The following is a 57,671-nucleotide window of genomic DNA, read 5'->3' as shown; positions in this document are numbered from 1 at the left end:
TGCCTACCTCAATGCCCTCGCCGGAAAAGGCGTACACGTCGTCACGGTCAACGACTACCTCGCCGACTACCAGTCCGAGCTGATGGGCCGCGTCTACCGGTTCCTGGGTCTCACCAGTGGCTGCATCCTTTCCAACCAGGACCCGGCCATCCGCCGGCAGCAGTACGCCGCGGACATCACCTACGGAACCAACAACGAATTCGGCTTCGACTACCTGCGCGACAACATGGCCTGGGACAAATCGGAACTGGTCCAGCGCGGGCACCACTTCGCGATTGTCGATGAGGTCGACTCCATCCTCATCGATGAGGCCCGGACCCCGCTCATCATCTCCGGACCGGCGCAGGGCGACACCAACCGCTGGTACAGCGAGTTCGCCAAGGTGGTGCTGCGGCTGCAGGCGGAGAAGGACTACGAGGTCGACGAGAAGAAGCGCACCGTCGGCGTCCTCGAAAGCGGTATTGAAAAGGTCGAGGACTACCTGGGCATCCAGAACCTCTACGAATCCGCCAACACCCCGCTGATCGGCTTCCTGAACAACGCCATCAAGGCCAAGGAACTGTTCAAGCGCGACAAGGACTACGTCATCCTTGATGGGGAGGTCCTCATCGTCGATGAGCACACGGGCCGCATCCTCGCCGGCCGGCGCTATAACGAAGGCATGCACCAGGCGATTGAGGCCAAAGAAGGCGTCGAGATCAAGGCCGAAAACCAGACCCTCGCCACCGTCACGCTGCAGAACTACTTTCGCATGTACGGGAAGCTGTCTGGCATGACCGGTACGGCTGAGACGGAAGCCGCCGAGTTCATGAGCACGTATAAGCTCGGCGTCGTGGCCATCCCGACCAACCGGGACATGCAGCGGATCGACCGTCCGGACCTGGTCTACAAGAACGAAACCGTCAAGTTCGATGCTGTGGTCAAGGACATTGCCGAGCGCCACGAACAGGGCCAGCCCGTCCTGGTCGGCACCACCAGCGTCGAGAAGAGCGAGTACCTGTCGCGGCTGCTGGCCAAGGAAGGCATCCGGCACGAGGTGCTCAACGCCAAGAACCATGCGCGGGAAGCTGCGATCGTTGCGCAGGCTGGCCGCAAGGGTGCAGTCACGGTGGCCACCAACATGGCTGGCCGCGGTACGGACATCATGCTGGGCGGTAACGCCGAATTCACCGCCATCGCTGAACTCGCCAAGAAGGGGCTGGATCCGGAGGAAAACTCCGTGGAGTACGAGGCCGCGTGGCCGCAGGCGCTTGACGCCGCCAAGCAGGCCGTCAAAGAAGAGCATGAGGAAGTGCTGAACCTCGGTGGCCTCTATGTGTTGGGCACTGAGCGGCACGAGTCACGCCGGATCGACAACCAGCTCCGCGGCCGTTCGGGGCGCCAGGGCGACCCCGGCGAATCGCGCTTCTACCTCTCGCTGACTGATGACCTCATGCGGCTGTTCAACTCCGGGGCAGCCGAGCGCCTCATGAACAGCTCGGTACCCGACGACGTGGCCCTCGAATCCAAGCTGGTTTCCCGTGCCATCGCCTCGGCCCAGGGCCAGGTGGAGGGCCGGAACGCTGAACAGCGCAAGAACGTCCTGAAATACGACGACGTTCTCAACCGCCAGCGTGAAGCCATCTACGGCGACCGACGCCGGATCCTCGAGGGTGACGACCTGCACGAAAAGGTGCAGTTCTTCCTGGAAGACACCATTAATGCGCTGATCGACGAAGCCACCGCGGAGGGCAACGGAGACGACTGGGATTTCGACCAGCTCTGGACGAACCTCAAGACGCTCTACCCCGTCACGGTGACCTCGCACGACGTGATCGACGAGGCGGGCGGAAAGTCGCGCATCACGGTCGATTTCCTGAAGGAAGAGATCCTCTCCGACGCGAAGCTGGTGTACCAGGCCCGCGAGGAGGCCATTGGCTCCGAAAGCATGCGCGAGCTGGAGCGGCGCGTTGTTCTTTCGGTCATTGGCCGGAAGTGGCAGGAGCACCTGTATGAGATGGACTATCTCAAGGAGGGCATCGGGCTGCGCGCCATGGCTCAGCGTGATCCGCTGGTCGAATACCAGCGCGAAGGCTTCACCATGTTCCAGGCCATGATGGAGGCCATCCGCGAGGAAAGCGTCGGGTTCCTCTTCAACCTTGAAGTTGAAGTCACTCCCGCCGAGGACGTGGTGGTGGCCGACGCCGCCGGAGGCCACACCGAACATCACGAGCCGCAGATCCGTGCCGCCGGTCTGGAAGCGCCGGAAAAGCCGGCGCAGCTGCAATACACGGCGCCCGCGGAAGGCGGCGGGACCCAAACCCGCGTCGAGGGCAGGGCGGCGGGACGCTCCGGGAATCCGGCGAAGGCCGCATCGCAGGCCCGCCGCGACGGCAAGAAGAAGCGCTAAGAGTCGAACGTACTGAAATCCAGAGCAAGGGACCCGGGCAACGCGCCCGGGTCCCTTGCTGTTTGCGGGTCTTTTCGCCGCTGGATGCTCACCCGATTTCCAGCGCCGTGACCCGCCAGACCTGTTTGCTGCGTTCGAGCCGGACAGCGACGGCGCGTGCCCTCAGCTCGTCGATGACCACCGCGCTGGCTTCATAGATGTCCGGCGTAATTTCGCAGGCCCGGACCGAGCGGACGGCCGGGTTCCGGTGGAGGCGTCCCAGCTTCCGGGGCGCACGGGCAGCTTCCCGCCGCGTCAGGCAGGCGCGATGCTGGAGCGCCAGCAGGCATCTTTGGTCCAAGCGCCGCGCCAGTTGGTTGATCGGCCTGGTGCCGGCGAGGACTTCTATGGCCGCCTGGACAGTGGACCTTGTGATGGCGCAAATCTCCTGCACCTCTTCAGCCGCATCAAGCCCCATCGATGGGACGGCCTGTGTCGCTGTGGTGCCCGCGCTCCGGATAGTGGTTGCAGCGGTCATGATTTCGGTCCTTTGGCTTGAAATGGGATTGAGGGCACGCCAGGGATGCCAGGCACGCAGTAGGGCGGGAGCTGAGAGGCGGTGCAGTGCCCGTCCTGCTCAGGGAGCCCTGAGGATCTGGCCCGGCAGGAGGAGATCCGGACTGCTGCCGATGACGGCGCTGTTGGCTGCAAACCAGCGTGGCCATTCCCGGGCTATTTCGACGTCGGTGGCTTCCGGGCCCAGGTGCCGGGCAGCGATCGTCCACAGAGAATCTCCCGACCTGACCACGAGTTCCTGACGGGGTGGCAGCATGTTCGCGGCCCTGGCCGGCGCCGAGGTGACAAACTTGGGCGCCGGAACCGGCGGACTGGCCTGCCACTGCGGCTGCACATCAGACGTGCCGGGCACCGCCGCGCCGGTGGCGTGGCCCTCCTGTGCAGGCTCCGTGGCGAACCCCGGGCTCACGTGAGGCAGGACTGGACTGTCGGCGCACTGGGCCTGGGTTGGCGCCCATGCGGCAGACAGTGCAACCGTGTGGCTGGGGACGAGCCCCGACCCCTGCGAAGCGTCCGCGTGGGCGAGGGGCGCAGCCACCAGCTGCATGCCCAGGACGCCCAGGGCGAGCCGACGCATGAACGCCGGGCTGAGGCGTGCGCTGAGCGCCGCAGCGCGCACCCTGCCGCACCGTTCCAACAGGGCAGCCGCGAAAGCGGACGCAAGCGAAAGCACCCACCAGGCGACTATGACAAGCCCGGCAGCAGCACTCACGAAGCCGAGGAGATCCTCGAAGGCGAGGGACTGCCGCCGGGAGGCGGAATGATGCCACTGCTCCATGAGGCCTGCCCCGGTGACGGCCAGGAAGCACCCCAGTCCCAAGATGACGAACGCCAAGGCAGCGTCTGAACCGGATGGCCTTGAAGTGGAGGGATACATGCCTGTTCCTTCTTCGCTTTGTGACTACTGCTCGGTGATGCTTTCCAGGGCGGTTTAATACAGTTTGATGCAGTTTAGTGCAGTTTGATGGCTACAACGACAGTGTGCTGCATCTTGCGCACCGCTGTCCAGAGTTATTCGTCGTTGATGTGGATTGACCGTTACCGGCGGCCCGCTTAGGGTTGCGCCATGCGATGGAATGCCCTGTTTGATGACCTGGAGGCGCAACTGGCGGAGGCTGAGGTCCTGGGCCGTGAGTCCGAGGTATCGGAGCGGGCGCGCGCAGAGCTGGCATCCATCGGCATGGCCGATCGGCTCCGGGGATCATTGGGCCGGAGGGTTGGCGTTCATCTGGTGTCCGGGACGGACTTCCTGGGCACCTTGAGCCACGCGGGCGCAGAAAGCCTGGTGATCGATGAGGCAGCGCACCAGATTCTGGTTCCATACGCGGCGGTGTCCCACTACACGGGGATTGGCCGGCATGCCTTGGCCGAGCCATCGGCAGTGCGGAGAAGGCTGGGTCTGGCAAACGCGCTTCGGAGCCTCGCGCGGGACAGGGCGCCGCTCACTGTCCTGCTGGCCCGAGGTCCAGCCGGCGAGGTGCGGATTGCAGGCGTCATCGACCGGGTGGGGCGGGACTTCCTGGACCTTGCCGTCACGCCTCCGGGTGAAGCACGCAGGGCACCGAACGTCGTGGAGGTTGCAACCGTTCCCTTTGGGTCTTTGCTCGCACTTCGTTCACTGCGGCCCGGAGAACTGTAGCGGTTTCGGGGGAGCGGGGATCAGTCTGACTTCGACTTGGCCTCTTCGATCATCCGGCTGGCCTCGGCATAACGTTCTTCTATGTATTGCTCAAGCATCTTCTCTTCGACCCGCCATTGACCGCGGCCACCCACCTGAATGGCTTTCAGTTCGCCGCTGCGCACAAGTGCATATGCCGCGGGCGAGTTGATCTGAAGCTGCTCGGCTACATCTGCAAGGGTGAGAAAACGGGGCATAGCTCAATTCTGCCATCTGCGTTTCCCGATGGTGCCGTTATCCACAGTTTGATGATGTTTGGTCCCGTGACTTCCCGATTGCCCAAGGATGCCGTATCAATAATCATGACTGGCGCGTCCACAGCGCCTGACGCTTCAAGGGGGAGCAAGCACGCATGAGTTCCAGCGCCGTGGCCGCAGGTGCCCGTCTCAAAAGGCCTTCGTGGAAGGATCCAAGACTGCTGGTGGGGGTGCTGCTGATCCTCGCTTCGGTGGTGGGGGTGATATCCCTCCTCGGCAGTGCGGATAAGACCACCGAGGTATTCGTCGCCCGCGAGGCGATTGCCGTTGGAGAGAAGCTCACCCCGGACAACGTCAGCCGGGTCAAAGTGCGGCTGGGGGAAGTGGAGTCCCACTACATCACGGCGGAGTCCGGCATGCCTGACGGTGTGGTGGCTGTCCAGCGGATCGGAAAGGACCAGTTGCTGCCCCGGGAAAGCCTGGGGGCCGTGGACCTGCTGGACAGGAAGCCGGTCGCCGTCACAGTGCAGGAAGCGCTGCCGGAACAGGCTGTGGCCGGCACCCGTGTTGACGTGTGGGTATCGATGCCCGATGCGAGGAACGGATTCGCCCAGCCCAAGCTCCTACTCCCTGGCGCGGAAATCGCCGAGGTCTCACCCGGTTCAACTGCTCTGGGATCCTCGAAATCGACCGTCCTGATGGTTCTGGTGGGCGACGAGCATATGCCTTCCCTCCTCGGAGCGCAGGCAAATGAGGCCAAGATTTCCGTGGTGTGGAATCCCGGCGGGGCTGCGAAATGAGTATTCCGGTAGTCACGGTCGGGCAGGCCCAGGATCTGGTCGGCGGCCTGGAGAGACTCCATGGACCCGTCACTGTCGTGCGTCGGTGTGCCGAGCTGGCGGAGTTGTTGGCTGCGTGCCAAAGCGGACTTGCCCGGGCGGCTGTCGTGGCCGAGGGGAGCGAAGAATTGACCGCATCCCTCGTCGACCGGCTCGGCGCCGTGGGTGTTGCTGTCATCGCACTGACGGACAGCGAGGGAGAGTCTTCCCGGCTGCGCGGCATTGGCGTGTCCGCGGTTATTTCGACCGTGGCATCCGCAGCATTGGCTGAGCGCATCTCTGAGGCAGTTGCCCAGTTCTCGGGGCGGGGGATTGCCGCCAAGGAACGGGTGCAGCCGGGCGTCGCTGAGGCGAGCCCTGTTCCGCAGCCCGGGGCGGACGATGGCGGCGACACTTCGGCCGAGCCTGGAACAGGAAAGATCATCGCCGTGTGGGGTCCTGCCGGATCACCCGGACGGACCCTGTTGGCTGTGAACATTGCCGGCGAACTGGCGGCAGAAGGAAAGTCCGTCCTGCTCGTTGACGCCGATAGCTATGGAGCCAGCATTGGCGCGGTTCTCGGGCTCCTGGACGAAGCGGCAGGCCTGGCGCAGGCCTGCCGCCTTGCCGACCAGGGGCTCCTCGACACGGCATCGCTGCTGCGGGTGGCAGTGCCTGTTTCCACGAAATCGGGGACCCTCCGCGTCCTGACCGGCATAACGCGTGCGGACCGTTGGACTGAACTTCGGGCCGCCGCGCTCGCACTTGTGCTCGAGCGGGCCAAGGAGGTTGCCGACGTTGTGGTCGTTGACACGGGGTTTTGCCTTGAGGCGGACGAGGAGCTCAGCTTTGACACCATGGCGCCGCGCCGCAACGCCGCAACGCTCAGGAGCCTGGAACTGGCTGACACAGTCCTCGCCGTCGGGTCCGCGGACTCCATCGGAGTTCCGCGGCTGGTCCGTGGCCTTGCCGAACTGGATGCCGCGGTCCCGGGCATACGGCCGGAGGTGGTGATGAACAAGGTGCGGGCCGCAGCGGTGGGCCGCTCACCTGAACGGCAACTACGCGAGGCCTGGGACCGCTATGGCCCGGCGACAGGCATCAAAGCGTTCCTTCCGTCCGATCCGGAGGCGGCTGACACGGCGCTGCTGTCGGGGTCCTTGCTGCTGGAGGCTGCTCCGGATTCACGCCTCCGGTCCGGCATTGCCGCTTTGGTTTGTGCACCTGACCAGCAAAAGCGCCGATCCTCTGTCTTTACTTCCACAGCAAAGCGTTCGCTGAGGGGCTAGGCTCACGATTAGGGCTGCAACGGTGCGGCCATGAACTTGTGATGGAGGCGTTTATCAATGTCGTCTGGGTCCAGCGTGGAGGATCAGTCCCGTCCGATTGAAGCCGAAGAGGGCTTCTTCGCGGATTACTACGAGCACCTCGCGGAGGAGGACGTTCGTGCCTATCCAAAGGATGTTCTGAGTCAGCGGGCTGAGACGCACAAGAAGGTCGCCGCGAGCCGCGAGCCGGGCACCGCCAACATTTCAATTGTTGATGAAGCGGACCGGAGCGTTGTGTACATCGTCACGGATGACATGCCGTTCCTGGTCGATTCCGTAAACGCGGAGCTGGTCCGCCAGAATTCGGCCATCCAGCTCGTCGTCCACCCCATGTTCGTCGTCACACGCAACCGCCAGACCCATGAGCTCGTCAAGGTGAGCAGGGTTCCGTCCAGCGTCGGGATTTCCAGCGGTGACACGGCCGCATTACCCAGCCTGTCCCACCTGATTGCCCCAGGTGACAACACCACGCACATGGAGTCATGGATTGCGGTGGAGATTGGCCGCGCCAGCGACGAGGTAAAGCCGCGCCTTGCCGAAGGCCTGGAACGGGTCTTGGGAGACGTCCGGGCAGCCGTTGAGGACTGGCCGAAAATGCGCAACAAGGCGAGGCAGATAGCCGAATCCCTCGACAAGGTCGCCAATCCCTCCCAAATCGCCGAGTTGCGACAGGCCCAGGACCTGCTTCGATGGCTGGACGAAGGCAACTTCACCTTCCTCGGTTACCGCGAGTACGACCTCATTAATGAGGCAGGAGAAGACGTCCTGGAGCTCCGGGAGGACAGCGGTCTCGGGTTGCTGCGAGCCCACCGTGACACGCCCCATGTCCAGCATCTGACGGACGCCGGCAGGCGCAAGGCGCGCGAGAAAAAGGCCCTGGTCATCACCAAGGCCAACTCGCGCTCGACGGTGCACCGGCCGGCCTACCTCGACTACATCGGTGTGAAGAGCTTTGACGCGGCAGGCAACGTCAACGGCGAACAGCGCTTCATCGGCCTTTTTGCGACCAGCGCCTACACCGGTTCGGTCCGGAACATCCCCATCGTCCGGGAAAAGGTGGAAGCCGTCCTCCGGGGTGCCGGGTTCCCGCCCGACTCGCACTCTGGCAAGGACCTGCTCGGCATCCTGGAAACGTACCCCCGGGACGAGCTCTTCCAGATCGAAATCCCCGACCTCGCCGCGACGGCCACCGGCATCCAAAGGCTGCAGGAACGCCGCCGCACCCGGCTGTTTTTGCGCCCCGACATCTACGGGCGGTTCATGTCCGCCGTGGTGTACCTGCCACGAGACCGGTACACCACCAACGTCCGGCTTCGGATCGAACAGGAACTCCGCGAGACATTCCACGCGCAGTCCATCGACTACGAGGCGAGGATGACGGAGTCCGCACTTGCCCGGCTCTTCTTCCGGATCCGGCTGCCCAAGGGCGCCGATGTCAGCGATGCCAACACCGAGGATCTGGAGAAGCGGCTCGTCCGTGCAGCACGGTCCTGGGGCGAGGGCATCAGCGAGGTTCTGCGCGACCGGAGCAACGGCGAAGGATCCAAAGAACTCGCCGATCTCTGGGCTGAAGCCTTTCCCGCGACCTACCGGGTGGACTATGAGGTTGAAGACGCCCTGGAGGACATTGAGAGGTTTGAAAAGTACGGGGCAGCGGCCGAGAGGAGCGTCGGAGCGAAGCAGGAGCGCCCCGGCGTGCACGTCTACCTTCCGGAAGGTGCAGGGGCAACACTCGAAGAGGATGCGCGGGTCAAGCTCTACATGCTCGAGCCCAAGAGCCTGAGCCAGATCCTTCCCTACTTCCACAACCTCGGGTTGGAGGTCCTGGATGAGAGGCCCTTCGAAATCGAAACGGCCGACAGCCGCGACTTTTTCCTGTACGACCTCGGGCTGAAATTCCCGGCCGGGGTGGACCCGCTGTCCACCGGCCAGCTGCTCGCGGATTCCTTCGGGGCTGCAGTTACCGGTGCCGCGGAATCGGACAGTTTCGACCGCCTGGTGCTGCGCGAAGGCATGAACTGGCGTCAGGTCGTTGTGCTGCGGGCCTATGCAAAATACATGCGTCAGATGGGCAACACAAACTCCTTCGAATTCCTGGCTGATACCCTGCTGGCCAACCCGGAGGTCACCAAGGGGCTCAGTGCGCTGTTCCAAGCACGCTTCGATCCTGCGCTGACCGAGCTGGAGCGGGAGGAACGGCAGGAAAAGGTTCGCGCCGAGCTCGCCGCATCCATTGAAACTGTCGCGACCCTCGACGCCGACCGCGCCCTCCGGACCTTCACCAACCTGATCGAAGCAACCCTGCGCACAAACTTCTACCAGGAGAAGCCCTACCTGAGCTTCAAACTGAACCCCGCAGTCATCGAGGGCCTGCCCTTCCCGCGGCCACAGTTCGAAATCTGGGTCTACTCGCCGCGGGTCGAGGGCGTCCATCTGCGATTCGGCAAGGTCGCCCGCGGCGGTCTTCGCTGGTCCGACCGGCGGGAAGACTTCCGCACAGAGATCCTGGGATTGGTCAAGGCCCAGACAGTCAAGAATGCGGTGATTGTCCCTACCGGCGCCAAGGGCGGCTTTTTCGCCAAGCGGCTGCCCGATCCCGCAGCAGACAGGGCCGCATGGATGGCGGAAGGCGTCGAAAGCTACAAGACGTTTATCCGTGGACTGCTCGATCTCACCGACAACCTCGTGACCGGCGCAGACGGTGAGCGGCTCGTTGCGCCCGAAAATGTTGTCAGGCACGATGACGATGACGCATATCTCGTCGTGGCGGCGGACAAGGGCACTGCGACGTTTTCCGACATCGCAAACGCGCTTGCGGCCGACTATGGCTTCTGGCTGGGTGACGCCTTCGCCTCTGGTGGTTCCGTGGGGTATGACCACAAGGCGATGGGCATCACGGCCAGGGGTGCGTGGGAGTCGGTCAAGCGCCACTTTAGCGAACTGGACCTCGACACACAGTCGGAACCGTTCTCCGTCGTCGGTGTCGGCGATATGTCCGGTGACGTCTTCGGAAACGGGATGCTGCTGTCAAAGCACATCCGGTTGCTCGCGGCCTTCGACCACCGCCACATTTTCCTGGACCCCAACCCTGACGAGGCAAAGTCCTACGCAGAGCGCCAGCGGCTTTTCGAGCTTCCGCGGTCGTCGTGGGACGACTACGACAAGGGCCTCATCAGTGAAGGCGGCGGGGTCTACCCGCGGCAGGCCAAATCCATACCGGTGTCCCCCCAGGTGCGGGCGGCGCTCGGCCTGTCGGAGGGAACTACCCAGCTGAGCCCGCCCGAGCTGCTGCGGGCCATCCTCCTTGCGCCGGCAGACCTGCTCTACAACGGGGGCATCGGCACGTATGTGAAGGCGAGCACCGAGACCCACGCGATGGTGGGGGACAAGGCCAACGACGCCATCCGCGTTGACGGGCGCGACCTTCGCGTGAAAGTCGTGGGCGAGGGCGGCAACCTGGGCATGACGCAGCGGGGCCGCATCGAGGCTGCGCTGCAGGGCGTCATCCTTAATACGGACGCCATCGACAACTCAGCCGGCGTCGACTGCTCGGACCACGAGGTCAACATCAAGATTTTCGTGGACCGCATGGTCGCTGCGGGGAAGCTTGATCCGGAAGAGCGGGCAGAGTTCCTGTCGTCGATGACAGACGAAGTGGGCCGGCTTGTGCTGGAAGACAACATCGACCAGAACATACTGCTGCTCAACGACCGTCAGCGTGTGGCCGAATGGAGCCCAAGCTACGAACGGCTGATGGACTGGCTGGAGAAGTCCGCGGACCTGAACCGTGACCTGGAAGCGCTGCCCTCAACCGCCGTTCTCCACGAACGGCTTGAGCAGGGGCAGGGGCTGACCTCGCCCGAGCTGTCAGTCCTGGCCGCCTACGCCAAGATCGAACTGGCCACGGCCCTGCGCGAAAGCGACCTCGCTGATGACCCCTGGTTCCGTCAGACGCTGCGGGGATACTTCCCGAAGCAGCTGCGGGAACGGTTCGATGCTGAACTGGACACGCATCCGCTGCGCCGCGAAATCATCGCCACAATTGTCGCCAATGACATGATCAACATGGGCGGCATCACCTTCACCTTCCGGACCATGGAAGAAACGTCCGCAAGCGAAGTGGCGGTGGCGAAGGCGTTCGTGGCGCTCCGCGAGATCTACGAGCTGGACAACATGGTGTCCGAACTCAATGGCCTTCCGGCGTCGTTCCCCACGGAGCACTGGAGCACGGTCCACCTCGACATCAGGAGGCTGCTGGACCGGGCGGTGCGCTGGGTCCTTGGACAGGGCAACGCGTCCCGGCCCATCGCGGACATCGTCGCAGAATTCAAGCCGCTGATGGATCCCATGCGGGCCCGGCTTCTGGACTACCTGCGCGGGGACGACCGCGAGCGGGTGGCGGAATGGCTTGAAAAGGCACGGTCCTGGGGGCTGCCTGAGGATATTGCACACCGCTGGGCCGAGCTGTTTGAGAGCTTCGTCCTGCTGGACATTGCCAAGATCACGCACAGCCGTACGGAGCCGGTGGGCGAAATCGCCCACGTCTACTACACGGTGTTCAACCGCTTCCATGCGGACTCCCTGCTCGAACGGATCAGTTCGCTGCCCCGCCAGGACAGGTGGCAGGCGCTCGCCCGCGCCGCGTTGCGGGACGACCTTTACTCGACCGTTTCGGACATGACGACGGCGGTGCTGGAGTCGACTGAGGCCGGGGCGCCGGCGGAGGACCGGCTCAAGGCCTGGGAGGCGCTGAATGCCGAGCAATTGGGACGTGCGAAGAGCATGTTTGATGAGGTCAACGCCCTCGAAGCGGACGACATGGCCTCGCTGTCGGTAGCATTGAGGCTCTTGAGGTCAATCGTCCGACGCTAGGGCTCCGGTCCGGCGTCGAAAACTGGAGGTGTAGTGGCAATCTTTACGGACCCCATCAGGGAACACGCTGATTTTGGGCCGGGGGATGCCGAGTGGCTGCACCTCCTGGTGGGTGACTGGCAGATGGTGGCCGATCTCGCCTTCGCCGACCTCGCCCTGTGGTTTCCGCACCCGGACTATGGCTACGTGGCGCTGGCACACGTGCGGCCCTCCACGACGCATACGGTATTCCATGCCGATTTCGTCGGGGAGGGCATCCGGTCCGACCTTCAGGTCCTCGTGGACAAGGCGTGGGCCAGCCGCACGATTGAGCGCTCCAGTGAAACCAACTGGAGCAGCGACATGGCATTGCGTGTGGAAGCCGTGCCCATGGTCAGGAACGGCCGAACCCTTGCCGTGGTCACGTCCCACATGGATCTTTCAAGTTCACGTATGCCGTCCCGGCTTGAGTTGACGTACCGCCAGTGCGCCTACGACCTGCTTCGCATGGGCACCCTGGGCCTCTGGCCGGACTTTGCCTCGCCTACGGGCTCCCGCCGCGGGGCGCCCCGTGTTGGAGACGGACTGATCCGGCTCGATGCCGAGGGGATCGTGCAGTACGCGAGCCCGAACGGGGTCTCTGCGTTCCGGAGGCTGGGTGACGGCGAGTCGCTGGAAGGGCGTTCCCTCGCGGAAGTCACGGCCGGCCTGCTCAGGGACCGCCGCATGGTCGATGAAACGCTTCCCCTGGTTGTCACCGGACGCATGCCGTGGCGGAGCGAGATCGAGTCGCGGGGCGTCAGCCTGTCGCTACGGGCGATTCCACTCCGCGATGAGCAGCAGCGGTTCGGTGCGCTGGTGCTGTGCCGCGATGTGTCGGAGCTGCGGCGCCGGGAAATGGAGCTCGTCACAAAAGACGCCACCATCCGTGAAATCCACCACCGGGTCAAGAACAATCTCCAGACAGTGGCCGCTCTGCTGAGGATGCAGTCCCGCCGCATGGTCAGTGACGAAGCGAAACAGGGACTGGAACAAGCCATGCGGCGTGTTGCCACGATTGCCCTGGTCCACGAGACGCTTTCGCAGGGGCTCACCCAGAGCGTTGATTTTGACGAGCTGATCGGACGGCAGTTCCGGCTGTCGGCCGAGGTCGCCTCACCGTCCCAGCAGGTGAAGACCCAGAGGTCGGGGCAGTTTGGAGAGCTTCCCAGCGACTTTGCCACCCCCCTGGCGCTGGTAATCAACGAACTGGTGACGAACGCCGTCGAGCACGGGCTGGAAGGGAGAACCGGAACGGTTTGGCTGCTGGCCGACAGGTCCGAGGCCGAGGATGGCGCTGAACTGCTCACGGTGACAGTGGCGGACGACGGCGTCGGACTCCCGGACACTCCGCACGTGGAGGGCCTCGGACTCCAGATCGTCCGGACCTTGGTCACGAGCGAACTGGGCGGGACCATCCAGTGGAAACCCCGGGAGGGCGGCGGAACGGCGGTCCAGATCGTGCTGAGCCTCGCGAACCGTTAATGCGGGCGGGCCGTGCGATGCACCGGTGCCATGGATAACAGCAAAGGCCGCGGACCTTGGGTCCGCGGCCTTTGCCGAAACTGGTGAACGGGTGCTCTAGGAGGCCCGGCGGGCGCGGGCTGCCCGGCGCTTGAGCGCACGGCGCTCGTCTTCGCTCATGCCGCCCCAGACTCCGGCATCCTGGCCGGACTCAAGCGCCCACTGCAGGCAGGTGTCGACGACGGGGCACCGGCGGCAGACGCTCTTGGCTTCTTCGATCTGAAGAAGGGCTGGGCCAGTGTTTCCAACCGGGAAGAAAAGCTCCGGGTCCTTGTCGAGGCACGCTGCGCGGTTACGCCAATCCATGCTGATCAGTCACTCCATTCCTGGGAAGTCAATGCCACTTGTGAAAATATTCACTAGGGCCTACATAGGAAAGGGGCCCTGAGGGGCCCCCTTGGTCATCTGGATCAAGCGTTTCATGTTAACGCTGTGTAAACAAGGGGTAGTGGTCCACGAAATGCGTCCGAAACGTGAGCGATGCATCACACCGGGCAACCGCCCCCCACCGTGTGTCGACTATGTCCGGTAGGGTGCCAGTGTGTCAAGACCCCCAGCGAGCCCCTCCGACCCGTCCCCCGAGCCTGGTGACAGTGGCGGCTTCCAACATCAGAGCATGCCGGAGACGCCGTCGTTCCCCGGCGGGCGACCCCGTGCAATCGCCGCGATCTCGGCTATCGTCGCGGCCGAAGCCACTGCCCTGCTGGCCGCTGCCGGCTGGTACAGCCTCCAGTTGATGACCGGCGCCCCTGTCCTGTCCTTCTGGGGCGCGGTCTTTACCCTTGCTTTACTGCTGGCCTTCGCATCGTGGCTTTACGCGGTTGCCGTGTTCTTGTTCCGGGGCTTCCGCTGGCCACGGGCCGGTGCCCTGGTGGCGCAACTGTTCGTGCTCACCATAGGATTCCCGACCCTTACCGGCGGCTATCCGCTGGCGGGCCTGGCAATGCTCCTTCCCGCCGCTGTGGCCATCGTGCTGCTGTTCAATAAGGGTGTCATCCGGTTCGCCTCCCGGGCAGCCGGCTCGCCTCCTGCACTCTGATCATTGACCGGCCGGGGTTCGGCTGCGGAGTGTCGCCGCCCCTCACGGGACCGGCCAGCTGGACCGGCACCGCCTTGCCCTCCGAAAGAACTACGGCGCGTCCCGGAGGCGGATTCGGTTCGAGTTCGAACCTCACTCCGAAGAGGTCTCCGTCCACGGGACTCCTTGGAGCAATGAGTATCCCGCTGCCGCAACTGCGGGCAGCCATGGTCAAGGGCACCCGCTGCACCAGGGTCTGGCTGAAGCTCGCGGACATGATGACGGCCCAGCCGAGGGCATTGATGTCCAGCAATAGCTGGTTAACGGAAGGGGGCAGCAGATCCGCGTCGTCTACGAGCAGCACACCATGCCGGGCCAGGCGCCCCGCGTGTGCTTCGCGGTGTATTTCCGCCCAGTATTCTGCAGGGCTGGTCTCGGCGTCGGGACGAAGCCAGGCTGCCGCTGAATGATTAACGACGGGAATGGCGTCGAGCAACGCACTTTTTCCCGAGCCAGTGCCTCCCAGGATGGCAAGGACGCCTCCTGACGGGAGGCGCACAGCCACAGGCCGAAGGTCATCGCCACCCACACCGATAAAGAGTTGCCGGGCCCTGCTGGACCATTGCTGTGAGCTTTCCAGGCTTTCCCGTTGGCGGGACGACTCCGCCACCGGGCCGAGCGGGTGGCCGATCAGTGCAAGCAGGTGTTCTGCCGGAAGACGTGAAGGCAGGGCCTCCACCCTGAAGGGCAGGGCCTGCAGGCTCGGCTGCACCCCGGAGCGATGGAGCACCAGCCCGCCGTCGGCATGGAACTGGCACGCCGCCGGTTGGCCGCCGGATATTGATCCGAACGCCACGGCGCGTCCGGGGACATCCAGGACCTCAGGCATTTTGGGCCACGTCAAGCGGCTCTCATCGCTCGCACCGCGGGGAAAATAGACACGGCTTGGCATGGCGGACAGAAACCGCGACATGGCCAGCTCGCGCTCACCCGACATGACCACGGTGATGCCGGCACGGCTGCCGTCCCGAACGATGTCCTGCACCAGGTCTTCAGCCCACATCAAGGGGCAAGCCCGCAGGGCGGAGACCCACGATCCCCAGCCCGAGACCGCCAGGACCAGGGGAGCGGCCTGGGCCGATCCGGTTCCGCTCAGCCGGCGGGACATCTCCTGGCGGAGCCGTTCCAGCACCCGTACTCCCCGGCGCAGTTCGTGCAGTCCGACCACTGCGCCGGTCCGGGCCGACGCCTTCATTCCGGACAGGGAACCGTCGGCATCCAGGACGTAGAGATGGGACTCCTCCGGATGTAAGGCCAGCTGGTGCAGAACCAGCGACATGGCGCCGGCCGCATCAGCGGCCGTGCCGCCCATCAGCGCCAGATGTCCATCGCTGGCGGGGCGCCACAAGAGCCGGAGGATCTCCTGGCGGTGGGGCAAATCCAGCCAGCCGAGCTCCACGCAGCAGCCGCCGCCGGGAGCAGCGGCGGCGCCGGACTCCCCGGCCATACTGGGATAGGTCGGAGCGACCGGCAGCGGCGGGGCGACAGGGCTTCTGAGCGCGTGGGCACCCCGTGCTGCCCACAACGTTGCCGCCGTGCCGACCAGCGGACCGGCCACGGCGGCCGGCGTGGGCGGGCCGGACGCGGCGTCGCCGTCCACCACCGGGGCCGCGGCTCTCCGGAGGGCCTCCGTCGTGGGACGAACAATGGCCCTGCCGTGCCGGGGCTCCGCGGCGGCGACGGAGAGTGCCGCCGCCTGGAATTCCTCGGGTTCTTGCGTTCCCCGCGCAAGAAAGGCCCGTCCCGGCGTCTCAACCCTGATCGCCGCCGCAGCGTTGGTGCCGATGATGTCGGCCGATTCATGGGCGGACTGGACCCGGAGGCCGATGCTAGTGGTGACGTTGGCCCGGATATCGGCGTTGAGTGCCCCCTGCGGACGCTGAGTCGCCATGATGAGGTGAATTCCCAGCGAGCGGCCGATGGTGGCGATTCTCATCAGTTCGTTCAAGGACGCGGGGGCGTCGTCCACCAGCATCCGGAACTCATCGATGATGAGGATCAGCTGCGGGAGAAGAGGCGAGTCATGGGCCCTCGACAGACGGTAGGCTGCGAGGTCCGGTGCCTGAGCCTCTGCCAGGAGTTGCTCCCGGCGCCGGACTTCCGCCCGCAGTGACGCCATGGTCCGGTCAAGTTCGCTCCTGGAGAGGTCGGTCAGCATCCCCACGCAATGGGGGAGCGGCGTCAATGGGCCCAGCCCCGACCCGCCCTTGAAATCGAAGAACAGGACGTTGACACGGTCCGGAGGAAAGCTGAGAGCCAGGGCCATGGTCAGGCTTCGCAGGAGCTCCGACTTCCCGGAGCCGGTGGTGCCGGCAACGAGGAAGTGCGGACCGTCGGCCTCAAGGTCGAGGATGCGCGGACCATCTGCACCCAGTCCAATGGGGATGGCCAGCCCGGGGGCAAGCCTTCCCTCGGACCACCTGAGGTCCGTGGCCTCTGCTGACAGGTCAAGAATGTCGCTGAGCGGGCAAGCGACGGGTACGGAGCGTCCCACTGCCGTGGATCCCCTTTGGCTGAACTGCCGGCAGTACCGGTCAAAGACGTCATGGGGTACGAGGTCGGCCGTGAAGCGTTGGCCGGTGCCGGCACAGCGAAATAAGGCCTGGTCTCCGGCAAGCTCAATATCGGCCTCCGGCGGCCCTTGTCCGTCCGGAGTGGTTGGACCGGCGGAAGCCGCCGAACCGCAATCCGTGAACCTCATGACGCGCCACCGGTGCCGCCGTGCCGTTTCGACCACGCGGCCCGGCCAGCCTGTCCCCGCAGGGACCGCCAGCAGGAGGACTCCGGCGGCGCCTCTGCATGGATTGCCGGCGAGGATACTCTCAACGTCCCCGGAAGCAGCATGCAGTGTGACGTTGGGAAGGTATCTCGCGGTCAGCGGCAGCGATGAGACAGGTCCGCAGACAGCAACCCGTGTTCCCCGGGCCATGGGATACCCCGTGAGCTGCATGAGAAATGAACGCATCAATCCGGACACCGCACTGTCAGGCCCGCGCACAGTGACGTCGGGAATTTGCGGGTCCAGCAGCAGCGGAACTGACCCGAGGGGCGGCGGCCGAAACTCCGCATCCGGAGGGTCCACCCGGACGTTCGCGTCCTGCTCCGCCAAGCCGAGGCGGAGCCAGACTCCGGAGGCATCCGGCGGGGCATCGGCGGTTGACACCGCCCCCGCTGCGCACAGAGCCACTTGTGCGGCTGACGGCGCGGACCGCCGTCGTCGTTCCCGGTCTGTGGCCGCGGCCTCGGCAACCGCTGATCGCACGCCGCGCCGCTGCCGCCGGCCCGTCAATAAGGGCACCAGGAGCATCACCACCGATACTGCCGTGAACGCCAGAAACATCCACATTCCGGTGATCAGAGCCAGCCCGACACCGACAGCAACCGGAAGCGCAGCACTGAGGAACAGCATTCCCCGGTTTTCCTGCCCCGCCGGCCGCGGTACCGTCAACGGCTCGGCCACCGACTGACCGGCGGAGCCAAGGCCTGCATTAGGGGCGCCTGGCGGCGCGGCCACCACAACGGTCAGCGTGGAACGCCCGCAGCGGATGAGGGAGCTCGTGGAAATAGAGGCATTCCGGACGAATTTACCGTCCACTTCCGTGCCGTTGAGGCTGTCGAGATCCTCAATGGTCAGGGCCGTTTCCGACACCTCGATCCGTGCATGTCTGCGGGACAGGTCCACATCGGGAATCGTCAGTTGAGCGTTGGTGCGTCCGATCAGATAGCTCCCGCGGCGCAGCGGCAGCACCGTTCCTGCGGCTGGGCCGCTGTGCACAGCCAGCAGCAAGGACGCGGGTGCCTCGCGCGCAGGCCGGCCGCGGCGTCCCTCCGGGTGGTGACCGCCGTCCACGATGACAGCGCCGGTGACCAGGGGGGCCTGTCCTATGGTCAAGGAGGAAATCGGCAGGCCATTGAGGGTCAGCCGCCGGGTCTGAAAGCACCGGGCGAGCTCCTGGTCGAGCGCTGCCCCGGACGATCCGTCGCGGACGGTCGCGGTCAGTTCCATCGGCGCGGCGGCCACTGCGGCGCCGGGGCCGCGAACCAGGGTGAAGTCCAGATCCACCTGCCGGGCCTCCGTTCCTGAGGGCAACTTCAGGCACCACGCTAACGCCGGCGCCACCGGATGCATGCCGGTGCAATGGCCTATGTGGATAACCGGGCAGGCGGCCGCCAAACGGGCGGGCGACCAGACTCAGGTAGGCTAGAGCAGCAGGCAATGCACAACATTGGCCTGCCCGAATTCGAACCAGGAGATTTAGTGACTGCTGACCTCGTCATCGTAGGATCAGGTTTTTTTGGCCTGACAATCGCAGAACAGGCCGCCACTGAGCTGGGCTTGAAGGTCGTTGTCCTCGACCGCCGCCACCACATCGGCGGAAACGCCTACAGCGAAAAAGAAGAACAGACCGGAATCGAGGTCCACCGCTACGGTGCGCATCTCTTCCACACCTCCAACGAGCGGGTCTGGGAGTATGTGAACCGCTTCACGACGTTCACGAACTACGTCCACAAGGTCTATGGCGTCCACAAGGGCGAGGTCTTTTCGCTGCCCATTAACCTGGCTACGATCAACCAATTCTTCCGCGCCAACCTCACCCCGGGGCAGGCAAAAGCCCTCATCCAGGAGCAGGCAGGCGAACTGGCGGGAACGGATCCGCAGAACCTGAACGACAAGGGCATCCAGCTCATCGGGCGGCCGCTCTACGAAGCGTTTATCAAGCACTACACGGGGAAGCAGTGGCAGACGGACCCCAAGGATCTCCCGGCCGGCATCATTTCCCGGCTTCCCGTCCGCTACAACTACGACAACCGGTACTTCAACGACAAGTACGAAGGCCTTCCGACCAACGGGTACACGGCGTGGATTGAGAAGATGGCGGAGCACCCGAACATCGAAGTCCGGCTGAACACCGACTTCTTCGACGACTCCCACGAGTACAGCAAGGACAAGGTCGTCGGCAACATCCCGGTCATCTACACCGGCCCCGTGGACCGCTACTTCGACTTTGCCGAGGGCGACCTGTCCTGGCGGACCATCGACTTCGAAGAGGAAGTCCTCGACGTCGGCGACTTCCAGGGAACCTCCGTGGTCAACTACAACGACGCGGACGTTGCCTTCACCCGCATCATCGAACCGCGGCACTTCCACCCGGAGCGGGATTACCAGAACGAAAAGACGGTCATCATGCGGGAATTCTCCCGCGCCGCGGAGAAGGGCGACGAGCCCTACTACCCCATCAACACCGCCGCGGACCGGGAACGGCTGCTGAAGTACCGCGACCTGGCGGCTGCCGAAAAGGATGTCCTGTTCGGTGGACGCCTCGGCACCTACAAGTACCTCGACATGCACATGGCCATCGGATCGGCCCTGACGATGTTCGACAACAAGATCCGTCCGCATTTTGAAAGCGGAGCAACACTTGAAAGCGGAGGTGTGGACGCATGAGCGTTTCCGCTGACCAACAGTGGATGACGCTGCAGCGGGTGATCTTACCGCCCGAGTCGCAGATGGACACGCTTTCCTTGTATGTGGATGCGGGGCCCGCCAGCGGTATACGACTCAGGGAAACTGACGAATTCTCCCGGAACCCCAAGCCGCTGGATGAAAAGCTGCATCTGGTGAGCTCCGGCGGCCACGAAGTCCACTTTGAAGACATTCTGTCGCGGCATTCCCTCAACCTGCGCGCGGGTGAACAGCTGTCGTTCGGCACGTACTACAACGCCTTCCCGGCCAGCTACTGGCGCCGGTGGACCCCGCTGCGCACAGTCAGGCTGCAGGTACGTACGAGCGGCCATGGAACGGTCACCGTCTACAAGTCGAACGCGCGTGGTACGCTCCAGCGCGTGGACGGGGCCCGGGTTAATGGTGAGGCCGTAACGGTCTTTGACCTGCCCCTCAAGCCTTTCGGCGACGGCGGCTGGTACTGGTTTGACCTTGCCTCCAGCCGTGAAGACCTCATGCTTGAGTCCGCGGAGTGGCAGGGGCCGGATCACGGACGCAAACGCGGCACCGTGACGCTTGAGATCACCACGATGAACAAGCCTGACTTCTGCCTGAACAATGCCCGGATTCTGTCCGAAAACCCGGCTGTTCTGGAACATGTCGGCGAAGTATTGATCGTGGACCAAGGAACTCAAAAGGTTGCTGCCCAGCCCGGGTTCGATGACGTCGCTGCCGCACTGGGCGGTAAATTGCGCATCATCGACCAGGAAAACCTCGGTGGCTCCGGTGGATTCGCTCGGGGAATGTACGAGGCTGTCGAAAACGGCAGCGACTACGCGCTGCTTTTGGACGACGACGTCGTCATCGAACCCGAAAGCCTCACGAGGATGCTGACCTTTTCGGACTACTGCAAGCGGCCGACCATTGTGGGTGGCCACATGTTCGATCTGCACAGCCGGACGGTCCTGCATTCCTACGGTGAAGTTGTGGATGCGTACCGCTTCCTGCCCGCCCATCCCCATGACGACATGGAAATGCGCCACGATTTCAGCCTGGCGAATCTCCGCCAGACACCGTGGCTGCACCGTCGTGTCGACGTGGACTTCAACGGATGGTGGATGTGCATGATCCCGACTTCGGTCATTCGAAGCATCGGATTGCCCCTTCCGGTCTTCATCAAGTGGGACGACATCGAGTACGGGCTCAGGGCTCATGAAGCGGGCGTCCCGACCGTCACTCTTCCCGGCTGTGGCGTATGGCACGTATCTTGGGTTGATAAGGATGACCTGGTCGGATGGCAGGCTTACTTCCACGGCCGCAACCGACTCATCGTGGGTTTGATGTACAGCACCCATGCCAAGGGTGGCCGCATGATCCGCGAGTCGTTCCAAGCCGATGTGAAGCACCTAGTGTCCATGCAGTACTTCACCGAGCACGGACGGCTGGATGCCTTGGAGGACCTTTTCGAAGGGCCTGATCAGCTGCATGAGACTCTTGGGACGAAACTGGGCGAAATCAACAGGCGGCGTGAACTGTACTCGGACGCCCTGATGCGGGAGGACATCGACGACTTCCCAGTTCCGGCGCTGGGACGCGGTCCTTCGGGTCTGCGGCCCATTGGCTTGCCCAACAAGAAGGACCTGGTTAAATGGGGCGTCAAGACGGTGGCCCGGCAGCTGGTCAGGAGTCCCGAGCCGACGTCTGAGCTGCGTCCGCAGGGCTTCCTCGCGCACCGGGATAACCGCTGGTACCGGTTGGCGCACTACGACAGCGTCGTGGTTTCCAACGCAGACGGCACCGCAGCATCCTGGTACAAGCGAAACCCTAAGCAGTTCAGAAAGATGTTGGCGGAAGCCAGCCAGCAGCACGTCCGGCTGTACAGGCAGTGGGAACAGCTGGGGCGGCAGTACCGTGAGGCGCTGCCACGGATCACTTCGTTTGAGGCATGGCGCAAGACGTTCCGGATCGGCTCTGAGGAGGGCAGCTGAGTGCCTGCTGCCTTAGATGAATTAACGCGGCCCGGCCGCGGCCGCGGCATCATTGACGTTTTCAAGCACAGGTTCCTGCTGCAGCTGCTGGTGCGCAAGGAAATCAAGATCCGCTACCGCGGCTCAGTTCTGGGACTCCTTTGGTCCTACGTCAAACCGCTGATGCAGTTCTCGATCTACTATGTGGCGCTCGGGGTCTTCCTCGGCATGCAGCGGGGGACACCGAACTATGCCATCTACCTTTTCGCGGGCATCGTGCTGGTCAACTTCTTTACTGAGTCCTTGGGCAACGCCACGCGCTCCATTGTGGACAACCGCGATCTCATCAGGAAGATTTATCTGCCCCGCGAGCTTTTCCCCGTCTCCACCGTCTGGGTTTCCGCGGTCCATCTCTTTCCGCAACTGGTCGTCCTGATCGGCGCGTGCCTCCTGGGCGGCTGGCGACCGTCAGTCTTCCAGCTTCTGGCTGTAGTAGCCGCACTCATCCTGGTGGCCACACTCGCGACTGGGCTGGGGCTGCTTTTTGGGGCAGCCAACGTTTATTTTCGTGACTCTGAGAACATTGTTGACATGATACTGATGGTGGTGACGTGGGCATCACCCGTGCTTTACGTGTGGACCATGGTTCAAGCCGTCATGGGGCAGTGGTTCTTCCTCTACATGCTCAATCCTGTGACTGTGGCCGTCGAAATATTCCATTGGGCATTCTGGTCGCCAACTTTGAATGCTGAACAGTCGAGTGCGGTTTCCATGCCCCCTGACCTGCTGTCTGTCTGGTTTCCGGCGGCTTTTGGCGTTTCGGCGGTAATTCTGGCCATCGGACAAATCGTGTTCATGAAGCTGTCCGTACACTTTGCCCAGGAGCTCTGAAATGACTGCGCCTGCAGTTCTGTCCGAAACGGTCGCCATCACGTGCCGAAACCTTCGTAAAAAATTCGTGCTGAGGCACACGCGGAGCATGAAGGAAGCGATCGTTTGGCTTCTGACCGGCCGCAAAGGCGATCTCTCCAAGAAGTTCGATGCGTTGAAGAACGTTTCTTTAGACGTCGAACAAGGCGAAACAGTTGCGCTGCTTGGTCTTAATGGATCGGGCAAATCAACGCTCCTGAAACTGATTTCCGGGGTTCTGCAGCCCGACGAGGGCACCGTGCACACGCGCGGCCGCGTGGCCGGCCTGATTGAGGTCGGCGCAGGCTTTCACCATGACTTGAGCGGGCGGGACAACGTTTATCTCAACGGAGCCATCCTGGGAATGAACGAACGCCAGATCGATGAAATGTTTGATTCCATCGTTGAATTTGCTGAAATCGGCGACTTCATTGACACCGAGGTGAAGTTCTACTCCTCCGGCATGTATCTGAAGCTGGCCTTCTCGATCGCCGTGCACACGGACCCGGAAGTCTTCCTGATCGACGAGATTCTCGCTGTGGGAGATGAGCCCTTCCAGCGGAAATGCATCGCCAAGATCAAGGAACTGGCGGCCAAGGGCAAGACGCTCTTTGTCGTCAGCCACGATCTGGACCTGGTCTCCACCGTGTGCGAGCGGGGCGTCCTGCTGGAACACGGCGAACTGAAAATGGACGGTCCTGTTCGTGACGTCGTGGCTGAACTCAGGCGCCGTTCTTCAGAATGAGGACTGCCCGGGTTGTTCCAGCGGACTCATTAGCCAGTATCCGCTAATTCAATATCGGCGCCACAGCCGGGACCACCGAACCGAGGAAGACCGAGGACTACAACAGATGGCCATGACTACAGGCAGCGGAAGAACACCTGCACAGGAAATTGGGCGCCGCAGCTTTCTGACAGCCATTGGCGCGCTGCCTCTGGTGCTCGCGGGCTGCTCAGGCGGCGAACAGGCCGTGCCGTCCGTCACTGCAAAGGCGGACGCTTTCCCGGTGACGGTGTCACACGCAATGGGAACCGCCACAATGGATGCACCGCCAGCGCGCGTTGTGGTGCTCGGAGCCATGGAAGCCGATATTTGTGCGGCACTTGGCCTCGCCCCTGTTGCCATGCCCGGACTCGGTAATTCCTCCTGGTTCCGGGCAGCGGTGTCCGAGTTCGGCGGACAGAGCCCTGCTCATCTGGATTACAGCAGTGGCCTGCCTTTGGAAACCATCCAGGAGCTCGAACCGGATTTGATCCTGGCGATGAGCGCGGTGTTGTCGAAGGAGTCATATGCGGAACTGTCTGCCTTGGCTCCGGTCGTCACCTCACAGGACAATTCGGTTGCCGATGACTGGCGGACCATGGTCGCGACTGTGGGGCGTGTCCTTGGCAGGGACGAGGCTGCCGCGTCCCTCAATCAAACGACAGAGGAGGCTGTGAAAGTCGCAGTCCAAGACTACCCCGATCTTAAGGGTGCCACCGTACTTTACCTGGAGGCATCTACCGTGGAGGGTGCGGACGTGCGGGTCCACTCGGCCTCCTCTGCGCCGGTACGGGTTTTAAGGGAATTTGGCCTTGCTGATGCCCCTGCGCTGCGACGCGCCACGGCAGGACGCCCTGCCGATGACGATTCTTTATCCGTCGTATCCCACGTCTGGCCCCGCGAGCGGACGGCCGAGCTCTCGGCAGACGTGCTGCTAGTAGCTATCACAGGCGACGAAATGTCCGAGTATCGTTCTAGCGGGGAGCTTCGCGGACTTCCGTCTTTCGGTGGCGGTGAGGTTTACTTTGTCACTGGAACCGACATCATTGCCTTGGAGACGGGTTCGCCGTTGAGCATGGAGTGGGCAGGCAGGAATCTTGTGCCGGAGCTGGCCAAAACGGCCTACCTGTCGAAAATAAAGTAGCTTCTGGCAGCCGCGGTCGGCTGCCCATCCTGCCGGGTGGGCAGCCGACCTCCGGACGGCATCTTTCAACCGCGCGGGATCATTTCACTCGCAGGCGGTCATGCGGAACAGCCGCGCATCCCCAACCTCTTTGACCAGTTCGGCTCCCGGTGCTGACGCGTCAACCAGGTCACGAAGCCCGAGCAGAGGCTCCCCCCGTGGCGTGAAGATTTCTTGATTTCCAAAGTCCAGGGCCCAATAGGCGCGGAGCTCCTTGACGGCAGGGCAAACCTTCGTGTTGTACGCAGCCTCCCCCCAGTGGTCCAGCAGCAGCTGCTCCTGATCTGTGCGGGTGCCGAAGATATGTGGCGCCAAGACGCGTCGCCCGCTGAAGGCGTAAGCGAGGGATGCGCCGGTGCGGGGATTCGCGACAATCACATCGGTGCTTGGCACTATGTCAGCAAGCTCCGAAAACAGGGCAACGTCGTCCTTCGTCAAGGGACGCGAATCGTCAGTGATGGAGAAGACGGTGGTCAGCCGCTCCTGCACCATGTAGAAGGAGCCTCCCTGGACACCTATGCCCACGGCGAGGAGAAGTACGCAGGTGATCGCGGCGGCGGAATTGGCAGGGAACCGGCCGAGAAGCCACTGCGCCGCGCCCGGCACTGTTTCAGGGGCGGTGATTGCCTTTTTCTTCAGGAAAATAACCAGGTGCCGGGCCCGCACTATGACCCATTCTGTACCCAAAACGACGACGGGCAAAGTGACCAAGGGCATGAGTGCTGCCAGGCGGTTGCTGTCCCTGTACCAAACGCCGGTGAGGAAATTCCGAAAATCCCCATCGATCCAGCTCGAAGCCACGAGGAACAGGAGGGCGCCGATCAGGTATAGGCCGGCAAGCGGCCACAAGCGTCCGAAATCGGAAGCTATGACGTACAAGCCGATTACGGTCAGAAGCAAAAGAACCCAGGCTGTGGTGGCCCCCATCTGAGCGCTGCCCAGGATCTCGCCCAGGGCACGGGCGTTGGTTTGAAAGGCTGTCCAACCGGAGGAGGCAAGGTCTGGGCGGACGGTGATCCATACGGCAAGCGTCACGAAGATGTAGCAAGCGGTTAGAATGAGCCACTTCCGGGCCGCATTTTTCGTTTCCAGACCTCTGCGAGCGGCGAGCCAGGCCTTGAGGCACGCCCCCACTACCGCTGGACCTGCGAAGGCAAGAAGGGCAACAACGGCACTGGGGTGTGTCAGCGCAAGGCCAGGCACCGTGGCTGTAAGCGCCAAGAGGGCAGGAATACGCGACGCGCCGGCAGCGCGCGACATGCCAAGAGCCTCGATGGCGACAGCAAGTGCGGCCGGAAGCAGGGCTAGGGCGGCGTGATACGGGTAGAGCACCCCGTACGCCACCATGAGATAGGGAAACGCGCTGAACCCCGCGGAGAGGAATCCGGCCGCGACCAAGGGCACGGGGCGGTAACCGATCACCCGGCTGATAAGGAATAGACACGAGAGGGGCCAAACTATGGCACCGGTGACAAGGGCGCCAATGTTGACGGCAACCATGACCGACGGGGCGCCCAGCATCAGCACAAGGGCCATTGCGTCGTGCATGGCAGCCGGATAGAGAGCCTTGGACGCCTCCGTCAGGTTCCCGAGGGTAAGCGTGGACCCATTTTGAGTCTCAGCGATGTGGCGGACGGCGTTCAAGTGGTAGATGTTGTCGAAAGATTCCGAAAAGCTCTCCGGTGAACCGAAGCCGGAAAGGTAACGCCATCCAATGATCAGTGCAGGAAACGCGACGGCGAGGGGTACCGCGAAACGAGCCAGACGTGGGGCGGTGTAGGAGGAGAGCGCGAAGTTCGCCTCCAGACTCAATCCCTCCCGGACTGAGTCCGTTGCGTCGCGTCGCCGCCGGAGAACGAACCGTGCGGCCACGACCAGTGCCGCGAGAACGAGTGAGATGGCGAAGTAGGAGATCGGGTTAAAGGGAAGGTGCAGGTAGGGAAGAACCACGGCGACGGAGCCGGCTACTGACGCCGAAACCGGGGCCGCCAGCGCTGCAAGATTCAGCCGGCGCACACCCGCAGCGGCCAGGATTGCGAGGCCCGGCACGAAGTAAACCACTAGTGTTGCTGCGAGCGTCGGGAAGGTTTCCCACCAAGTCATCAATCAAGCTCCTCAAAAGTCACTCTCAACCTTACAAGGATGTCCAGCGGCCCAAGAACTGAGGGTGTGGGGCGGCTGCTTGCAGTTGGCGCCCGTAATTGAGAACGGCTCGGATTGGTATAGTTGTCCATCATGGGTAACTCACAGCGTTCTGGCGTGCTCATTGTCATGCCAGCGTGGAACGAAGCAGAAGCGATTGGAAACACCATCCGTAACGTGCTTTCTGTGGTTCCGCAACACCATGTCCTGGTCGTCGATGACGGCTCGAAGGATGATACGCCGAGGATTGCCCAAGAGGCGGGCGCAACAGTGCTGAAGCTGCCGTTCAACCTGGGAGTGGGTGGCGCCATGCGGGCAGGCTTCAAATACGCCCTGCGCAACCGCTACGCGGCCGTGATCCAGGTGGACGCCGACGGGCAGCACGATCCTCACGACATCGACAGGGTGCTTGCTGGCCTACAGAATGCCGACATATCGATCGGGGCCAGGTTTGCCGGACGCGGCAGCTACGGGGCCAAGGGCCCGCGCCGGTGGGCGATGTTCTTTCTCGCCAAGGTGATCTCCGGCATCGCAGGAACCCAGCTCACAGACGTGACGTCAGGTTTCCGGGCGGCCAATGAGAGGGCCATCCGGCAGTACATCTCCCATTTTCCCGCCGAGTATCTTGGCGACACCATTGACTCCTTGGTGGTCGCGATAAAGTCGGGCTGCACAGTGACTCAGGTACCCGTTGAAATGAAGGCCCGCCAGGCTGGAACGCCGAGTCAAGGCCCGATCAAGGCCTCAATTTACTTGGCACGATCAGGCTTGGTACTGTGTTTTGCTCTTGCTCGGCGCAGAACACCACGAGCCGCAGAACTACAGGCGCCGCTGTCCGGCGACATCGCCGGAGAGGGAAGTGCCTAAGGAATGAATGTCGCAGGCTCATTGATCCTGGCCATCGTTATGGTCGCCGTCGTTCTTGTCATGCTGCGGAACGGGCGTCTCAGGGAGAAATACGCGATCCTTTGGCTGGTCATTGGCGGCCTGACCATTATTTTGGGTCTGTTCCCCCGATTGCTCAACTGGGCAGCCGCGGTTGTAGGCATTGTCGTTCCGGCTAACCTGCTTTTTTCACTGTCGATCCTGCTGCTGGTCGGCGTGAGCCTTCATGTCTCCCGCGAACTGACCATCCTGGAGGACGAAACCAGAATTCTGGCTGAGGAAGTGGCCCTTCTCCGTGCTGGCGTCGAGCAACTGCAAGGACAGATCAGTTCGACCCAGCACACGATAGAAGACGGCCCTACCGGGCACGGAACCCCGCCAACCGAGAGAAGATGACAATGACGATTGACGTAATGTTTCCGTACTACGGTGACGTGGCCATGATGAAGGCAGCTGTCGCCTCCGTGCTGTCTCAGGACGACACTGACTTCCGCTTCACCATCGTGGATGACGGCTACCCGGATGACACACTCCCGGCCTACTTCAAGGAGCTGGTCGACTCCGATGACCGCGTGCGTTATTACCGGAATGAAGAGAACCTCGGTGCCAACGGCAATTACAAGAAGTGCGTCAGTCTCGTAGAGCACGACATCGTCGTCATCATGGGCGCCGATGACATCATGCTCCCGAATTACATAGGAACCGTGCGCAAGGCCTTTCAGGATCCCGCCGTCAGTATCGTTCAGCCGGGTGTGGAAGTCATCGACGAGAACGGCGCGGTTTACGCCCCGCTGGGTGACAATGTAAAGCAGTACCTGCGCCGGAGGCTCGTCGGCAAGGCCTCGGAGGCAATCGTCTTCGGAGAAGCAGTTGCGGAGAGCCTGCTGGTGGGGGACTGGCTGTACTTCCCGTCTGTGGCCTGGCGCTCCGGCGCCGTCAAGAAACACGACTTCCGTCCCCAGTACGACGTCGTCCAGGATCTTGCCCTCGCCATCGACATCATCGTCAGCGGGGGAAAGATGGCGGTTCTGGACACCGTCTGCTTCCAGTACCGGCGACACAGGGAGTCGGACTCCTCCGTCCGTGCTCTGGACGGCCGGCGCTTCGCTGAAGAGCGTGCGTTCTTTGACGAATGCGTGCAGGACTTCAGCCGCATCGGGTGGGATAAGGCGGCCAGATCTGCGCGGTGGCACCTGACGTCACGGCTCAACGCGGCATCATTGACGCCGAAGGTGATATCCAAGGGCATGTGGCCGGGTCTGCGCAGGCTCGCGGCGCACGCCGTTCGTCCCTAAAGCTGCAATACAGGCATCCACCCGTTCCCGGGAAGACCCTTCCACCATCAATCCAAGGTGCCACTTACAACACATGGACATCCAGAATCATTATTACGGCCACTCAGCTGTCTTCGCCCGCTACTGCGGGATGAAGCGTATCCGGCACGTGTCCGGGCTCATCCAGCACGGGTGGACGGTCAGCAGCCCTGTGACGGCACAGTTTGGAGACTTCGCCCGTTGGGGGCCAGCTCGGCGGCGGTTGTCCTGGACCAGCACGTCAAGGGGCTGGAGTCCTCAGGATCCCGGAAACTTCCATGCGGATGGGACCAACATGCTCACGGCTGTTGGTGCTCCCTACCTGTACCTGCTGGATGCCGCAAGGAAAGAGAACGCCCTGCCCGAACGCGGGGAACGCGCACTGGTCCTCCCGCTTCACGGCACTGCGCTCCTTAAGGTGGACGGTGACCACGAGGCCTATGCACGGACAGTTCTCGAAAAGGACGGACCGGCAACTGTCTGCCTGCACATCGACGATTTACATAACGACGAGATCCTCACCGCATGGCAGTCCGCCGGACACAAGGTCATCAGCGCGGGCGACCGTCGCGATCCGCAGTTCATCGGCAGGATTCTGTGGATGATGGCCGAGGCGCGCCGCGTAGTGTCCAACCGACTGTCGACGTCCATCATGTATGCTGCCGTCAGCGGTGCGGACGTTGCTGTTTACGGACCTGACTTTCTGCTGGGCCACAACGCCGCAGCCGATCCAGGCTTGGTAATGCGTGATTTATGGCCCGAGTTCTACGACGAAAACACGCCGCAACATGTGCTGACCAAATTAGCAGAGGCCGAATTGGGCCGCGACGATATGCGGTCGCCGGAGGAACTTTCGCACTTGCTCGGCTGGGACTCACATACCGCCGTGCCGTTCCTCGAATACTGGGCCAGCGGTCCTGTAACGAAAGCTCAGCATGTCCTGGGACTCAAGAAGGTCCCGGAGGGCGCGCACGCCACGGAGTCAGGTCTGTCACCTTGGCACTGGATCCGGCATCCGCTCAAGCACCTGCCGTCTCCGCTGCCTACCCTTCCGGCAGCCACGGCCGTAGAGCCATTACATCCGTAACGGCTTTTGTACCCGTAGCAGGCCTGGCCTTCGCCAAGGCCTGCTACCAGGCGCTCCAGCCGCCGTCGACGGGAATCGTCTGGCCCGTGACGTAGCGTGATGCGTCCGACGCCAGCCAGACAACGACACCGCGGAAGTCATCCTCGGTGGCCATCCGGCGGAGCGGTGTCAGTTTCTCGTACCTTTCGGTGAAAGTGTCCGCTTGCCCCCGCGCAATCCCGCCGGGCGCAAAGGCGTTCACTCGGATTCTCGGCGCAAGCACCGTGGAAAGATAGCGGGTCAGCTGGACCACGCCCCCCTTCGTTGCCCCGTACGCGGCCGGGTTGCCCATCGGCGTTCCCTCGTAGAGCCCCATGTTGGGTCCGACGATGCCATAGATGGACGATACGTTGATGATGGACGCCCCGGGGCTTTCTGCGAGCTTCGGGGCAAGGCCGCGTACCAAGGAGAACGGCACCCGTAGATTCAGTGAGGACGCCAGCTCAAAAGCCTCGTCGGTCTGTTCCTCGAAAGGCACCGCATAACCCGGTACCCCGGACGTGCCGGTGAACGCCGCGTTATTGACCAGGATGTCCAGCCGTCCGTCGATGGACTGTACCAGTTTCGCCGGTCCGTCCGGCTCCAGGAGGTTGGAACGGATGCCGCGGGCCGCTGTGCCGTGACGCTCACCCAGGTCCGCCGCGACTCTCTGGCAGGCGTCGTCGTCGATGTCCGAAACAATAACGTCCGCCCCTTGCCCGGCTAGCGCGTCGGCGAGCACGGCCCCGAGCGGGCCGGCCCCGCCGGTGACGAGCGCTGTCCTGCCTTTGAGGGAAAACAGATCTTCCGTGCTCATTCGCGGTGCCCTCCATTCATCGATTCATCATGTGGGGGGATTGCTGGGTTTCCGGTGCTGCCGCCATATCCTGGAAGTGGTGCCAAACCTGCCGTGACCACTGCCTCGACGAGACGGAATTCCTTTTCATCGTCAATGCTGAAGGCATGGGTCTCGGGGATTTCGACAAAGCCGTGGCGTCCCTCGTCGAACCAGCTCTTCTCGAGGCGCCGGATGAACTCGGCGCGCCACACGTAGAAGCTTCCGTTAATCCGCAGGAACCGGGAAACGTCCTGGCGGCGGACGACTCCGGTTCCGTCAGGGGAGTACCGCTGAAGTTCCAGGCTGCCTTCCGAAACGGGCTTGACGCCCACCCACGCGGGATTGAAAAAAGGTTCTGACACCGAGACAACGCCGTCAAGCTCCTCGTGTGCTCCCAGGGTTTCTATGGCCTGATTGACCAGTTCGGGGGTCCGCGTCGGGCTTGTGGGGTCCAGGAGCAGCACCATGTCGTAGGCGGCACCGTCAATGTCTTCCATGGCGGCGAGGGCATGCCGCAGGACAACACTCATGGGTGCCGTGTCGTTGGCCAGGTCGGCTGGTCGAATGAAGGGGACGTCCGCTCCGGCCGCGGCAGCGGCGGCCGCAATGTCGGCGTCGTCGGTGGAAACAATGCAGCGCACACTATTACCAAGCATCGAAGCGAGGGCGACACTGTGTGCCAGCAGCGGTTTGCCGAACAGCGGCCTGATGTTCTTGCCGGGCAGCCCTTTGGAGCCACCGCGCGCGGGGATCACCGCAAGGACTCTGGGCGCGGAAATTCGTTGATTCATTCTCTACTTCAGCCTCGTCATCTGATCGCGTGTTGCTGGCCCGCGGCGCGGTATCACCACACTACCTTTTCGCTTTGTCCGGAAGCCGACGATGCGCGGGCTGCATCGCAGATCGCTACAGCCAGGACTCCGTCCTCCAGCGTTGCTGGCTTGAAGACGCCCATCGTGTTGCTGGGGACACGTCCGCTTTTCTCGAGGACAGCCATACTCTGGCGGGCCAGCACAGTGTCGACGTCGGCGTCGGACTTAAACGCTGCTGTCGAGGAGGCAACGCCTCCGTCACACTCCTCGTCCGGCCATTGCAGGACCACGTGGTTCCGAACGACGTCCCAGGTGATAGCGGCCCGGTTTGTCGCTACACGGATGCTTCGGGTCTTGACGGGGGTCACGTAGTCCAAGCGGAGGTGTACGGCCGCATTCTCTCCCCAGATAATGTCTGCTGCCTCTTCGGCTTCTATGCCGAGGATGCCGTGCCCCAGTGCCGCCCGCAGCCGCTTTGGCGTTCCGAGGAGTAGCGCGGGGTAATCAATGTCATGAACCAGGTCCCGCAGAGCCCCGCCTTCGTCTTTGCGCGCAGAGTAGCTGTTCCGGTAGTCCCGTCCCGGCCTCCAAGATGGCAGCCAGGACTGGGAGACGATCTGTGCGCTCGTCACAGGGCCCAGGCGTGGCAGGACATCAGCGGTCAGGGCGAAGCCCTGGTGAAATCGAAGCGGCGCGCTTACCGTCACCGTGGCTGAGCCCGGATGGCTGCACAGCGCCGCGGCGGCAAAGGCACTCGGAGCCACAGGTTTCTCCACGAGTACGGCGCCTGGTGAATGATCGAGGGCCTCCAGGGCATCAGGCACATGCCGGTCCGTGTCAGTGGCAACGATGACCAGGTCGAGAGGTTCCGTCGGGTAACAGTTAACGAGCCGCGCGGTGTCGGGGATGTCCTGGCGGTCTGCCAGCGTTCCGACAGGGCGTACCGGCCAGGCAAACAGTTCCTCGACGCCCATCGCGCGCAGCACCCTCAAATGCCTGGCGCCGATGGACCCCGTCCCGCGTACCAGCGCCCGCACCGGACGCTCGGTCGAGGGGCGCAGTCCCGGCGAGGAGATACTCCCCATCACCTCAGAGTCGCCCAAGTATGATGTGAAAGTCATCCTGCCACTCTATTCTCTAAGGCGCTGCGACAATAAATGGACGAGCTGAACCAAGGCAAGGCAGCATGGCTCATTATCGGGGCGTCCGGGCATGCCCGGAGCCTCGCTTCCGTTATCCGGGGCCGGGGCGACACGATCGCCGCCGTCAGCGACGGCACTTTCAGGCAAGCTTCGCACCAGGAGCTTGCTGGACGCAGGGAGCTGGAGCCGTTTCTCAGCGAGGGCGTCCCGCGGCCGCAATTCTTCAGTGACGATGAAAGCGCTTTGGCATTCGCGCGGGACCGTGCACTGTTTATTACCGTCGGTATTGGTGAAAACACCGTCCGGACGAGGATAGCTTCGTCTGTCCTGAAGGACCCGCGACACCTGCCGCTTGTTCCGCCTCTGGTTGCTGCGTCCGCCACGATTGACTCCACGGCAGAAATCGGTCTGCTGAGCCAGATTTGCGAGCAGGCGCATGTGGGGCCCCTCGCCGTCATCGGTTGTGCCTCGCTCATCAATACCGGGGCGGTGGTTGAACATGAAGCCGAGGTGGGGGCCGGCAGCCATGTTGCTCCGGGGGCTGTGCTCCTAGGTGCTGCCGCCATTGGCGAACAGGTTTTTCTTGGCTCAGGCGCACGCGTCCTGCCCGGTGTCTCGGTGGGCGACTTCGCGATACTTGGCGCCGGGGCAGTGGCCACGCGGCCATTGGCAGGTATGGCAACATATGTGGGAATGCCCGCGCAGCCACTCGTCTCCATGAAAGGTCCAACCCATTGATTCAAGACCAAGAATTGACTTCTGTTCAGTTCGGCCCGCACCGTATCGGCCCCGACGAGGAAGTCTTCATCATCGCCGAGGCGGGCGTCAATCACGACGGTGACGTGGCAGTTGCCCATGAACTGATCGACATGGCTGCCGACACCGGCGCCAACGCGGTGAAGTTCCAGACCTTCAAGCCTGAATCCCTGGTCACGGAAGCTGCCGACACCACGCCGTACCAGAAAAAGGCCGGGTTCGCGGAGTCCCAGTCCGAGATGCTGAGGCGCCTGACGCTGCCGGAGACCGCCTGGGTCGAGTTGAGGGATCACTGTACCGAGCGGGGGATCACGTTCCTTTCCACTCCCTTCGACTATGACAGCGCACGGATGCTTGCAGATATTGGTGTTCCGGGACTCAAGATCGGTTCCGGCGAACTGACGAACACCCCCTACCTGGCCGCCATTGCGGAATTCGGCATTCCGATGATCGTGTCCACGGGGATGGGAACCCGGGAAGAGATCGCCGCGGCGCTCGAGGCGACGGCCAAGGCGCCCGCGACCGTCCTGCTGCACTGCGTCTCTGCCTACCCCGCACCGTTGGACGAGGCCAACCTGCTCGCCATCCCCGCGATGCGGAAGGAATTCGGCGTCGAGGTCGGCTGGTCCGACCACACGCCGGGCTCCCTGACGGCCATCGCGGCCACTGCGCTGGGCTCGACGCTGTTGGAAAAGCACATCACCACCGACAAGACACGCAACGGTCCGGACCACTCCGCGTCGCTGGAGCGCGCCGAGTTCGAGGACTACGTGCGCTCGGTTCGTGACGTCTACCGGGCACTGGGAGACGGCAACAAGCGCAGGATGCCCAGCGAGGAAGCCAACGCCGGGCTGGTGCGGCGCTCCTTCCACGCCGTCCGGGACATCGCCGCAGGTGCCGTGATCACCGAGGCCGACGTCGCCATCCTCCGCCCAGAGGGCGGACTCCTGCCGTCCGCCCACGTGGTCGGCCGCTCCGCAGGCCGTGCCATCAAGGCCGGAACGCCGATGACCGCCGAAGACCTGGCCTGACATGCGGGTGCTGGGGTTCGTAGGGACGCGGGCGGATCTCTTCCCACTCGCCCCGGTCCTTGTCCAGCTGGCCGGAAATCCCGACGTCGAGTTGCACGTGGCAACCGCTGTCGGGTTCCCGGCCGGGACAGCTGCCAGCCGGCTGCGGGAGGCAGGACTCGAGGACGGCGCCTTCGTGCACCATGACCTGGGGCTCCACCTGGATGACACCTCCGCCCTCGGCCAGCTGGCGCTGGGACCGAAACTGTCCGGGAACATGGCCGAGCTGATTCAGCGCAGCCAGCCAGACGCCGTCGTTGTTCTTGGTGACCGCTGGGAGCTGCTCTACGTGGTGCCGGCAGTTGTTGTCTCGGGCGTAAGGCTGGTGCATCTCCATGGCGGGGAAGTCACCGAAGGGGCGCTCGATGAGCGCGTCCGGCACGCGGTGACCAAACTGGCGGACCAGCACTGTGTGAGCACGGCCGGGGCCGCACGCCGGGTGGCTCAGCTTGGCGAATCGCCGGAACGGATTCATCAGACAGGTGCCCCCGGGCTGGACCGCTTCAGGGAGCCGAACCCCCTGACAGATGACGAGTTCCAGGCAGAGTTCGGCCGGCCCCTGATCCGTCCGCTGCTGATGGTCACGTACCACCCGCCCACAGCCGAGATGTCCGGGGACGCCGGCGCGTTGGCACGGCAGGTATTCGACGAGTCCATTGCCGCCGCAGGCACCGCCATTCTGACATATCCGGGTTTTGACGCCGGGCGGCACGAAATCGTGGCAGAACTTGAAGAGATTGCCGCCAGCGGCACCGCGATCGTGCGGGAAAGCCTGGGGCCGCTTTACCCCCGCGTCATGGCCACCATCGATGCCCTGGTGGGCAATTCCTCCTCGGGCATTCTTGAGGCTGCAACGTTCTCCGTGCCGGTCGTCAACGTCGGAGATCGGCAAAAAGGCCGCGAAAGCGGCGCCAATGTCATCCACTGCCGCGACGAGCGTCCGGGGATCCACGCTAGTATTGAAATGGCTTTGAGCGCGGAGTTCCAGGATTTGTCCCGTCAGGTGGTCAATCCGTACGGGGACTCGCATTCGTCGGAACGGATCGAACGCGTAGTGGTTGGCAGCGGACGGACGCCGTTAACCAAGGCCTTCATTGACATCGGCGCTGGAGAATGACACGTATGAGTATTGACGGGCCCCTCGGCAACGTCTGCATCGGGCAGGACGCCACCGTTAGGCAGGCGCTGGAGACCATCGACCGCGGTGCGTCCGCGATAGCCCTCGTCACCGACGAGTCGGGCAAGCTCCAGGGAGTGCTTACCGACGGCGACATCCGCCGCGGCCTGCTCAAGGGGGCCGAACTCGACGGACTCGTCCACGAGTACGCCAACAGGGCACCGCATGTCGTGGGGCCGGATGCCACCCGCGCCTCGGTGCTGGACCTGATGCGCAGCCTGCGTATAAGCGAAGTTCCGGTGGTTGACGATTCCGGCAAGCTCGTCGGGCTGCATACCCTCAACGACATCGTCGGGCGGACGTCCCTTAACAACATTGCCGTCATCATGGCCGGAGGCAAGGGCACGCGCCTGGGTGCGCTGACCAAGGACACTCCGAAGCCGCTGATGACCGTCGCCGACCGCACCATCATCGAGTGGATCATCCTTGGCCTGGTCGAATCGGGCGTCACGAACATCTATGTCTCCGTGGCGTATCTGGCCGAAAAAATCATGGACCACCTGGGCGACGGCTCCAGGCTCGGCTGCACGATCAAGTATCTGCATGAGGACCCGGCCAAGCCCCTCAACACCGCCGGCGCGCTGGGGCTGCTGTACCACGAGCGGCCTGACATCTCCGAGCCGGTGCTTGTCACCAACGCAGATCTCATGGTGCGCTACTCTGCGGCGGAACTCCTCGCCTTCCACGCGTCCAAGAACGCCAGCGTGACCGTGGCTGCCCGCCCCTACGTCCACCAGGTGCCCTTCGGCGTCCTCGACATCGGCGAGGGGCGCTCCATCTCGGCCGTGGTGGAGAAGCCGAGCATTGAATTCGAAATCAGCACGGGCATTTACGCTGTGTCGCCGGATGCACTCGCACTGGTGCCCTACCTTGAACCTTTCTCCATGCCGGAACTCGTCCAGGCCTGCATCGAGCAGTCCAAGACAGTGGCCGCATGGCCGATCGAATCCGACTGGATCGACGTCGGAACTCCCAAAGACCTAGCAACAGCGAAAGGCCAGTGATCACCTTGATTCAGCAGAACCTTACGGGCAAGACCGTGGTTGTTACGGGCGCGGACGGCTTCATCGGAAGCCACGTCACCCAGCGGCTGATCGCCCAGGGTGCCAACGTGCGTGCCCTTTGCGTTTACAACTCCAACGGTTCCTACGGGTGGCTAGATGACCTGAGCCCCGAAGAGCGTGACTCCGTCGATCTGCGCCTCGGCGACATCCGGGACGCGGAATACGTCTCCGACCTGGTTGCCGGTTCGGACGTCGTCCTCCACCTTGCAGCCCTCATCGCGATTCCCTACTCCTACGAGGCGCCCCGCTCCTACGTGGAAACAAACGTCGTGGGCACGCTGAACGTCCTCGAGGGCGTGCGCCGCCACAACGTGCCGCGGCTGGTCAACACCTCCACGTCCGAGGTCTACGGCACTCCCAAGACCGTGCCGATCACCATCGAAAACGAGCTCCGCGGCCAGTCCCCGTACAGCGCGACGAAGATCGCCGCCGACAAGCTCTGCGAGGCGTGGGCGAGCTCCTTCGAGACCCCCGTCGTGGTGCTGCGCCCGTTCAACACCTACGGTCCCCGGCAGTCCGCACGTGCCGTGATCCCCACGGTGCTGCAGCAGATGGTTGCCGGCGCAGACAAGATCCACCTTGGCTCGCTGACCCCGCGCCGCGACTTCACGTACGTCACTGACACTGCCGACGGATTCCTCAAGGCAGCCAGCGCGGACATCCCGCTGGAGGGCCAGGTCATCCAGCTCGGCACCGGCTACGACGTCTCCATCGGGGAACTCGTTGAAATGGCCCGCAAAGTCACTGGATCGACGGCGGAAATCATCACCCAGGACGAGCGCGTCCGTCCGGAAGCCAGCGAAGTCATGCACCTTCTGTCGGACCCGTCGCAGGCGCTGGCCGAACTGGGCTGGGCACCGCAGGTCAGCCTCGAAGAGGGCCTGCGCGAATCCGCCGAATGGATCAAGGCCCGCGGCGTGGACCTTTCCGCAGCCGCACGTTACTCCCGATAAGTGTTGCCAGAAAGGTCAATTGTGGCGAGCCGTATCCCACTAGCTGTACCCAATATCGGCGAGCGTGAAGCCGAACTCGTCAACGAAGCCGTCGCCAGCGGGTTTGTCTCGTCCGTGGGGCAGTTCGTCTCCGAATTCGAACAGAAGTTCGCTGACTACGTCGGCGCCAAGCACGCCGTGGCATGCGCTTCGGGAACGGCGGCGCTGCACATTGCGATGCGCCTCGCCGACGTTCAGCCGGGGGACCTGGTTGCCGTGTCGGACTTCACCTTCATGGCAAGTTCCAACGCGGCGTCCTACCAGTTCGCCGACCTGCTTCTGGTGGACTCGCTGGCCGAAACCTGGTGCATGGATGTCGATAGCCTGCGCCGCGAGATCGAACGCAGGACGGCGGCGGGGGAGAAGCTGCCCAAGGCCATCGAGATCGTGCACATCCTGGGCCAGCCCGCCGATGCCCATGCCGCGCGGGAACTTGCGGATGAATACGGCATCATCCTGATCGAAGATGCCGCCGAGGCCCTCGGCGCCATGTGGACCGAGGGGCCGCTGGAAGGCCGCCACGTCGGGACTGTCGGCCACATGGGTGCGTTCTCGTTCAACGGAAACAAGATCATGACCACCGGTGGCGGCGGGATGTTCACCACCGACGATCCTGAACTGGCGGCGAAGGCGAAGCACCTGTCGACGCAGGCCCGGCTCCCGGACCGCGGCTACCTGCACGACGAAATTGGCTTCAACTACCGGCTGACGAACATCGCCGCGGCCCTCGGGGTGGCACAGCTGGAGCGGCTGGACGGGTTTGTTGCCACCAAGCGCAAAATCGCGGCACGGTACGCTGACGCCTTTGCCGGTACCGGCATCCAGACACCGCCCAACCTTCCCGGGCAGGAGTCCACGTACTGGCTGTACTCGGTGCTCGTGCCTGCATCGCGTGGTGCCGGGGCTCGGGACGAACTGCAGGACTTCCTGGCCGAGGTCAACATCGAATCGCGTTCCCTGTGGCGGCCGCTGCACATGCAGCCGCCCCTGAAGGATGAACTGACCCTCGATGGCGCCATCGGTGAAGACCTGTTCGCCCGCGGCCTTTCGCTCCCTTGCTCGACAGACCTTACGGATGACGACCAGGACCGGGTCATCGAGCGTGTCCACGAATGGCTACGACTCAACGGTGAGTAGCGCCGGGCGGGCAGATGTTGCCGAGTCCGGGAACAGCAGCGCCATGGAAAGAACCGGCAGGAACTCGGTCCTGTATCTGGCCGGCGCGCTCATGCAGGGCCTGGGCATCTTCCTGGTGCAGCCGTTCGCCCTCCGTGTGCTCAACAGCGATGCCGAGTGGCAGGAACTCTTCCTGGCCGTCTCGGTCATCCAGGTCGGCGTTGTGCTCGGAGCCGCGGGTCTTCCGCTGGCGATCACCAAGACGTGGTTCGACCACAACGGCGCCGCCAAAGCACGCTCGATCAGCGGCTTCCTCAGCGTGTTCGGCGCTGTAGTGGGCATCCTTGCAGCGGGCGTGTACTGGTGGCTGGCGCGCGGCAGCGAAGGTACGTTCAGCTTCACCATTGCGCTGCTGACCATGGGCCTGCTGGCCACCGTGTTGGCCGCCCAGGCGCTGCTGCGGGCGCAGGGACGTCCGGTCGCTTTTGTCCTGTTGAGCCTTGGTTCATCCGTGGCCGCCTACGGCGTGGGCCTCATTGCGATGCTTCTGGTGGGTGCTTCGGCCAGTGTCTTCATGGTGGGCTTCGGCGCCGCTGTCTGCCTGACAGCCCTTGCTGCGCTGTTCGTCGCCCCGCCGTCACAGCCGTTCGCCGTGCCCGGCGCCGCGAAAGAGGCGCTGCTTATCGGCCTTCCCGTGCTTCCCCATACGGGATCGATGATGCTCCTCACCCAGGGGGCGGCCTTTCTCCTGGCGGCCGTGGCAGCGGAGGGCATCTCCGGCGACTACGGCAAGGTGCAGATCTTTGTGCTGGGAACGGTGACGCTGCTGGGGGCGCTGAACAACGCCTGGGTGCCGGCGATCATGTCGGCGAAGCCGGATGAGCGGCCGGAACGTATGCGCTCAGTGATGAAGACCGCAAGTTTTGCCGGCCTGGCCATCGTCGTGGTGGCGAGCGGCGGGGCCAACGTGGTGACCCATGTCATGGCCGTCGGACGGGAAGACCTGATTCCGGTGGCGCAGATCATGCCCCTGATTGCCCTGGGGTACCTGCTGTACCTGAACGCCTCCTCGCTGCTGTTCGCCGACAAGATGACGTGGATTTTGGCGGTGGTCACGCCGGCCGTGCTCGTGGTTTCGGCGGTGGCCGCGCTCTGGCCCGCCTCCAGCGGAGACCTGGTGCTCATGGCGGCGACGTCGGCCGGGTCCTTTTTGCTATTGGGCGGCGTGTATTTCTTGATAGCACGACGGCGGGCGCCCGGCGGATGGCCGATGGGCACCTACGCGCTCTGCTGCCTTGCCGCTGTAGCCTATGTCGTGGTGCTCTTGATGATGCCGCGCGACCTTGTTTCCGGGATTATTACAGCGGTCGTGCTTGTGGTGGCGGCCGTCGTCGGACTGGCCCTACGGCACCAACGGAGGACAAAGCAGATGGGAAAGGCTTCATCATGAGTGGCACCAGCAGCCTGGAGACAGTCGGGCCGCCGCAGACAGCCGCGGAGCATAAGGCGGTCAAGCCGGCACCACGCACCATCGTATTCTTCGAATTCGCCCGCGGAATTTCAGCGCAGGCCGTGGTGTTGGGACACGCCCTCAACATTTTCCTGCCGGGCATCTTCATGGTCCCCGGAAAGCGCGTCTTCTACATGCAATCCTTTGCCGTGGTTATCTTTTTCGTGCTGTCAGGTTACTTGATCACCAGTGCTGTGCTGAAGAAACGGAGCCACAGTGGGTTCACGTTCGGACACTATCTGCTGGACCGCGTTGCGCGCGTTGTCTACCCTCTGCTGCCGGCTATCGCACTGATCGTTGCCCTTGATTTCCTCGTGTTCCAAGGTTCCACGCGGCTGCCCTTCATCAACATCCATCTGAACCTGCAGACGATTGTTGGCAACTTCACGCTGCTGTTTAACCACCCTGTCCTGCAAGAGATCGCCGCTCGGACCTCGACAGGCTGGATCAATGTCAAGCCGGTTGGGACAGGCGCTCCACTGTGGTCCATCGTGGCCGAATGGTGGATCTATGTGGCGTTCGGGATCCTCGCCCTCATTGTGCTGCGGGGAAAACGCATGGGCTTCCTTCGGGTTGCCCTTCTGCTGTTCGCCATCGCCGTTCCCCTCGGCTACATGGGCCACGGATCGTACGAATCGCTGGCCTGGATCATCGGCATGCTGTACGCCATCGCAGGTGCAACCATGCGGAGGCTCCCCGTGTCGGCGCACTTGTGGCTCGTAGGCCTGGCCACGGGAGCATTCCTCACTGGTCTGCACTATACGGGCCAGAATCTGCATTCAGGCATCACCGTGGTGGCAGCGGCTGTGGCTTTCTGCCATCTGTTTTTTGCAGTGGAAGGAAGAACCGCGCGGACTCATGACGCCGGGGACACCTCGGACCGCGGCGGCTTCCGTTTGATTGTAGGCAACTGGTTTGTCTCCGGTAGCGTGTTCCTATCCAGCTTCAGTTACTCCCTGTACCTCGTGCACTTCTCCTTCATGACGTACATCTGGTACTTTCTGCACTCCACACTATCCGCGTGGCAACTGATTCCTCTGTCGCTGATCATCTGCAACTTGGTGGCGTACATCTACTACCTTTTGGTGGAGCGCCACTTCCACAAGGTTGGGAAATGGCTCAAAAGGCACCTCCTCCCTCCTAGTAAGGGGGCGCCACCGCTGCAGGGGTAGCCAGCATGGTGATTGAGCCAAGTCCGTCTCTGTTGCACTCTCAGTTGCGGCTGACGGTGACTCCCGTAGGAGTGTACGAGATGGAGCCGCCCTGGAAAGGCACCTTCCGATAGCCGTTGTACTGGACTGCCGCGCCCAGTGGGTACCCCAGTCCTCCCACTTGCCAGCCGGCCTTACCCCACGCTGACCAGTAGGGCTCACCGACCATGTTCGCCCCGGTAGCGGCCGTATTGTAGCTGTTTGCCCGTTGAAAGGGCTGGTAGCAGCCGCCGCCGTAGAGGCCGCATTTCGCTGATCCTGTCGGGTATCCGACGCCGGCCTGCCAACCTGCGTTTTTCCAGGAAGCGAAGTAGGCGCCAAAAACCGCGTGCGCACCGGTGCCGGAGGAGAAGTAGACGTTCGCCTTCTGGAACGGCTGGTAGCAGCCGCCGCCGTACAGCCCGCAGGTGACGGTGCCGGTGGGATAGCCCAGCCCCTGCTGCCAGCCTACTTCCTTCCATGCCTGCCAGTACGCAGGCGTCACGGCGTGGGCACCGGTCCCTGCCGAATAGTACACGTTGGCTTTCTGGAAGGGCTGGTAGCAGCCGCCCCCGTACAGCCCGCAGGTCGCGGTGGCTATCGGGTAGCCGATGCCCTGCTGCCAGCCGGCCGCCTTCCATGCGGACATGTATTTGTTGGTCACGGCGAAAGTCCCCGCACCAGGCGTCCCGTAGACAATGCCGCCCTGGAATTTTTGATGGCACGTTGATGTGGTTGCCGCGCCATGGGGGCAGGTGACATCGCTCGTGGGGTAGCCGATTCCGCTCTGCCAGCGCGCCTCGCCCCAGGCCGTCCAGTAACTGTCGGTGACCGGGTGCGCCCCAGATGCCGTGGTCCAGTAGATGTTGCCGCCCGCGTACGTCCGGTAACAGCCACCGCCGACCAGTGTGCAGATGTCAGACGTGGAGACAGCGGCCCCGAGGTTTCCGGAGACACCGCCCAGGTCCAGCCACTTCTGCTCGATGGCGCCGGCGGAGTCGCCCCTGCTCCGGGCAAACGTCTGCAACTGGGTATATGTGCCGTTCCAAACGTTTGAATCGCCTGCAAACGGGCCGTCATCGCTGTATTGCCACAGGCTGTAGTGGCTCCAGCTCGACGGGATGGCGCCGGGACTGTTCGTTGGGGAGTCCGGATACGAAGCAACCCACAGCGGGTAGTCGCCGAATCCCCGGGCATCGGCAGTGCATAGCTTCCACCAACTAGTATTCGTGTACAGAACGGGCAGTCGGCCGGTGAGGCTCAGCATGGTGTTGCCGAATTCCCGGACCCAGGATGCCAGTTGCTGAGGAGTTTTGTCGTAGCAGGTATTGCCGTGGTAGAAGCCGTTGATAGTTTGGCCCGCGTAGGGATTGAATTCAAAGTCCAGAACGGGAGGAAGTGTGTAGCCATCGCCAGTCCACCCTCCGCCGCGTGCCACGAAGAAACGTGCCTGATCTGCACCGGAGGAAGCGTTCGGAATGGCGAAATGGTAGGCCCCCCGGATCATGCCCACGTTGCGGGATCCCTGGTACTGCGTCGAGAACTGCCCGTTGGTGTAGTAGTTCCCCTCGGTGGCCTTCACGTAGGCAAAACGCGAACCCATGTTCCACTGCTGCCTCCAGTCAACCGACCCTTGGTAGCCGCTGACGTCCTGCCCGTGGACGCCGAATGAAGGTGTCCACGATGCTTGCGTTTCTGCCGCTGGCTGCGGTTCGGGCTTAGCGGGATTGCCCTGTCCCATCTCGGCGCCATGTTCTCCGATCGCGGCCCGCATGGCTGCCTTGTCTGCCTCGCTGTTGATTCCGCCGGAGTCGGAACCAGCCGGTGACCCAAGGGTGGCAGGTTGGGCTGACGCCGTCGGAATCGGTGTTGGTTCCACAGCGGATGCCGGGGCCGGCACCGCAAGCCCCGCCAGGACTGCGAGTGCCAGCATACCGGAGGCAAGTGAGCCGGTAATACTTCGCCGTGCAGGTTGTGTTGGTTTCATCTGTCCATCCGAGGTTATGGCGTGTGACCTAGCCGCCATCTGACGTTGCAAAATCGATCGTTGGTTGATATCGATGCGCGCCCGAGGTTGGGAAGGGTAGGCCTTAGCGCGGCAACCCTACCATTATTGTTACTGATGATGCTAGTGATGTTCCTGATGGGCGTGTTGCTATTGCGGTTTGGCCAGGTAGCCCTCGCGACCCTCGCAATCTTCAGAATTTTCGGGCGAAGCAACGCGACCATAGACTGGGGGCCATGAAGGTTTTGGTTACCGGCGGGGCCGGGTACATCGGATCGCACACTGTGCTTTGTCTACTCGAGGACGGACACGAGGTGGTGGTGCTGGACAACCTCATGAACTCCAGCGTCGAGGCCGTGCACCGCGTTGAAGAGCTTACGGGCAGGAAAGTGGCATTCCGCGAGGGCGACCTGCTGGACGCTGCCGCCGTCGATGCGGTGTTCGCGGAAGGCGGCTTCGACGCCGTCATCCACTTCGCGGGGCTGAAGGCCGTGGGGGAGTCGGTCGAGAAACCGTTGTGGTACTACAGGAACAACGTCGTCGGCACGCTCAACCTGCTGGAGAGCATGGAGAAGGCGGGTGTGCGCCGGCTGGTGTTCAGTTCGTCCGCAACGGTGTACGGCGCTTCCGAGCACGTCCCGTTGATCGAAAAATCGCCCCTGGACGCAACGAATCCGTACGGCCGCACCAAGGAACAGATTGAGGACATCCTTTCCGACCTGAGTGCCGCGGATCCACGCTGGAGCGTCGCATTGCTCCGCTACTTCAACCCGGTCGGCGCGCACGAGTCCGGACGCATCGGGGAGGACCCGCGCGGCATCCCCAACAACCTGTTGCCGTTCGTGGCCCAGGTGGCTGTGGGCCGGCGGGAGAAGGTGAGGGTGTTCGGCAACGACTACCCCACGCCGGATGGCACGGGAGTCCGGGACTATATCCACGTCATGGACCTCGCGGCAGGCCACCTCGCGGCGCTCCGCTATCTGGAAACCAAGACCGGTTCCTTCCGCTGGAACCTCGGCACAGGGCGGGGCTCCTCTGTGCTCGAAGTCATCGAGGCTTTCGGCGCGGCAGCCGGACACCCGATCCCGTACGAGTTCGCGCCGCGGCGGCCAGGGGATGCAGCCGTCAGCTACGCGGATGCCTCGGCCGCGCTGGCCGACCTTGGCTGGTCTGCACACAGGGACCTTGCACAGATGTGTGCGGACCACTGGCGGTGGCAAAGCTCCAACCCTTACGGCTACGACGGGGAAGCGTAGCCTCGCAGCCGGGGCATTCCCCACTTATCCACAACTTGGAACGTTTGACTATGCCTCGTGATCCGCATCCCTTAGCTTTAACCCAATTGCACTGCTTCCGCTGGGGGTGGCAGGCGTACGGGGGGCCTCATGGATGCTGTGCGGATAGTCGAGGACGAAGTTCGGGAGCTCATCCGTCGGCGGGGGCTGGACCCCCTCCGGCAGGCAGGGGAGGTCAGGCGGCTCGTTGACGCGGCTGTCAGCGATTATGATGAACGCGCCCTGATGGGTCCGCTGCCTCCGCTTGGTTCGGCTGACACCGCACGCAGGTTCGTCTTTGACGCAGTGGCGGGTTTCGGCGTCCTCCAGCCGCTGCTCGACGATCCGGCCATCGAGGAAGTCTGGATCAACGCACCAAATGAGGTCTACGTCGCCCGGAACGGCGAATCCGAGCTCACGTCACTCAGCCTCACCGACCAACAGGTGCGCGACCTCGTAGAGCGGATGCTCAAAAGCTCGGGCCGGCGCCTCGACATGTCTTCGCCGTTTGTGGATGCGGCCCTGCCGGACGGTTCGCGGCTGCATGTCGTCATCCCCGACGTGACGAAGCGGCACTGGGCCATAAATATCCGCAAGTTCGTCGTCAAGGCGAGCCGTCTCGAGCACCTCGTCGACCTCGGAACCCTGACACCGCAGTCTGCGCGGTTTCTCGGTGCGGCGGTGGCCAGCGGACTGAATATCCTGGTATCGGGCGCCACCCAAGCGGGCAAGACCACCATGCTGAACTGCCTAGCCGCCAGCATCGGCAGCCGCGAGCGGGTCATCACTGTAGAGGAAATCTTTGAGCTGCAGTTTCCGCTGCGTGACGTGGTGGGACTGCAGTGCCGCCAGCCAAATCTCGAAGGCGAGGGGGAGATCCCGCTGCGCCGCCTGGTCAAGGAGGCGCTGCGGATGCGCCCGGACCGTCTGGTGGTCGGAGAGGTACGGGAAGCGGAAAGCCTCGACATGCTCATCGCCTTGAATTCAGGGCTGCCGGGAATGTGCACCGTCCATGCGAATTCGGCCCATGATGCCGTGACGAAGATCTGCACCCTTCCGCTGCTGGCCGGAGAAAACATCTCAAGTGCCTTCGTTGTCCCCACAGTGGCCTCCTGCATCGACCTCGTGGTCCATTGCAGCCGGCAGGTAAACGGCCGCAGACGGGTGACCGAGATCCTGTCCCTGGGAAGGAGGGTCGAGAACGGCGTCATAGAGTCGTCGATGGTCTTTTCCTTGGTCGACGGACAGCTGCTGCCAAGTGCCAGCTCGATGCCTGCGCCTGAGAAGTTCGCGAGAGCGGGTTACGACGTTGCGGCGTTACTGGAGCCACGTTGATGGCCCCGCTACTTGGCGTGCTGGCAGGAGCAGGGCTGTTCCTCATCTGGTGGTCGGCCTGGGCGCAGCCGGAAACCGTCAGGCGTGAGCCGCGGAGCAGCCGCCTCCATGATCTGCTGCTCGCGGCAGGCGTTGAAAAGGTTACGGGCGCCGGTCTCATCGGCAGTTGCCTGGGGCTTGGGCTTTTCGTGACGTTGGTCTTCTTCGCCGTCAGCAAGTCATGGCCGGTTTCATTGTGTTTCGGGCTGTTCGGAGCCTGGCTTCCCGTCGTGGCGGTCAGGTGGCGCGCCCGACGGCGGACTGCCGTTTTGCGCCGGCTCTGGCCGGATGTTGTGGATCACCTCAGGTCTGCCATCCGGGCAGGGCTCTCGCTGCCTGAAGCCCTCATCCAGCTCGGGGAGAAGGGGCCGGAGGAACTTCGACACGTGTTTCGTGACTTCGGCTCCGACTACAGGGCTGGTGGCCAATTCGATGCTTCACTGAACAAGCTCAAGGAACGTCTTGCTGATCCGGTGGCCGATCGCATCATCGAAGCGCTGAGACTCACGAGGGAGGTAGGCGGTTCCGACCTCGGCCGGCTCCTGGGGACGCTTGCCGAATTCCTCCGCGAAAGTGCCAGGACCCGAAGTGAACTCGAAGCCAGGCAGTCCTGGACCGTGAACGCGGCCCGGCTCGCCGTCGCGGCCCCCTGGATCGTCATGCTCTTGCTGGTGAGCCGTCCGGAGGCAGTGGCCGCCTACAACACGCCGATGGGTGCCGGGGTCCTGGTCGGAGGGCTGGTGGTTTCCATGGTGTGCTACTCGATCATGCTGCGGATCGGTGCGCTTCCCGAAGAGGAGAGGGTCCTGCGATGACGACCGTTCCTGCAGCAGCGATCGCATGCGGCCTACTCCTCGGCGTGGGCCTGTGGCTGCTTCTCGTCCGCCTTCCGTTCATGCGGCCCATCTCCTTTGTGGAGCGGATAGAGCCGCAACTGAAGGCCCAGAACGTGGAATCCCGGCTGCTTATGGCAGCCGACCACAATCTCACGCCCTTCGGTCCGCTTGAACGCATCGTGCGTCCCCTGATCAGGGACGGACTCGTGAAGCTGGGCAAGTTCAACTTGGGATCCTCGGTCCTGGCGCGCAGGCTGGCTCAGGCAGGAATCAGCAAATCGCCGGTGCATTTTCGCGCTGAACAGCTTCTCTGGGCCGTGGGTGGCTTCTTTGCCACCGTCGGGTTGATAGCTCTGGGTGCCATGGCGGGGCGGTTCAGCCCGGTGCTGGCTGTCGTAGTAGCGGCTGGAAGCGCGGTCGGCGGATTCCTGTTCCGCGACTATTGGCTGGGAGTGCAGATCAGGAAACGGGAAGTCAGAATGATGGCCGAGTTTCCAAGCCTTGCTGAGCTGATGGCGCTGGCTGTAGGGGCAGGGGAGAGCGCCACCGGTGCTCTGGACCGGGTTTGCAGAAGTGCCCGTGGGGAGCTCGCCAAGGAGTTCGAAAAGGTGCTCGCTGAAACGCGTGCGGGAAAACCTCTCGTGGAGGCCCTGCAGGAGTTCTCTTCCCGGACTGACCTCGGGCCGCTTATCCGCTTCGTGGACGGAATCATCGTCGCAGTGGAGAGGGGCACGCCGTTGGCCGACGTGCTGAGGGCCCAGGCCCAGGATGTCCGGGACACCGCAAAACGCGATCTGATGGAGTCCGCCGGAAAGAAAGAGATCGCGATGATGGTGCCGCTTGTCTTCGGGGTGCTGCCCCTCACCGTGGTATTTGCCGTTTTCCCCGGTCTGGCCGCACTGAGCCTGAATCTGTGAGTTTGCGGTGACCGCCAGATCCCAGACACTGCCCCTGACCGCTCGCGGAAATCCGCATTGTCCTTAGCCCGTACTCACCATCTCAAGGAAACGGAAACCACATGACACTCATAGCCAGGCATGGAATTGCACTAGTGCGCGCGCTGGGGTTGGGCATCGGGGGAGCTGCGGCCTCGCCCGGGCAGCACCGCCGCGCTGACACCCCTGGCCGTGATCACGGCGAGCGGGGAGACGTTCCGGGGTGGGTCATGATTACCCTCATGTCGGCGGTGCTGGTGGCGGCGCTGCTGGGTCTCGCCGGACCGGCTCTTGAGGCGATGTTCAACCAGGCAATGGACACGGTCGGAAAGTAGGCGATGATGCCGGTCGCTGGCCGTTCCGAGCGCGAGAAGGGTTCTGCGGTCGTCGACTTTGTCCTGGTGGGTGGACTGCTCACGATGTTCTTTCTCGCCATCATCCAGCTCGCGCTCGTGCTGCACGTCCGGAACACACTGATCGATGCCGCGGCCTCGGGCGCTCGGTATGGGACCTTGGCCGACCGTAGCGTCGGCGACGCGCGGCAACGCACGGGTGAGCTCATCCACACCGCACTCAACGCCGACTTCGCCCAGGACATTCAGACACGTGAGGTCTCTTTTCAAGGGCTGCGCGCGCTGGAGGTGACCGTCAGGGCGCCAATGCCGGTGATTGGTTTGATCGGCCCGCGGGGTTTGTTGGAAGTCAGCGGACATGCAGCGATCAACAACTGACCCCCGGCACCTGCCGCGTCCTGCAGGACAGCCAAGGGTAGCCCGACCCGGTAAAGCACCGGGCGTTGAGCGTGGATGTCCGGTCGAAGACGATGGCGAACGGGGGAGCGCAGTCGTGGAGTTCACCTTCCTGGGGCTGCTGCTCATGGTGCCCGTGGTGTACTTCATCATCACTGTCGGCCAGATACAGGGAGGCTCGTTTGCCGTGGTTGGAGCGGCAGACCAGGCGGCGAAGATCTTCGTGACCCAGCCCGACGAATCGTCCGGCAGGGCAGCAGCAGAGCAGGCTGCCGTGATGGCCATAGCCGACTACGGCCATCCTGCCGAAAACGCCCGGGTTGAAGTGGCGTGTGACCGTAGCGACTGCATGGCCGCGGGGTCTGCGGTCACCGTGACGGTGCACCTCAGCGTGCCGCTGCCCTTTGTCCCCTTCAGCGACGCGTTCCACCTCAGTGCTGGCCAACTGAACGCCACGGCAACCCAGATCGTGGGCAGGTTCCGATGATCTATCGCGTGCGCCGCCCGCCATCCGCCCGCCCGCCATCCGCCGGCACGCCATCCGCAAATCCGCAGGGGAGCGCGGCCGAGAACGGGCAGATAACCGTGCTCATCATCGGCTTTGTCATGCTGGCGCTCCTGGTCAGCACCGTGGTGATGGCCGCGTCCAGCCTGTACATCGAACATAAGAAGCTCCTGTCTCTGGCCGACGGCGCGTCCGTAGCTGCCGCGGGCAGCTTCACCCTGGGCCAGGTGGAGACGGCCGGGGGCACTCCCAGCGCCGCACTGAGCGGCGACCGCGTCAGAAGTGCGGCCAGCGACTACCTCAACCGGAATGGTGCGTTTGGGCGCCACTCCGCGCTGACCGTCGCCCCGTCCACTGGCACGCCCGACGGTTCCACCGCCGTCGTGGTTCTCAGTGCGGCAGTCCATCCTCCGGTGGTGAACTTCCTCGTGCCGGACGGCATCAGGATCGAAGCGTCCTCCACTGCCCGGTCCAGGCTCACGCGCTGAAGCGTACGTTCTCACCGTCCGGCCGGAGGAGGCGGATAGCGTAGGCTTAAACAACCATGGCTCAAATTGATTTTTCTGCAGAGATCCGCGCCTTGCGCGCCACCTACACCTCCATTGAAAACGTCACCAATGTCGAGGCGCTGAAGGAAGACATCGCAGAACTGAGCGAGCGCGCCGGCGAACCCAATCTTTGGGACGACCCCGCGGCCGCGCAGATCATTACCTCGCGCCTATCGCACCGCCAGTCCGAACTCGAGCGATTGACCACGCTGGCATCCCGCATCGACGACCTCGAGGTCCTGGTGGAACTGGGCCAGGACGAGGACGACGCCGATTCCATGGGCGAGGCCGCGGCAGAACTCGAATCCATCCGCAAATCCCTCGAGGAACTGGAAGTCGTCACACTGCTCTCCGGTGAATACGACGAGCGTGAGGCGGTGGTGACCATCCGCGCGGGGGCCGGCGGCGTCGATGCCGCAGACTTCGCGGAAATGCTGCTCCGGATGTACCTGCGCTGGGCCGAGCGGCACGGCTATCCCACCACCGTCATGGATACGTCCTATGCGGAGGAAGCCGGTCTGAAGTCCGCGACCTTCGAAGTCAACGCGCCGTACGCGTTTGGCACGCTGAGCGTTGAGGCCGGCACGCACCGGCTGGTCCGGATCAGCCCCTTCGACAACCAGGGCCGCCGGCAGACGTCCTTCGCCGCGGTGGAGGTCATCCCGCTCATTGAGCAGACCGACTCCATTGACATCCCGGACAACGAGATCCGCGTGGACGTCTTCAGGTCCTCGGGCCCGGGCGGGCAGTCAGTCAACACCACGGACTCCGCGGTCCGGCTGACCCACATCCCCACGGGCACCGTCGTGTCCATGCAGAACGAAAAGTCCCAGCTGCAGAACCGTGCCGCCGCCCTCCGCGTGCTCCAGTCCAGGCTGCTGCTGCTCAAGAAGGAGCAGGAGGACGCCGAGAAGAAGGCGTTCGCCGGTGACGTCAAGGCTTCATGGGGCGACCAGATGCGCTCCTACGTCCTGAACCCGTACCAGATGGTGAAGGACTTGCGGACCGAGCATGAGGTCGGCAACACCTCGGCGGTGTTCGACGGCGCCATCGACGACTTCATTGAAGCCGGAATCCGCTGGCGCACAGACAACCGCAACGCCGAAAAGTAGGGACCGTTGGACGGCCTGCCAGCATGTCCGCCGACATTCGCCCGCAATCCGGCGACACGCCCCCCTGACTCCCGCGGGAGCGCCATTCCCCGTAGGTATAGTCGAGGGGCCGGAGCCCTACTTCCCCAAGCGAAAGCCCCCGCCCCGGTTGCAGACCAGGCCAACACGGCCCTGCAGGGTTCATAGGATCATGATCCGTTTCGAAAATGTCACCAAGGTCTACGACCAGACAACGCGGCCCGCGCTGGACTCTGTCACCCTTGAAATAGACCGTGGTGAATTCGCCTTCCTCGTCGGCGCATCCGGATCCGGCAAGTCGACCTTCCTGCGCCTGGTGCTCAAGGAAGACCGCGCCACGTCCGGCGCCGTCTACGTCGCGGGCCAGAACGTCGCCAACATCTCGAGTTGGCGGGTGCCGAGGCTGCGCCGCGGAATCGGGGTCGTGTTCCAGGACTTCCGCCTGCTTCCGCAGAAGAACGTGTTCGCGAACGTCGCCTTTGCCATGCAGGTCATCGGCAAGAGCCGCAGCGTCATCCGCGACACCGTCCCCGAGGTCCTCAAAACCGTCGGCCTGGAGGGCAAAGAGAAGCGCATGCCGCATGAGCTCTCCGGCGGCGAGCAGCAGCGCGTGGCGATCGCCCGCGCCGTGGTCAACCGGCCCGGCATCCTGCTGGCCGACGAGCCCACCGGGAACCTGGATCCCACCACGTCCATGGGCATCATGGGCGTCCTCGACAAGATTAACCAGAACGGCACCACCGTGGTCATGGCCACCCACGACGACGACATAGTCAACGAGATGCGCAAACGCGTGGTGGAACTGAAGAACGGCGTCGTCATCCGCGACGAGGCCCGTGCCCTCTATACGTCCATGATTCCCGTCGTCGGCCAGTCCCGCAGGCTCAAGGACGCCAGCGGACGCGACGAGGCCGGCGTGACGCCGGCCGGACCGATGACCGGCCGGTCACCCGACGGTGACGCCGCCGCACGTTCAGGGGAGGGCCGGCTGTGAGGCTCCAGTTCATCCTCGGAGAAATCGGCAGCGGACTGCGTCGGAACTTGTCCATGGTGGTTTCGGTCATCCTGGTCACGTTCGTCTCGCTGACGTTCGTGGGTGCCGCAGGCATGCTCCAGCTGCAGATCAACCAGATGAAGGGCTACTGGTACGACAAGGTCCAGGTGGCCATCTTCCTCTGTGGTGAAGGGTCGACGGCGGCCGGGTGCGCTTCCGGGTCAGCGACGCCCGAGCAGCAGGACAATTTGCGGACGCTTCTGGAATCACCGGCAGTGTCCCAGTACATCAACGACTTCCAGTTTGAGTCCAAGGAAGATGCCTACAAGCACTTCAAGGAACAGTTCTCCAACTCTCCGATCGTCGATTCCGTCACCCCGGACCAGCTTCCCGCATCCTTCCGGATCAACATGAAGGATCCGGAAAAATACCAGATCATCAGTGAGACCTTTTCCTCCCAGCCGGGGGTGGAAACGGTGATCGATCAGCGTCAGGTCCTGGAGCGGCTGTTTTCCGTCATGAATGCGGCCTCTCTCGTCGCTGTGATCATCGCGGGTGTCATGACGGTGTGCGCCATCCTGCTCATTGCCACCACCATCAGGCTGTCGGCGTTCAGCCGGCGCCGCGAGACGGGCATCATGAGGCTCGTTGGCGCATCAAAGACAGTGATCCAGTTGCCATTCATCCTGGAGGGCGTGATCGCCGCGGTGATTGGAGCAGCCTTGGCGTCGGGCACTCTTTGGGCGGTGGCCCACTTCTTCCTTGGCGAATACATGTCCAAGCAGTACCCTGACACGGCGTTCATTTCCGCGGCCCAGACGCTGTTGATTGCTCCAGCCCTCGTCGGACTGGGCGTTGTTCTGGCGGGCACTTCATCTCTGTTGACTCTCCGCCGATACTTGAGGGTGTAGTCCATGAATACAGAAGGAATCCCCATGATCGCGAAGCGCGGCCGGTTCCTGCCGAGCGTCCCGGGGGGGCGCCAGCACAGGATCATCAGCGCCGCCCTGGCGATAGTGCTGGCAGCCGGGCTCGGAGCCTCAGCCCCGGCTTTCGCCGGTGACTTGGAAGACCAGCAGGCCGCGCTCAAGGCTGAAGCCTCCCGTGTCCAGCAATCCCTCGAATTCGTGGACGCCAAGATCTCCAAGGCCGCCGCTGACCTCGTGATGTTCCGTGGCCAGCTCCCGGGCGCCCAGCAGGCACTGCTTGAGGCCCAAGGCCGCGTTGCAAGCGCGGTGAAGGAAGTCGAGGCCCTGGCCGCCCGTGTTGATCTTGCCCAACAGAACAAGGCGAAGATCACCCAGCAGCTCGATGCGGACAAGCAGAAGATCGCCAGCACCAAGAAGTTGATCGGCCAGATCGCCACGCAGGCCTACAAATCGGGCGGAGTGCCGTCGAACCTGACCCTTTTCTTTGGCTCCAACAACACCGGCAGCCTCACCGACACGATCGACTTGGCCGATCAGGCCATGCGCAGCCAGAACTCGGCCATGGACAAGCTGACACAGCAGAACGCCACGAACGTGAATTCCCAGGCGCGCCTGGAAGCCGTCGAAGCCGAGATCAAAGATCTTAAGGCCAAAGCCGATGCCGCGCTGGCCAAGGAAAAGATTGCCCGGGACGAGGCAGCCGCCAAGAAGGCCAAGGTGGATAAGCTCATCGCGGACACGGCGCGCCTCAACAAAGAACTTGAAGCGGCCAAGCCCGGGATCCAGAAGAAACTGGCAACCGTCAAGGCCCGGCAGCAGGCTGTTGCTGCGGAAATTGTCGAACGGGACCGGAAGCTGCGCGAAGCCTGGCTGGCTGAGCAGCGCCGGATAGCCGAAGCTGCCGCCGCTGCTGCCCGGGCCCGCGCCGAGGCCGAAGCCCGCGCCCGCGGTGACGCCGAAGCTGCTGCCCGTGCCCGGATCATCCAGCCGTACGTGCCGCCGGTGGCAGGTCCGCCGTCGGCCTTTGGCCTGCGCCACCCGTTCTCGGACGGTGTTCCGATCACGTCAGGATTCGGCTGGCGGGCAACTCCGCCCGGCACCGTGGATTTCTACGGCTCCGGCGGCTACATGCACACCGGCATCGACTTCGGAGCAGGCTGCGGCACACCGGTTTATGCTCCGGCAGCGGGCACCGTGTTCTCCGCAGGATGGGGTGACGACGGCGGCGGGAACAATGTGAAGATCTCCCACGGCGTGGTGCAGGGCAACTCGCTCACCACCATCTACTACCACAACTCAAGCGTCGTGGTGTCGGTGGGGCAACAGGTCAGCCAGGGCCAGCTGATCGCGTACTCGGGCACCACCGGCAACTCCACCGGCTGCCACTCGCACTTCGAGACGTGGCTGAATGGTGAAGCGGTCGACCCCATGCGCTTGCTCTGACGGGCGTGTCCGAGGCATCTGCGGCCCCGGCCTGGTCTACTGCCGTAGACTGGAATGACGTTCCTCCGGGGCACCCGGGGCAGCCAAATTTCACGACCTGAGGAGTTCTACCGTGCCGAAAGAAAGTGGCCGTAAGGTAGTGGCCACCAACCGGAAGGCCCGGCATGACTACCATGTCCTGGACACCTACGAGGCCGGCATAGCCTTGATGGGTACCGAGGTGAAGTCCCTCCGGGAAGGCCATGCGTCCATGGTCGATGGCTTCTGCACCTTCTACAATGACGAGCTGTGGATGGAGGGCATCCACATCCCTGAGTACAACCAGGGGAGCTGGACCAACCACGCCGCCCGGCGCCGCCGGAAGCTGCTGCTGCACCGCGAGGAGCTCATCAAGATCTCCCACAAGATCAGGGAATCGGGCTTCACAATTGTCCCGCTCCAGCTGTATTTCCTGGACGGCCGCGCCAAGGTGGAGATCGGTATTGCCCGCGGCAAGAAGGACTATGACAAGCGCCAGACGCTGCGCGAACAGCAGGACAAGCGCGAGGCGCTTCGGGTGATGAGGGAACGCAACCGCCGCTAGGAATTATCTGCGGCGCGGATGCGTTATGCTAGGTAGTCCGGCAGGAATCCAGTTCGCGCCGGTTTGGTAATAAAATACGGGGATGATCGGTTTCGACGATGTTAGTCGCGACAGGTGAAGCGGGCCGAGGATGCAGAATTATCTCGTAAACGCTGTCTGCAAACCAATAAGTGCCGAATCTAAGCGCACTGACTTCGCTCTTGCTGCCTAAGCAGTAAGACAGTCCGTCAGCCCGAGGTTGCTATCGCCCCGGATCCTGGCGTCATTTAGATAGCCACTGCTGTTTGCCCCCGTCATCGGGGCAAGCGGGACTCTTAGATGACTGGGCCCGGATCAGCTGCCTGTTTGCAGGACGGCTGGGGCCGAGAAAATCCGACGCAAACTGCGCCCGGAGAAGCCCTGACAACACGACATCGGACGGGGGTTCAATTCCCCCCATCTCCACTGTTTCAGTACCGAACAGCTGCAGCCCGGACTTCGGTCCGGGCTGCAGCTGTTTAATAACCCGCCCGACCTCTGTGCTGGTCATCACGCAGGCTGTTCACCGAGGGCGTAGCCTTCCCGGGACTAGCCCGGCAGCCCGGGGAGTTGTGAGATGTAGCACGTGATTCGCGGGAACTACCCAGGCAAGGGAGGTGCGCCATGTCCACGGCGCCGGCAAAGGCATCAGGTCCTGAGAGGGGCGGCGGCGACGCCCTGGATTCCTACTCCGAAACGGTGATCCGGGTGGCCAGTACCGTCACCCCGCACGTCGCGGCCATCGAAATGACCGGCAACCGGCGCGGGGGACGCTTCCGTGTGGGGGCCGGGTCCGCTGTGCTGTTTACCGAGGACGGGTACCTACTGACGAACGCCCACGTTGTGGCAGGGACGCAGAAGGGCCGCGCCGTCTTCGCCGACGGCTCCAGTACCGATCTTGAAATGGTGGGGGCGGACCCCCTGTCCGACCTTGCCGTGGTCCGCGGCCGTGCGCCGCGGGTGGCGCCGGCAGAATTTGGGGACGCGGAATCCCTGCGCGTCGGGCAGTTGGTTATCGCTGTGGGCAATCCGCTCGGCCTCGCAGGTTCGGTGACCGCAGGGGTGGTCAGCGGCCTGGGCCGCGCGATTCCCGTCTGGGCCGGCCGCAACCGGCGCGTCATTGAGGACGTCATCCAGACCGATGCCGCCCTCAACGCCGGCAGCTCGGGTGGTGCCCTGGCGGACGCCCACAGCCGGATCGTCGGAATCAACACCGCAGTGGCCGGCGCCGGGCTGGGGCTGGCCGTACCGATCAACAAGACCACCCGGCGGATTATCTCCGCCCTCCTGGCAGATGGCCGGGTGCGGCGAGCCTACCTTGGCGTTGTCAGCACACCCATCAGGCTTGGCCCCAACGCGGTGGTCCGCACCGGACAGCGCGAGGGCCTCCAGGTCGTCGAAGTACTCCCGGGTTCCCCCGCGGAGAAGGCCGGCGTCAGGGTAGGGGACGTGCTGCTGCGGGCATCCACTCGTCCGGTGAGCAACGCCGAAAGCCTCCAGAAGCTCCTCTTTGCCGAGGCCATCGGCACACCCATGACCCTCGTCGTCCTCCGTGACGGCCATGAGCTGGAGATAACAGCAGTGCCTGCTGAAATGGCCGAAACTGCCTAGCACGCCATGAGGGCGAACAAAAGAACGGGACCGGATCCGGTCCCGTTCTTCCTGCTGCATGGATGCCTGGCTATGACCGTTTCTTCAGGTGCGCAACAGGATCCGGAGCACCCTCAATGGGCCCCTTCGCTTTCTTGTCCGCACGTTTTTGTTTGATGGTCTTGCCCGCTTTTTTCTGCTGATGTGTGTGTGGTGACTTGTCCGGCATGGCGCGCTCCCTCGTCCGAGGGGCCGGAGTGGGCCCCTCGTACGTAAAATTACGCCTGTTTCGCCCCGAATGTAATGCCCCGTCCAGGGCGGCACCGATGAACTCCGGCGCTCACACCTTTACGTCTGAGATGCCGACGAAACGGCTGCCGACGCCGTCGAACTCGCTTCTGACGCAACCCGGAGCCGGCGCCGGGATGTCGGCCGGGCTGTGATGGTTGCAGCTGACGTAGGTGAACTCAGGCCACCATTTCTTGGGCCTGGCGGCCTCGGTGTAGCCGCAGACATCGCAACGAAGATGGACCCAGACCGGCCGCTTCCCCGTCCGGTTCGCCCTGGACTGGAGCAGCCACTGCGGAGGATTGTCGAGGATATCGGCCAGCTGGGCCTCGGTCATCCGGCTGGGAATGCCGTGGCGCTGGGCCATTTCCAGGGGTACATCAAGGGCAATTGCCGCATCGCGTCTGCTTATCATCACAGTCCACGATACGGTAAGCCGTGACAGCCGGGCCTAACCGCCGCTGAGCGCGATTCCGGCCGCGGCGGCCGCGAGCCCGGCCAGCAGGTTACTGCCGACGTTAAGGGCTGCGGCGGCATGGCGGCCTTCGCTCATGAGCCGGACCGTGGCAGTGGTCCAGGAACTGAAAGTCGTCAGTCCGCCGGCCAGGCCGCTGGCCAGCGCGGCATGCCATTCAC

50 protein-coding genes and 1 other RNA gene (1 of these 51 running past the window's edge) are annotated in these 57,671 nt (G+C 63.4%); 39 read left to right on the top strand and 12 right to left on the bottom strand.

What is annotated here, in order from left to right; all coding sequences use genetic code 11:
* Positions 1-2,389, top strand: partial view of a preprotein translocase subunit SecA gene (gene secA, locus AC3A3W_RS14950; protein ID WP_487443812.1) — the 3' portion only. The gene continues 341 nt to the left of window position 1, outside the view; 2,389 of the gene's 2,730 nt are visible here — the last part of the coding sequence; its start codon lies beyond the left edge, outside the window; the stop codon is at positions 2,387-2,389.
* A gap of 88 nt (positions 2,390-2,477) precedes the next feature.
* Here the strand turns inward: secA and AC3A3W_RS14945 are convergent, their stop codons facing one another.
* Positions 2,478-2,906, bottom strand: a complete 429-nt coding sequence (locus AC3A3W_RS14945) for an Rv3235 family protein (RefSeq protein WP_487443811.1) — start codon at positions 2,904-2,906, stop codon at positions 2,478-2,480.
* A 99-nt stretch (positions 2,907-3,005) separates the two neighbouring features.
* Complete coding sequence (locus tag AC3A3W_RS14940; protein ID WP_487443810.1) at positions 3,006-3,821, bottom strand: LysM peptidoglycan-binding domain-containing protein; 816 nt, start codon at positions 3,819-3,821, stop codon at positions 3,006-3,008.
* Positions 3,822-4,010: 189 nt separating this feature from the next.
* On the opposite strand from AC3A3W_RS14940, the gene AC3A3W_RS14935 reads away from it, so the two are divergent.
* The gene (locus AC3A3W_RS14935) at positions 4,011-4,583 is read left to right on the top strand and encodes a hypothetical protein (protein WP_487443809.1); all 573 of its coding nucleotides are present in this window, start codon (positions 4,011-4,013) and stop codon (positions 4,581-4,583) included.
* Between the two features lie 20 nt (positions 4,584-4,603).
* On the opposite strand, the gene AC3A3W_RS14930 is transcribed toward AC3A3W_RS14935, so the two are convergent.
* Complete coding sequence (locus AC3A3W_RS14930) at positions 4,604-4,819, bottom strand: helix-turn-helix domain-containing protein (protein ID WP_487443808.1); 216 nt, start codon at positions 4,817-4,819, stop codon at positions 4,604-4,606.
* Positions 4,820-4,974: 155 nt separating this feature from the next.
* Here AC3A3W_RS14930 and AC3A3W_RS14925 point away from each other — a divergent pair, with 155 nt between their 5' ends.
* The 4 genes from AC3A3W_RS14925 to AC3A3W_RS14910 are packed head-to-tail and all read left to right on the top strand — an operon-like array spanning position 4,975 to position 13,340.
* A complete protein-coding gene (locus tag AC3A3W_RS14925) occupies positions 4,975-5,619 on the top strand; it encodes a CpaB family protein (RefSeq protein WP_487443807.1) in 645 nt (214 codons plus the stop codon).
* Positions 5,616-6,926, top strand: a complete 1,311-nt coding sequence (locus tag AC3A3W_RS14920) for a CpaE/TadZ family protein (protein ID WP_487443806.1) — start codon at positions 5,616-5,618, stop codon at positions 6,924-6,926. The genes AC3A3W_RS14925 and AC3A3W_RS14920 overlap by 4 nt, the downstream gene beginning before the upstream one ends.
* A gap of 57 nt (positions 6,927-6,983) precedes the next feature.
* The gene (locus tag AC3A3W_RS14915) at positions 6,984-11,837 is read left to right on the top strand and encodes an NAD-glutamate dehydrogenase (RefSeq protein ID WP_487443805.1); all 4,854 of its coding nucleotides are present in this window, start codon (positions 6,984-6,986) and stop codon (positions 11,835-11,837) included.
* Between the two features lie 33 nt (positions 11,838-11,870).
* A complete protein-coding gene (locus AC3A3W_RS14910) occupies positions 11,871-13,340 on the top strand; it encodes a sensor histidine kinase (RefSeq protein WP_487443804.1) in 1,470 nt (489 codons plus the stop codon).
* 96 nt (positions 13,341-13,436) lie between these two features.
* On the opposite strand, the gene AC3A3W_RS14905 is transcribed toward AC3A3W_RS14910, so the two are convergent.
* Positions 13,437-13,685 carry a WhiB family transcriptional regulator gene (locus AC3A3W_RS14905; RefSeq protein WP_003804966.1) on the bottom strand — a complete coding sequence of 83 codons (249 nt, stop codon included), beginning with the start codon at positions 13,683-13,685 and terminating at the stop codon, positions 13,437-13,439.
* 310 nt (positions 13,686-13,995) lie between these two features.
* Between AC3A3W_RS14905 and AC3A3W_RS14900 the strand changes: the two genes are divergently transcribed.
* Positions 13,996-14,418, top strand: coding sequence for a hypothetical protein (locus AC3A3W_RS14900; protein WP_487443803.1), 423 nt, complete (start codon positions 13,996-13,998; stop codon positions 14,416-14,418).
* On the opposite strand, the gene AC3A3W_RS14895 is transcribed toward AC3A3W_RS14900, so the two are convergent.
* The gene (locus tag AC3A3W_RS14895; RefSeq protein WP_487443802.1) at positions 14,372-18,547 is read right to left on the bottom strand and encodes an FtsK/SpoIIIE domain-containing protein; all 4,176 of its coding nucleotides are present in this window, start codon (positions 18,545-18,547) and stop codon (positions 14,372-14,374) included. The genes AC3A3W_RS14900 and AC3A3W_RS14895 overlap by 47 nt on opposite strands.
* Positions 18,548-18,715: 168 nt before the next feature.
* On the opposite strand from AC3A3W_RS14895, the gene glf reads away from it, so the two are divergent.
* The 5 genes from glf (at position 18,716) to AC3A3W_RS14870 (ending at position 24,683) form a co-directional block, all read left to right on the top strand.
* Positions 18,716-19,903 (top strand): UDP-galactopyranose mutase, encoded by a 1,188-nt coding sequence (gene glf / locus AC3A3W_RS14890; RefSeq protein WP_487443801.1) that lies wholly within the window; start codon positions 18,716-18,718, stop codon positions 19,901-19,903.
* The gene (locus AC3A3W_RS14885) at positions 19,900-21,888 is read left to right on the top strand and encodes a glycosyltransferase (RefSeq protein ID WP_487443800.1); all 1,989 of its coding nucleotides are present in this window, start codon (positions 19,900-19,902) and stop codon (positions 21,886-21,888) included. Before glf ends, AC3A3W_RS14885 begins: the two co-directional genes overlap by 4 nt.
* A complete protein-coding gene (locus AC3A3W_RS14880) occupies positions 21,889-22,758 on the top strand; it encodes an ABC transporter permease (RefSeq protein ID WP_487443799.1) in 870 nt (289 codons plus the stop codon).
* Between the two features lies 1 nt (position 22,759).
* Complete coding sequence (locus AC3A3W_RS14875) at positions 22,760-23,521, top strand: ABC transporter ATP-binding protein (RefSeq protein ID WP_487443798.1); 762 nt, start codon at positions 22,760-22,762, stop codon at positions 23,519-23,521.
* 106 nt (positions 23,522-23,627) lie between these two features.
* The gene (locus AC3A3W_RS14870) at positions 23,628-24,683 is read left to right on the top strand and encodes an ABC transporter substrate-binding protein (protein ID WP_487443797.1); all 1,056 of its coding nucleotides are present in this window, start codon (positions 23,628-23,630) and stop codon (positions 24,681-24,683) included.
* 84 nt (positions 24,684-24,767) lie between these two features.
* Here the strand turns inward: AC3A3W_RS14870 and AC3A3W_RS14865 are convergent, their stop codons facing one another.
* Positions 24,768-26,825 carry a DUF6541 family protein gene (locus tag AC3A3W_RS14865; protein ID WP_487443796.1) on the bottom strand — a complete coding sequence of 686 codons (2,058 nt, stop codon included), beginning with the start codon at positions 26,823-26,825 and terminating at the stop codon, positions 24,768-24,770.
* A gap of 168 nt (positions 26,826-26,993) precedes the next feature.
* Here AC3A3W_RS14865 and AC3A3W_RS14860 point away from each other — a divergent pair, with 168 nt between their 5' ends.
* The 4 genes from AC3A3W_RS14860 (at position 26,994) to AC3A3W_RS14845 (ending at position 30,149) form a co-directional block, all read left to right on the top strand.
* A complete protein-coding gene (locus tag AC3A3W_RS14860; protein WP_487443876.1) occupies positions 26,994-27,731 on the top strand; it encodes a glycosyltransferase family 2 protein in 738 nt (245 codons plus the stop codon).
* A 3-nt stretch (positions 27,732-27,734) separates the two neighbouring features.
* The gene (locus AC3A3W_RS14855; RefSeq protein ID WP_487443795.1) at positions 27,735-28,145 is read left to right on the top strand and encodes a DUF2304 domain-containing protein; all 411 of its coding nucleotides are present in this window, start codon (positions 27,735-27,737) and stop codon (positions 28,143-28,145) included.
* Between the two features lie 2 nt (positions 28,146-28,147).
* The gene (locus tag AC3A3W_RS14850) at positions 28,148-29,044 is read left to right on the top strand and encodes a glycosyltransferase family 2 protein (protein WP_487443794.1); all 897 of its coding nucleotides are present in this window, start codon (positions 28,148-28,150) and stop codon (positions 29,042-29,044) included.
* Between the two features lie 313 nt (positions 29,045-29,357).
* On the top strand, positions 29,358-30,149 hold the full coding sequence (locus AC3A3W_RS14845) for a hypothetical protein (protein ID WP_487443793.1): 792 nt from the start codon (positions 29,358-29,360) through the stop codon (positions 30,147-30,149).
* Between the two features lie 43 nt (positions 30,150-30,192).
* On the opposite strand, the gene AC3A3W_RS14840 is transcribed toward AC3A3W_RS14845, so the two are convergent.
* From AC3A3W_RS14840 to AC3A3W_RS14830, 3 genes are read right to left on the bottom strand one after another with little or no spacing between them, the layout of a single operon-like run.
* A complete protein-coding gene (locus AC3A3W_RS14840) occupies positions 30,193-30,984 on the bottom strand; it encodes an SDR family oxidoreductase (RefSeq protein WP_487443792.1) in 792 nt (263 codons plus the stop codon).
* On the bottom strand, positions 30,981-31,796 hold the full coding sequence (locus AC3A3W_RS14835; protein WP_487443791.1) for an acylneuraminate cytidylyltransferase family protein: 816 nt from the start codon (positions 31,794-31,796) through the stop codon (positions 30,981-30,983). Before AC3A3W_RS14835 ends, AC3A3W_RS14840 begins: the two co-directional genes overlap by 4 nt.
* Before the next feature lie 53 nt (positions 31,797-31,849).
* Positions 31,850-32,938, bottom strand: a complete 1,089-nt coding sequence (locus AC3A3W_RS14830) for a Gfo/Idh/MocA family oxidoreductase (protein ID WP_487443790.1) — start codon at positions 32,936-32,938, stop codon at positions 31,850-31,852.
* Positions 32,939-32,974: 36 nt separating this feature from the next.
* On the opposite strand from AC3A3W_RS14830, the gene AC3A3W_RS14825 reads away from it, so the two are divergent.
* Genes AC3A3W_RS14825 through AC3A3W_RS14790 form a run of 8 tightly spaced genes read left to right on the top strand, consistent with a single transcriptional unit; the run spans position 32,975 to position 41,816 of the window.
* On the top strand, positions 32,975-33,697 hold the full coding sequence (locus AC3A3W_RS14825; protein ID WP_487443789.1) for a PglD-related sugar-binding protein: 723 nt from the start codon (positions 32,975-32,977) through the stop codon (positions 33,695-33,697).
* Between the two features lie 14 nt (positions 33,698-33,711).
* Positions 33,712-34,746 (top strand): N-acetylneuraminate synthase family protein, encoded by a 1,035-nt coding sequence (locus tag AC3A3W_RS14820; protein WP_487443788.1) that lies wholly within the window; start codon positions 33,712-33,714, stop codon positions 34,744-34,746.
* 1 nt (position 34,747) lies between these two features.
* A complete protein-coding gene (neuC, locus tag AC3A3W_RS14815) occupies positions 34,748-35,902 on the top strand; it encodes a UDP-N-acetylglucosamine 2-epimerase (protein WP_487443787.1) in 1,155 nt (384 codons plus the stop codon).
* 5 nt (positions 35,903-35,907) lie between these two features.
* Positions 35,908-36,966 (top strand): sugar phosphate nucleotidyltransferase, encoded by a 1,059-nt coding sequence (locus AC3A3W_RS14810; protein ID WP_487443786.1) that lies wholly within the window; start codon positions 35,908-35,910, stop codon positions 36,964-36,966.
* Positions 36,963-37,979, top strand: a complete 1,017-nt coding sequence (locus tag AC3A3W_RS14805; RefSeq protein WP_258006490.1) for an SDR family NAD(P)-dependent oxidoreductase — start codon at positions 36,963-36,965, stop codon at positions 37,977-37,979. Before AC3A3W_RS14810 ends, AC3A3W_RS14805 begins: the two co-directional genes overlap by 4 nt.
* A 21-nt stretch (positions 37,980-38,000) precedes the next feature.
* A complete protein-coding gene (locus AC3A3W_RS14800) occupies positions 38,001-39,155 on the top strand; it encodes an aminotransferase class I/II-fold pyridoxal phosphate-dependent enzyme (RefSeq protein WP_487443785.1) in 1,155 nt (384 codons plus the stop codon).
* A complete protein-coding gene (locus AC3A3W_RS14795) occupies positions 39,094-40,584 on the top strand; it encodes a lipopolysaccharide biosynthesis protein (RefSeq protein WP_487443784.1) in 1,491 nt (496 codons plus the stop codon). The genes AC3A3W_RS14800 and AC3A3W_RS14795 overlap by 62 nt, the downstream gene beginning before the upstream one ends.
* The gene (locus AC3A3W_RS14790; protein WP_487443783.1) at positions 40,581-41,816 is read left to right on the top strand and encodes an acyltransferase family protein; all 1,236 of its coding nucleotides are present in this window, start codon (positions 40,581-40,583) and stop codon (positions 41,814-41,816) included. The genes AC3A3W_RS14795 and AC3A3W_RS14790 overlap by 4 nt, the downstream gene beginning before the upstream one ends.
* A 40-nt stretch (positions 41,817-41,856) precedes the next feature.
* Here AC3A3W_RS14790 and AC3A3W_RS14785 read toward each other — a convergent pair whose 3' ends face one another.
* Positions 41,857-43,767 carry a GH25 family lysozyme gene (locus tag AC3A3W_RS14785; RefSeq protein WP_487443782.1) on the bottom strand — a complete coding sequence of 637 codons (1,911 nt, stop codon included), beginning with the start codon at positions 43,765-43,767 and terminating at the stop codon, positions 41,857-41,859.
* A 308-nt stretch (positions 43,768-44,075) separates the two neighbouring features.
* Here AC3A3W_RS14785 and galE point away from each other — a divergent pair, with 308 nt between their 5' ends.
* The 15 genes from galE to AC3A3W_RS14710 all read left to right on the top strand — a co-directional run bounded on the left by galE (position 44,076) and on the right by AC3A3W_RS14710 (position 56,768).
* Positions 44,076-45,095, top strand: coding sequence for a UDP-glucose 4-epimerase GalE (gene galE, locus AC3A3W_RS14780; RefSeq protein ID WP_487443781.1), 1,020 nt, complete (start codon positions 44,076-44,078; stop codon positions 45,093-45,095).
* A gap of 129 nt (positions 45,096-45,224) precedes the next feature.
* On the top strand, positions 45,225-46,448 hold the full coding sequence (locus AC3A3W_RS14775; protein WP_487443780.1) for a TadA family conjugal transfer-associated ATPase: 1,224 nt from the start codon (positions 45,225-45,227) through the stop codon (positions 46,446-46,448).
* Positions 46,448-47,302 carry a type II secretion system F family protein gene (locus AC3A3W_RS14770; protein ID WP_487443779.1) on the top strand — a complete coding sequence of 285 codons (855 nt, stop codon included), beginning with the start codon at positions 46,448-46,450 and terminating at the stop codon, positions 47,300-47,302. The genes AC3A3W_RS14775 and AC3A3W_RS14770 overlap by 1 nt, the downstream gene beginning before the upstream one ends.
* On the top strand, positions 47,299-48,240 hold the full coding sequence (locus tag AC3A3W_RS14765; RefSeq protein ID WP_487443778.1) for a type II secretion system F family protein: 942 nt from the start codon (positions 47,299-47,301) through the stop codon (positions 48,238-48,240). Before AC3A3W_RS14770 ends, AC3A3W_RS14765 begins: the two co-directional genes overlap by 4 nt.
* Before the next feature lie 101 nt (positions 48,241-48,341).
* Positions 48,342-48,593 (top strand): hypothetical protein, encoded by a 252-nt coding sequence (locus tag AC3A3W_RS14760; protein WP_487443777.1) that lies wholly within the window; start codon positions 48,342-48,344, stop codon positions 48,591-48,593.
* A gap of 3 nt (positions 48,594-48,596) precedes the next feature.
* Entirely contained in the window at positions 48,597-48,989 is a 393-nt protein-coding gene (locus tag AC3A3W_RS14755) for a TadE family protein (protein WP_487443776.1), read from the top strand.
* Positions 48,990-49,104: 115 nt separating this feature from the next.
* The gene (locus AC3A3W_RS14750; protein WP_487443775.1) at positions 49,105-49,494 is read left to right on the top strand and encodes a hypothetical protein; all 390 of its coding nucleotides are present in this window, start codon (positions 49,105-49,107) and stop codon (positions 49,492-49,494) included.
* Between the two features lie 8 nt (positions 49,495-49,502).
* Positions 49,503-50,000 (top strand): pilus assembly protein TadG-related protein, encoded by a 498-nt coding sequence (locus AC3A3W_RS14745; protein ID WP_487443774.1) that lies wholly within the window; start codon positions 49,503-49,505, stop codon positions 49,998-50,000.
* A 56-nt stretch (positions 50,001-50,056) separates the two neighbouring features.
* On the top strand, positions 50,057-51,172 hold the full coding sequence (gene prfB / locus AC3A3W_RS14740) for a peptide chain release factor 2 (protein ID WP_487443773.1): 1,116 nt from the start codon (positions 50,057-50,059) through the stop codon (positions 51,170-51,172).
* A gap of 190 nt (positions 51,173-51,362) precedes the next feature.
* Entirely contained in the window at positions 51,363-52,184 is an 822-nt protein-coding gene (ftsE, locus tag AC3A3W_RS14735) for a cell division ATP-binding protein FtsE (RefSeq protein ID WP_487443772.1), read from the top strand.
* Positions 52,181-53,095 (top strand): permease-like cell division protein FtsX, encoded by a 915-nt coding sequence (ftsX, locus tag AC3A3W_RS14730; protein WP_487443771.1) that lies wholly within the window; start codon positions 52,181-52,183, stop codon positions 53,093-53,095. Before ftsE ends, ftsX begins: the two co-directional genes overlap by 4 nt.
* 24 nt (positions 53,096-53,119) lie before the next feature.
* On the top strand, positions 53,120-54,556 hold the full coding sequence (locus AC3A3W_RS14725; RefSeq protein WP_487443875.1) for a peptidoglycan DD-metalloendopeptidase family protein: 1,437 nt from the start codon (positions 53,120-53,122) through the stop codon (positions 54,554-54,556).
* A 112-nt stretch (positions 54,557-54,668) separates the two neighbouring features.
* On the top strand, positions 54,669-55,139 hold the full coding sequence (gene smpB / locus AC3A3W_RS14720; protein WP_104136293.1) for an SsrA-binding protein SmpB: 471 nt from the start codon (positions 54,669-54,671) through the stop codon (positions 55,137-55,139).
* Between the two features lie 78 nt (positions 55,140-55,217).
* Positions 55,218-55,586: a transfer-messenger RNA gene (gene ssrA, locus AC3A3W_RS14715) on the top strand.
* Positions 55,587-55,781: 195 nt separating this feature from the next.
* The gene (locus tag AC3A3W_RS14710; protein ID WP_487443770.1) at positions 55,782-56,768 is read left to right on the top strand and encodes a S1C family serine protease; all 987 of its coding nucleotides are present in this window, start codon (positions 55,782-55,784) and stop codon (positions 56,766-56,768) included.
* Between the two features lie 319 nt (positions 56,769-57,087).
* On the opposite strand, the gene AC3A3W_RS14705 is transcribed toward AC3A3W_RS14710, so the two are convergent.
* Both AC3A3W_RS14705 and AC3A3W_RS14700 read right to left on the bottom strand, forming a co-directional pair.
* Positions 57,088-57,450 carry a hypothetical protein gene (locus AC3A3W_RS14705; protein WP_205655337.1) on the bottom strand — a complete coding sequence of 121 codons (363 nt, stop codon included), beginning with the start codon at positions 57,448-57,450 and terminating at the stop codon, positions 57,088-57,090.
* Between the two features lie 36 nt (positions 57,451-57,486).
* Positions 57,487-57,671: CrcB family protein (locus AC3A3W_RS14700; protein WP_487443769.1), on the bottom strand; the 185-nt coding region annotated here is incomplete at its 5' end.

The sequence above is a fragment of the Arthrobacter sp. Soil_N43 genome (assembly GCF_057655195.1).
The sequence above is the reverse complement of the archived record's forward strand: the minus strand, read 5'-3'. Positions and strand labels throughout refer to the sequence as shown.

What these genes read in the sequence shown, in the direction of transcription:
- AC3A3W_RS14765 (WP_487443778.1), top strand. Translation starts at nt 47,299, where the DNA reads ATGACGACCGTTCCTGCAGCAGCGATCGCATGCGGCCTACTCCTCGGC.
- AC3A3W_RS14785 (WP_487443782.1), bottom strand. Translation starts at nt 43,767, where the DNA reads ATGCTGGCACTCGCAGTCCTGGCGGGGCTTGCGGTGCCGGCCCCGGCA.
- AC3A3W_RS14850 (WP_487443794.1), top strand. Translation starts at nt 28,148, where the DNA reads ATGACGATTGACGTAATGTTTCCGTACTACGGTGACGTGGCCATGATG.
- AC3A3W_RS14870 (WP_487443797.1), top strand. Translation starts at nt 23,628, where the DNA reads ATGGCCATGACTACAGGCAGCGGAAGAACACCTGCACAGGAAATTGGG.
- AC3A3W_RS14855 (WP_487443795.1), top strand. Translation starts at nt 27,735, where the DNA reads ATGAATGTCGCAGGCTCATTGATCCTGGCCATCGTTATGGTCGCCGTC.
- galE (WP_487443781.1), top strand. Translation starts at nt 44,076, where the DNA reads ATGAAGGTTTTGGTTACCGGCGGGGCCGGGTACATCGGATCGCACACT.
- AC3A3W_RS14705 (WP_205655337.1), bottom strand. Translation starts at nt 57,450, where the DNA reads ATGATAAGCAGACGCGATGCGGCAATTGCCCTTGATGTACCCCTGGAA.
- AC3A3W_RS14930 (WP_487443808.1), bottom strand. Translation starts at nt 4,819, where the DNA reads ATGCCCCGTTTTCTCACCCTTGCAGATGTAGCCGAGCAGCTTCAGATC.
- AC3A3W_RS14830 (WP_487443790.1), bottom strand. Translation starts at nt 32,938, where the DNA reads ATGACTTTCACATCATACTTGGGCGACTCTGAGGTGATGGGGAGTATC.
- AC3A3W_RS14860 (WP_487443876.1), top strand. Translation starts at nt 26,994, where the DNA reads ATGCCAGCGTGGAACGAAGCAGAAGCGATTGGAAACACCATCCGTAAC.
- AC3A3W_RS14865 (WP_487443796.1), bottom strand. Translation starts at nt 26,825, where the DNA reads ATGACTTGGTGGGAAACCTTCCCGACGCTCGCAGCAACACTAGTGGTT.
- AC3A3W_RS14935 (WP_487443809.1), top strand. Translation starts at nt 4,011, where the DNA reads ATGCGATGGAATGCCCTGTTTGATGACCTGGAGGCGCAACTGGCGGAG.
- AC3A3W_RS14775 (WP_487443780.1), top strand. Translation starts at nt 45,225, where the DNA reads ATGGATGCTGTGCGGATAGTCGAGGACGAAGTTCGGGAGCTCATCCGT.
- AC3A3W_RS14755 (WP_487443776.1), top strand. Translation starts at nt 48,597, where the DNA reads ATGATGCCGGTCGCTGGCCGTTCCGAGCGCGAGAAGGGTTCTGCGGTC.
- AC3A3W_RS14840 (WP_487443792.1), bottom strand. Translation starts at nt 30,984, where the DNA reads ATGAGCACGGAAGATCTGTTTTCCCTCAAAGGCAGGACAGCGCTCGTC.
- AC3A3W_RS14835 (WP_487443791.1), bottom strand. Translation starts at nt 31,796, where the DNA reads ATGAATCAACGAATTTCCGCGCCCAGAGTCCTTGCGGTGATCCCCGCG.
- AC3A3W_RS14940 (WP_487443810.1), bottom strand. Translation starts at nt 3,821, where the DNA reads ATGTATCCCTCCACTTCAAGGCCATCCGGTTCAGACGCTGCCTTGGCG.
- AC3A3W_RS14760 (WP_487443777.1), top strand. Translation starts at nt 48,342, where the DNA reads ATGACACTCATAGCCAGGCATGGAATTGCACTAGTGCGCGCGCTGGGG.
- AC3A3W_RS14915 (WP_487443805.1), top strand. Translation starts at nt 6,984, where the DNA reads ATGTCGTCTGGGTCCAGCGTGGAGGATCAGTCCCGTCCGATTGAAGCC.
- AC3A3W_RS14810 (WP_487443786.1), top strand. Translation starts at nt 35,908, where the DNA reads ATGAGTATTGACGGGCCCCTCGGCAACGTCTGCATCGGGCAGGACGCC.
- ftsE (WP_487443772.1), top strand. Translation starts at nt 51,363, where the DNA reads ATGATCCGTTTCGAAAATGTCACCAAGGTCTACGACCAGACAACGCGG.
- neuC (WP_487443787.1), top strand. Translation starts at nt 34,748, where the DNA reads ATGCGGGTGCTGGGGTTCGTAGGGACGCGGGCGGATCTCTTCCCACTC.
- AC3A3W_RS14925 (WP_487443807.1), top strand. Translation starts at nt 4,975, where the DNA reads ATGAGTTCCAGCGCCGTGGCCGCAGGTGCCCGTCTCAAAAGGCCTTCG.
- AC3A3W_RS14845 (WP_487443793.1), top strand. Translation starts at nt 29,358, where the DNA reads ATGCTCACGGCTGTTGGTGCTCCCTACCTGTACCTGCTGGATGCCGCA.
- AC3A3W_RS14770 (WP_487443779.1), top strand. Translation starts at nt 46,448, where the DNA reads ATGGCCCCGCTACTTGGCGTGCTGGCAGGAGCAGGGCTGTTCCTCATC.
- AC3A3W_RS14920 (WP_487443806.1), top strand. Translation starts at nt 5,616, where the DNA reads ATGAGTATTCCGGTAGTCACGGTCGGGCAGGCCCAGGATCTGGTCGGC.
- AC3A3W_RS14885 (WP_487443800.1), top strand. Translation starts at nt 19,900, where the DNA reads ATGAGCGTTTCCGCTGACCAACAGTGGATGACGCTGCAGCGGGTGATC.
- AC3A3W_RS14875 (WP_487443798.1), top strand. Translation starts at nt 22,760, where the DNA reads ATGACTGCGCCTGCAGTTCTGTCCGAAACGGTCGCCATCACGTGCCGA.
- AC3A3W_RS14790 (WP_487443783.1), top strand. Translation starts at nt 40,581, where the DNA reads ATGAGTGGCACCAGCAGCCTGGAGACAGTCGGGCCGCCGCAGACAGCC.
- AC3A3W_RS14900 (WP_487443803.1), top strand. Translation starts at nt 13,996, where the DNA reads ATGCCGGAGACGCCGTCGTTCCCCGGCGGGCGACCCCGTGCAATCGCC.
- AC3A3W_RS14710 (WP_487443770.1), top strand. Translation starts at nt 55,782, where the DNA reads ATGTCCACGGCGCCGGCAAAGGCATCAGGTCCTGAGAGGGGCGGCGGC.
- AC3A3W_RS14795 (WP_487443784.1), top strand. Translation starts at nt 39,094, where the DNA reads ATGACGACCAGGACCGGGTCATCGAGCGTGTCCACGAATGGCTACGAC.
- AC3A3W_RS14825 (WP_487443789.1), top strand. Translation starts at nt 32,975, where the DNA reads ATGGACGAGCTGAACCAAGGCAAGGCAGCATGGCTCATTATCGGGGCG.
- AC3A3W_RS14725 (WP_487443875.1), top strand. Translation starts at nt 53,120, where the DNA reads ATGATCGCGAAGCGCGGCCGGTTCCTGCCGAGCGTCCCGGGGGGGCGC.
- prfB (WP_487443773.1), top strand. Translation starts at nt 50,057, where the DNA reads ATGGCTCAAATTGATTTTTCTGCAGAGATCCGCGCCTTGCGCGCCACC.
- AC3A3W_RS14905 (WP_003804966.1), bottom strand. Translation starts at nt 13,685, where the DNA reads ATGGATTGGCGTAACCGCGCAGCGTGCCTCGACAAGGACCCGGAGCTT.
- AC3A3W_RS14945 (WP_487443811.1), bottom strand. Translation starts at nt 2,906, where the DNA reads ATGACCGCTGCAACCACTATCCGGAGCGCGGGCACCACAGCGACACAG.